Source organism: Achromobacter sp. CF-sbj1-Ac2-l (assembly GCF_052698165.1).
This window is the reverse complement of the sequence record NZ_CP199855.1, coordinates 5,399,621-5,457,291: the sequence shown is the minus strand read 5'-3', so window position 1 is coordinate 5,457,291 and position 57,671 is coordinate 5,399,621. Positions and strand designations below refer to the sequence as shown.

Sequence of the window (57,671 nt, the reverse complement as noted above, 5' to 3'; positions counted from 1 at the left end):
GGCTGCCGCCGAAGGCGCAATTCGCCCGGAATCGCTCAGGTATCCCATACCGCGCATGCTTGCCCTGTCCCGGTTTTCACCGCGCGGACGCGGCAAAGCAGCACTCTGGAGAGACCTGGCGCCGCTGCCCAATCAGGGACATAGCGAGCAGCCCAGGCGCCGAAGGTGCAAACCCGCCACGCGGGGCAACTCTCAGGCAAAAGGACAGAGGGGCGGAAGATTCAGCCGTTGCGTGGGCGCATCCCGTCCGCCGGCGGCATTCCGTAACCCTGGCAACGCTGCCGCTCCGGAGTACCCGCGCATGTCCGCACCCCTCAAACGCACCCCGCTGGCCGACGAACATATCGCCTCTGGCGCCCGCATGGTCGACTTCGGCGGCTGGGACATGCCCCTGGCCTACGGCTCGCAACTGGAGGAGCACCACGCGGTGCGCCAGGACGCCGGCATGTTCGACGTCTCGCACATGCTCAACGCCGACATCACCGGCCCCGACGCCTACGCCTTCCTGCAGCGCCTGGTGGCCAACGACGTCGCCAAGCTGACCGTGCCCGGCAAGGCGCTCTACACCTGCATGCTGAACCCGCAGGGCGGCGTCATCGACGACCTGATCGTGTATTTCTTCGCCGCCGATGAATGGCGCGTGGTGGTCAACGCCGGCACCGCCGACAAGGACATGGCCTGGATGCAGCGCGTCAGGCAGGCCGGCAAGTTCGACGTCACCATCACGCCGCGCCGCGACCTGGCCATGATCGCCGTGCAGGGCCCCAACGCCCGCGCCAAGGTCTGGGCCGCGCGCCCCGCCTGGCAGGCCGCCAGCGAGCCGCTGACCCCGTTCGTGGCCGCCCGCGTCGGCGACGACACGCTGGTCGCGCGCACCGGCTACACCGGCGAAGACGGCTTCGAAATCGTGCTGCCCGCCGCCGAGGCGGTGCAACTGTGGCGCGACCTGGCGGCCCAGGGTGTGCGCCCGGCCGGCCTGGGCGCGCGCGACACGCTGCGCCTGGAAGCCGGCATGAACCTCTACGGCCAGGACATGGACGAACTGACCCAGCCCGGCGAAGCCGCGCTGACCTGGACGGTTTCCCTGAAGAACCCCGAGCGCCGCTTCATCGGCCGCGACGCGCTGGAGCAGTTCGCCACGCCCGCCGCCTTCGTCGGCCTGAAGCTGCAGGAACGCGGCGTGATGCGTGCCCACATGGCGGTGCGCACCAAGAACGGCACGGGCGAACTCACCAGCGGCACCATGTCGCCGACGCTGGGCGTGTCGATCGGCTTTGCCCGCCTGCCGCAAGGCGTGGTCGCGGGCGACACGGTCGAGGTCGACATCCGCGGCAAGTGGGTGCCCGCCCTGGTCTGCAAGCTGCCGTTTGTCCGTAACGGCAAAGCCGTCGAACACTCGTAAACTCGAAGCTTCGCGCGGGAGGCCCGCCCCTTTCGGGGCGCAGGCCGCCGGCGCGAGGCGCGCAACACCATTTCCTTATCCGAATCCCCCCAGGAGTTCCCATGAGTCTGCCCACCGATCGCAAGTACACCGAGTCCCATGAATGGGTCAAAGCCGAAGGCGACGTGTTCGTCGTCGGCATCACCGATACCGCCCAGGACCAACTGGGTGACCTGGTCTTCGTCGGCGACGTCAAGGTCGGCGCCAAGCTGAACGCGGGCGAGACCGCCGGCGTGGTCGAGTCGGTCAAGGCCGCCTCCGACATTTACGCGCCCGTGGCCGGCGAAATCGTCGCGTTCAACGACGAGCTGGAAAGCAACCCCAACCTGATCAACGAATCGGCCTTCACCGCCTGGATCTTCAAGATCAAGCCGGTCAACGCCGCCGATGCCGACAAGCTGCTGGACGCCGCCGGCTACGAAGCCGTCGCCAACGGCTAAGCCGGCCAGGGCGGGCGCGGCGCTGGCGCCGCCGCCCGTCCATGCATCACCGTCCGTCCCTCCCGACGACACCGCCATCCCGAGATCCCCCATGTCGCGCGCCCTAGACACCCACACCGACTTCATCCCCCGCCACATCGGCCCCTCCGACGCCGACCAGGCCGCCATGCTTGCCGCCATCGGCAGCCCCAGCCTGGACGCCCTGATCGAAGAAGTCGTGCCGCCCAAGATCCGCAGCCAGGCGCCGCTGGCGCTGCCGCCGTCGCGCAGCGAAGCCGACGTGCTGGCCGAGCTGAAGCAGATCGCCGGCCGCAACAAGGTCTACCGCAACTACATCGGCCAGGGGTACTACGGCACGCAGACGCCCAACGTGGTGTTGCGCAACATTCTCGAGAATCCCGCCTGGTACACGGCCTACACGCCGTACCAGCCCGAGATCTCGCAGGGTCGCCTGGAGGCCCTGCTGAACTACCAGACCATGGTCGCCGACCTGACCGGGCTGGACATCTCCAACGCCTCGCTGCTCGATGAAAGCACCGCCGCCGCCGAAGCCATGACGCTGGCGCGCCGCAGCGCCAAGTCGCAAAGCCCGGTGTTCTTCATCTCGCGCCACGTGCATCCGCAGACCATCGAGGTCGTGCGCACGCGCGCCGAGGGCCTGGACATCCAGATTGCCGTCGGCGACGAGGCCGATGGCCTGCCGGAGTGCTTCGGCGTGCTGCTGCAGTACCCGCACAGCACCGGCTCGGTGGCCGACTACCGCAAGCTGGCCGAGACCGCCCACGCGCAGGGCGCGGTGGTGGCCGTGGCCACCGACCTGCTGGCGCTGGCGCTGCTGGCCGCGCCCGGCGAATGGGGCGCGGACATCGCCATCGGTTCGGCCCAGCGCTTCGGCGTGCCGTTCGGCTTCGGCGGCCCGCACGCCGGCTTCATGGCCTGCAAGGACGCCTTCAAGCGCAACATGGCCGGCCGCCTGGTCGGCGTGTCCAAGGACGCCCAGGGCAACCCGGCGATGCGCCTGGCGCTGCAGACGCGCGAACAGCACATCCGCCGCGAGAAGGCCACCTCGAACATCTGCACCGCGCAGGTGCTGCTGGCCGTGATGGCCGGCATGTACGCCGTCTGGCACGGCCCGGCCGGCATCCGCCGCATCGCCGAGCGCGTGCAGCGCTACACCGCCATCCTGCGCGCCGAACTCGGCAAGCTGGGCATCAAGGTCGCCAACGACACCTTCTTCGACACGCTGCTGCTGGAAACCGGCCCGGCCACGCCCGCCATCATCACGGCCGCCGAGTGCGAGCACATCAACCTGCGCCGTGTCGACGGCGCGCGCCTGGCCGTGTCGCTGGACGAGACCGTCACCGCCGCCGACCTGCAGGCGCTGGTGAACGTGTTCGCCGCCGGCCTGGAACGCGACGACGTCGAACTGGACATCGAGGCGCTGGACGCCAAGGCGGCCGGCGGCATCCCCGCCGCGGTGGCGCGTGAAAGCGCCATCCTCAAGCATCCGGTGTTCTCCAGCGTGCAATCGGAAACCGACATGCTGCGCTACCTGCGCAAGCTGGCCGACAAGGACCTGGCGCTGGACCGCACCATGATCCCGCTGGGCTCCTGCACCATGAAGCTGAACGCCACGGCCGAGATGATCCCCATCACCTGGCCCGAGTTCGCGCTGGTGCACCCGTTCGCGCCCGCCTCGCAGAGCAAGGGCTACGACGAGCTGATCACGCGCCTGTCGGCCGCGCTGTGCGAAATCACCGGCTACGACAACATCAGCCTGCAACCCAACTCGGGCGCGCAGGGCGAATACGCCGGCCTGCTGGCAATTCGCGGCTACCACCAGGCCAACGGCCAGCACCAGCGCAACGTCTGCCTGATCCCGTCGTCGGCCCACGGCACCAACCCCGCGTCGGCGCAGCTGGCCGGCATGGACGTGGTGGTGGTGGCCTCCGACGCCAACGGCAACGTCGACCTGGGCGACCTGCGCGCCAAGATCGAACAGGTCGGCGACAAGCTGGCCGCGCTGATGATCACCTACCCGTCCACGCACGGCGTGTTCGAGGAAGCCGTGACCGAGATCTGCGACCTGGTGCACCAGGCCGGCGGCCAGGTGTACCTGGACGGCGCCAACATGAACGCCATGGTCGGCGTGGCCAAGCCGGGCAAGTTCGGCTCGGACGTGTCGCACCTGAACCTGCACAAGACCTTCTGCATCCCGCACGGCGGCGGCGGCCCGGGCGTCGGTCCGGTGGCGGTGCGCGCGCACCTCGCGCCGTACCTGCCCGGCGTGGTGAACGAGCAGGGCAAGCTGCCCGGCGAAGCCAAGGTCGGCCCGGTCTCGGCCGCGCCGTTCGGTTCGGCCGGCATCCTGCCGATCCCGTTCGTGTACATCGCGCTGATGGGCGCGGACGGCCTGCGCCGCGCCACCGAAGTCGCGATCCTGAACGCCAACTACATCGCCACCCGCCTGCGCGGCCACTACCCGGTGCTGTACGCGGGCCGCAACGGCCGCGTGGCGCACGAGTGCATCCTGGACGTGCGTCCGCTCAAGGAAACCAGCGGCATCAGCGCCGAGGACATCGCCAAGCGCCTGATGGACTACGGCTTCCATGCCCCCACCATGAGCTTCCCGGTGGCCGGCACGCTGATGGTCGAGCCGACCGAATCCGAAGGCGTGGCCGAGCTGGACCGCTTCATCGAGGCGATGATCTCGATCCGCGAGGAAATCGCCCAGGTCGAGCGCGGCGAACGCGATCGCGAGGACAACGTCCTGAAGAACGCGCCGCACACCGCGCAGATGCTGCTGGCCGAGGAATGGCTGCACGACTACCCGCGCCAGCAGGCCGCCTACCCGGTGGCTTCGCTGCGCGAGGCCAAGTACTGGCCGCCGGTGGCGCGCGTGGACAACGCCTATGGCGACCGCAACCTGGTTTGCGCCTGCCTGCCGGTCGAAGCCTACGCCTGATGCCGCGTGACGGCCCGCCCCTTGGGGCGGGTCATCGAGGCTTGCCTGGCGACAGGCAAAAAAAACCCCCATCGCACGATGGGGGTTTTGCTTTTTCGCGGCCGTCTTACTTCCTGGCCGGCGCCGCCGTGATGGCGGTGGCGAATTCCTCGGTGATGCTGAAGTAGGTGTTCAGCAGGATCTGCAGGTTTTTCTTGCCGATGCCGCCTTCGGCGTTCATGTCCATCTGCAGCACGGCCTGGTTCTTGTCGTCCAGGTAAGCGCGGGTCCAGCGGTACTCCTGGTTCCAGGCGTTGATGGCCTTGAGCGTGGCCGGCTTCTTGCTGGCGTAGGTGGCGGTGGCGACCAGGTCGTAGCACTTCTCGGAGAAGTCATTGCACAGGAATTCCAGGCGCAGGTCGGTGGCGCCGGAATTGCTGGCGTCCAGGATCAGCACCGGACCTTCGTCGCCGTCGGTCTTGCGGGTGGTGTAGCCCATGTCTTCCAGCATATGGACGACCATGTCGACGTCGAACTCATTGACCACGTCGGCGTTGCTGGTCGCGGCCATTTCGTCGTCCATGGCGGTGGCGCCGGCGGCCGGTTCGGCTTCTTCCTCGTCATCGTCCATCGCGCTGTTCATGCCGGTCGCGCCCAGCAGGCCCGAGAACAGTTCGTCGGCGGGAATCTTCTTGCCGTTCAGGTCGCCCATGCCGTCGGCGAAGTGGAACTTGCCGACGATGTTGTCGCCGTCGTTCTTGCCGACGTTGAACATCTCGGCCATGCCGGACATGCTGCGGATGTTGTCGGCGGCCTCGGCTTCGGCCTTGTCGGCGGGCATGCCGTCCTTCTTGATGGCGTACTGCACCATCAGGTCCTGCACCATCGGCTTGGAGATCACCAGCGTGGCGTCGATCTGCTTGATGGCCTTGACCACGATTTCCTGCGGCGTCAGGTCCTTGACGTTGGGAGGATTGGCCAGGTCCAGCGTGACGTTCAGCTTGCTTTCGCCCTTGGCGGTCTTCCAGCTGATCGGGTCGATGCTGAACGACGGATTGCCGGCCAGCAGCTTGCCGGCGTTATCCAGCAGCACCTGGAACTGTTCGTCGTTCAGGCCCTCGTCGTGGGCATCGGCCATGTATTGGCGCATCAACTGGTTGTAGGTATCGGACAGTTGCTTGACCGCGGCGCCGTCCAGCCGGGCCAGCTTGATGACGGCCTGGCCGTTGCCCAGCGGCACGTCGTTGACGTTGATGTCGCCGGTCTGGTAGGCGGCCTGGATGTTGATGTTCTTGTCGTCCTCGGCCAGCTTGACGGTGTAGCTGAAGTTGTCGAGGATCACCTTGGCGTCGGCGTCCGGCTTGATGACTTCGATGCGCTTGATCTTGATGCCCGAGTCGCCGACCGACAGGCCGAACTTGCCCATGCGGCTGTCGACGTCCATGGTCAGGCCGGACATCGCCATCTTGATCGGATCGCTGCCCTTGGTGCCGTCCACCGCCAGCGTGTCGGTCTTGGCATTGGCGGTGATGGCGGCCAGTCCGCGGTCGAACGTGCCGGTGATTTCCATGCCGCTGAAATCGACCGAATTGCCCTCATGCGTCACCTTCACCGGCGCGATGCGGGCGGTCGATGCCGTGCTGCCGCCAAAGCTGACCATGGCATCGGTGACCAGGGGCGAGACGTCCTTGGTCAGCTCGAACACCGGCTTGACGTTGTCCGTCTTGGCCATTTCGGCGTGGACGAAAGCCAGCTTGGGCGCGATGGCGCCGCGCGCCAGCGCGCTCTTGGGGAACGGGCCGTGCTCGATTTGGGCATCGAATTCCAGCATGCCGTCCGGCATGTCGCTCAGGCTCTTGTCGCTCTTGACGAACGACACGCCGTAGCGCGCCTGCGTCGAGAACAGGCCGCGCTCGTATTTGATCTGGTCGATGCGCAGGCCGAACAAAGGCGTGATCTTGGCCAGCTTCTCGTTGGCCTCGGCCAGGCGGCGCTGCGCGCCTTCTTCGATGCGCTTGCCCGTGTACCAGGTAGCACCCACCCAGCTTCCCGCTCCCACTATGACCACGGCTAAGGTGATCGCTACGCTCTTTTTCATGTTTTGCTTTGTCGTTGATTGTCGAGTCTTGTCCATGCGGCGCGGCGCCGTCGAGCGGCGCGGGCAATGGGACATATTCATCGGCCTGTCAGGACCCGCGGCGAGTATACCGAGGCGGGGTAGCCAGTTGCAGTGCGTGCCGTTACCGAAGATTTCAAAATGAAAGCCGGCGCCCTCGGGCGCCGGCCATATTGTCGACAACGCGTGCTTTACAGGGGATCGAGCGGGTAGATCGGCCGGCGCACGTGCTTGAAGTCGAGCTGGCCGTAGTCGGAGGTGGTGACGCCCACGCCGGTGCACTCGATGATCTCGGTGGCCATTTCGGAGAAGCCGGCGCGCCAGTGGACCCGGCTCTTGAGCACCACATAGCGCTTTTGCAGCGGATCGATGCCGGCCGACAGCAGGCAATTGATGTCGAAGGGTTCCTGGTGCCGCGATACCACCACGATCTCGACCCGTCCGGTATCGATCACCACCGTCAGGCCGGTGTCGTTGCGCACGCCACGGTACATGGGGCCGCGGTTCAGGTAGACGCCGTCGAACACCAGCTTGACGCGGCCCGTCACGGTCAGCGGTTCGCCGCGGCGATTGATGGCGGGCATGTCGACCTTGCCCCCCAGCGGCAGCGTGACGGTGCTGCCCACGCCCGCCGTGGCGGCCTCGCGCGCCGCCTGGGGATCACAGATGGCGTAGAACACCACGTTGTCCAGTTCCTGGCGCAGCACCTCGGCCAGCACCGCGGTGGTGTCCATGGTGCCCCCGGAGCCGGTGTTGTCGTAGTGGTCCAGCAGCACCACCGGTCCCTGCTCGATGGCCTTGGCCCGGGCAATGGTGGGCGCCAGCGGCTCGGAATGGAACACCCATTTCGCCCGGTCGTTCCAGGCGCGGTCCAGCAGCTCGTCGCGGTATTGCTCCGCCTGGGCCAGGTTGGCGTCCGTACAGACCACGGCGCTCAGGCCGGCCTCGCGGATGTCGGCGTGGGGGAAACCCACGAACACCGAGGCCGCCAGCACGCCGTCGGCCTCCATCTGGCGGCAGCGCTCCTGCAGCGACTTGTTGGGATCGGCGTGGGTGCCCTGGCACATGACGTGCGGCAGCATGGGCTTGCCGCCCCAGGTCATCACGGGCTTGATCTCGCCCTTGAGCGTGCGCACGATGACGTTGGCCGCGCGCACGCCGGCCTCGCGGATGTCCACGTGCGGATAGGTATGGAAGCCGCTGATGACGGTGGCGTTGTCGACGATGTCGGCGTAGATGTTGGCGTGCATGTCCAGCGTCACGGCCACCGGCGTGTTGGGATCGATCTCGCGCAGGCGGCGCAGCAGGTCGCCCTCGGCGTCTTCCACACCCTCGGCCACCATGGCGCCATGCAGGTCCAGCAGGATGGCGTCGTAGCCGCCCTTGCGGACCTCGTCCAGCACCCGCTTGCACAGCAGTTCGTGGGTCTCGGCGCTGGCCGGGCCGCTGGGCCAGGACTCGGCGGCCACCGGCACCACGATCTCGGCGCCGACGCGGCGCGCCACCTCGATGTAGCCGCCCAGGCCGCTGTCGGTGTTCTCGTAGGCGCGGATGGCGCGGTCGCCGGCCAGGATTTCAGGATTGCCGCGGAAAAAGCGCGCGAGCGGGGTCGGCACGGGCGAGAAGGTGTTCGTCTCGTGCTTGATCATTGCCAGAAGCCAACGCATGGAAATTCCTGTGGGTTGCCAAAGGGGAAGGGGAGCGGGACGGCGTCAGGCCCGGGGCGGTTGCGGCCAGGGCTGCTGGGCCGGGCGCATGCGCTCCCAGGCGCGAGCCACGCGCAGCACGCCCAGATCGTCGAAGCGCGCGCCGGCGATCTGCAGGCCGATCGGCAGGCCCGACTTGGTATAGCCGCAATTGACCGAGGCGGCCGGCTGCTCGCTCATGTTGTAGGGCAGGGTGTAGCCGATGTGGTGCATGGTCGTGGCGACCTCGTTGGTGGGTGCGGCCCACTCGGCGTTGTAGGCCACCACCGGCGCCACCGGCGACAGCACGTAGTCGTAGGGGGCGGTGGCGGCGACGGTCCTGGCGCGCACGTTCAGGGTTTCGTAGTAGCTGCGGAACACGGCCTCGCCGGATTGGCCGCCGCCGCTTTCGGCCCAGGCGCGGATGAACGGCAGGATCTTGTCGCGGCGTGCCTGCGGCAGGGCCCCCAGGTCAATGGCCGAGCGGGTGCGCCAGAAACGGTCGACGCCGTCCAGCATCTCCGGCGTCATCCACGGCTTGAGCGGCGTGACGATGGCGCCGGCCGACTCGAACAGTCGGGCCGCGGCTTCGACGGCGGCGCGGATCTCCGGGTCCAGCGGCAGGCCGCAGCCGGCTTCGAGCTGCAGGCCGATGCGCAGGCCGCGCACGTCCAGCTCCAGGTTGAGCCAGTCGAAGTCCTGGAACGGCAGGCTCATGTGGTCGCGCGCGTCGGGTTGCGACAGCACGCCCATCATCAGCGCGGCGTCAGCGATGTCGCGCGTCATGGGGCCGGCGCAGCGGCCCATGAAGGGCGGGTCGATGGGAATGCGGCCCAGGCTGGGCTTGAGCGTGGCGATGCCGCACCAGGCGGCCGGCAGGCGCACCGAGCCGCCGATGTCGGTGCCGATGTGCAGCGGGCCGTAGCCCGCCGCCGCCGCCGCCCCGGCGCCGGCGCTGGAGCCGCCCGGGTTTTTGCTCAGGTCCCAGGGGTTGCGCGTCAGCGCATGGAAACTCGACAGTCCCGAGGAGAGCATGCCGTAGTCGGGCATGGTCGTCTTGCCCAGCACCACGGCGCCGGCCTCGCGCATGCGCGCCGCCGGCGGGGCGTCGGCCGCGGCCGGCGTCAGGTCGGTGGCGGCGGTGCCCAGCGGCACCGGCACGCCGCGGGTGGCGATGTTTTCCTTGATGGTGGCGGGCACGCCGTCCAGCGAGTAGCCGCCGCAAGCCTGCGGCTCGCCCTTCATCCAGCGCGCCTCGGAAGCGCGCGCCTGCGCCAGCGCCTGGTCGGGATCGAGCGCATAGGTGGCGTGGATGTGCGGTTCCCAGCGCGCGATGTGGTCGAGCACCGAGCGGGTCGCCTCGACCGGCGACAGGGTCTTGTTGCGATAGGCGGCCAGCAGTTCCTGGGCCGAGAGTTCATGCGGTTGCGACATGGCGGGTTCCGATTGCGTGGGATGCCTGGGTTGATTGGGACGCCTCAGGCGGCGGGGGCCGCCAGCCCGGCCGCCACGGGCCGGAAATTGCGGAAGTCCCAGTCGCGCCCGGGCGCCGCGTCGATCAGGGCGCGGGTGTACTCGTGGCGGGGATCGGTCAGCACGGCCTGGGCGGCGCCGGTCTCGACGACCTTGCCGCGCTGCATGACCATGATGGTGTCGCAGATCTGCGCGGCCACGCGCAGGTCATGCGTGATGAACAGCACGCCCACGCCGGTGCGCTCGCGCACCTGCTCGAGCAACTCCAGCACCTGCGCCTGCACCGACACGTCCAGCGCCGACACGGCTTCGTCGGCCACCAGGATCTCGGGGTCCATCACCAGCGCGCGGGCGATGCAGATGCGCTGGCGCTGGCCGCCGGAGAATTGGTGCGGATAGCGCCGCATGGCGTCGGGGCTGAGCCCGACCACCGACAGCGTTTCGCCGGCGCGTTGCTCGGCCTTGTCGCGGGGCACGCCGAAATTGAGCAGGCCTTCGATGATGGATTCGCCCACGGTGCGGCGCGGGTTGAGCGAGCGGTACGGGTCCTGGAACACGATCTGGATGCGGCGGCGCACCGGGCGCAGCGCCGCGCCGGACAGGGTGCTGAGGTCTTCGCCGCCCATCATCATGTGGCCGGCGGTGGGCTCGATCAGGCGCACGATGCAGCGCGCCACCGTCGATTTGCCCGAACCGGATTCGCCCACGATGCCCAGGATCTCGCCCTTGCGCAACGTCAGGTTGACGTCGGCCGCGGCGATCACGTTCTGCGGCGCGCGGCGCGAAAACAACGCGCGCTTGCCGCCGTAGGTGCGCCCCAGGCCCTTGACGTGCAGCACCGGCTGGCCGGCGGGCGCTTCGCGGTGCGAGGGCACCAGGCTGGGCACCGACGACACCAGGCGGCGCGTGTACGACTGCTTGGGTTCTGCCAGGATTTCGTGGCGCGTGCCGCTTTCGATCAGGTCGCCGCGGTTCATCACCACGATGCGGTCGGCGATCTCGGCCACCACGCCAAAGTCGTGCGTGATGAACAGCACGGCGGTGCGGTGCTTGACCTGCAGTTCCTTGATCAGCAGCAGGATCTGCTTCTGCGTGGTGACGTCCAGCGCCGTGGTCGGCTCGTCGGCGATCAGCAGCTTGGGCTCCAGGATCAGCGCCATGGCGATCACGATGCGCTGGCGCTGGCCGCCCGAGAGCTGGTGCGGATAGGCATCGTAGATGCGCTCGACGTCGGGCAGGTGCACCGAGCGGAACATGTCCAGCACCTTGGCGCGGCGTTCGGCGGCCGACATGCGGCGATGCAGCCGCAGCACTTCATCGACCTGCTTGCCGACGGTGTGCACGGGGTTCAGCGCCGTCATGGGTTCCTGGAACACCATGGCCATGCGGGTGGCACGCAGCTCGCGCAGGCGCCGCGGCGTGGCGGTGGCCACGTCCTCGCCTTCGACGCGGATCGAACCCGCGCTGATGCGCAGCACGCCAGGCGGCAGCAGGCCCATGACGGCCAGCGAGGTGACCGACTTGCCCGAGCCGGATTCGCCGACCACGCACACGGTTTCGCCGGCGTGCACGTCCAGGCTCAGGTTGCGCACCACGCGGTTGCCGGCGCCGCCGACCTCCACCGACAGGTTGCGGATCGCCAGCACGGCGGACGAGGTATCGCCCGCGGGGGGAGTGGGAGAGTAGGTCATCGGCATCAGATCCTGCGCACCATTTTCGGATCGAGGGCGTCGCGCAGCGCGTCGCCCAGGATGTTCACGCTGAGCACGGTCAGCGACAGGAACAGTCCCGGGAACAGGATCAGGCCGGGCAGCATGCGGAAGTACATGCGGCCCTCGGACATGATGTTGCCCCAGGAGGCGATCTCGGGCGGGATGCCCGCGCCCAGGAAGCTGAGGATGGCCTCGGTCAGCATGGCCGAAGCGAACACATAGGTGCCCTGCACGGTCAGCGGCGCGATGGTGCTGGGCACCATGTGGCGCCACAGCAGCAGCGGCAGCGGCGTGCCCAGCGCCAGCGCGGCCTCGACGTAGGGCTCGCCGCGCACGGTCAGGATCTGGCCGCGCACCAGCCGCACCACCCGCGGGATCTCGGGAATGGTGATGGCCACCAGCACTGTCGTCAGGCTGGCGCCGGTGACCGACACCAGCGCGATCGCCAGCAGGATGCCGGGGATCGCCATGATGGCGTCCATGGTGCGCATGATGATGCCGTCGAGCGAGCGGAACCAGCCGGCGATGACGCCGACCACGAGCCCGATGGCGACGCTGACGACCGCGGCGCCCAGGCCCGCGATCAGCGAGACGCGCGCGCCGTAGGCCACGCGCGACCAGACGTCACGGCCGAAGGCGTCGGTGCCGAACAGGTAGTCGGTGAACGGCTGCTTCAGGCGCGCGCCGGGATTGATGAAAGTCGGGTCGACCGTGCCCAGCAGCGGGGCGAACAGGGCGATGGCGACAATGATGAGCAGCACCACCAGGGCCAGCATCACCGGCCAGCTTTTGAGGCCCTGGCGGATCTGGCGCCAGGCGGTGACGTGGGGCGTGCCGCCGCCGGGAAGATCGGCGGCCGCTTGCGCGGCGGCGTCGGTTGGCGTTTGCATGGCGTGGCCTCAGTATCGGATACGGGGGTCGAACACCGTGTAGGCGCAATCGACAACCAGATTGATGAACACGTAGACGAAGGCGAAGAACAGCGTCAGGCCCTGGATCACGGGGTAATCGCGCGCCAGCACGGCTTCGACCACCAGCCGGCCCAGGCCGGGGATGTTGAACACCGATTCGGTCACCACCACGCCGCTGATCAGCAGCGCGATGCCCAGGCCCACCACCGTGGCGATGGGCACGGCGGCATTGCGCAGCGCGTGGCCCAGCAGCACGCCCGTCTCGGTCAGGCCCTTGGAGCGCGCGGTGCGGATGAAGTCCTCGCCCATCACCTCGATGACGCTGGTGCGCGTGATGCGCGCGATCAGGGCGATGTACACCGTGGACAAGGCCAGCGACGGCAGGATCAGCCGGTGCAGGAACAGCCAGAAGCCATTGGCCAGCGGCGTGTAGCCTTGCACGTTGAACCAGCCCAGCTTGATGGCGAAGGCCCAGATCAGCAGGTAGCCGGTGACGAACACCGGCACCGAAAAGCCCAGTACCGAAAAGCCCATCACCGCCCGGTCCAGCAGCCGGCCCTGGCGCCAGGCCGCCAGCACGCCCAGCGGAATCGCCACGACCAGCGTGAAGACCAGCGTCAGCAACGCCAGGCTCAACGATGGTTCGAGGCGCTGGCCGATGAGCTGGGTGACCGGCACGCCGGACATCAGCGAGGTGCCAAGGTCTCCCTGCAGCAACTTGCCGCCCCAGATGAAGAACTGCTTGGCGACCGGCTGGTCCAGGCCCATCGTCTGGCGGATCTGCTCGATCCGTTCGGGCGTGGCGCCGTCGCCCGCCATGATGATGGCCGGATCGCCCGGGCTCAGACGCAATATCGCAAAGACCACCACCGCGACCATCACCAGAACGGGGATGGTCGCGAGGAGCCGGCGTGAGACGAATGCCAGCATGTATTTCCCCCTGAACTACTTGCCCGTCAAGGGGCTTTTTTCACATTCCAGAACGCGAACACCGGCGCATGCACCAGGCCCGAGAGCTTGGTGGTGTACACGGTGGGCACGGACATCTGGCCCAGCGGCACGTACAGGCCTTCGTCGATGCCGATGCGCTGCAATTCATCGGCGATCTTCTTCTGCTCGGCCGGATCGGAGGTCAGCGCGAACTTGGTGCGCAGTTCCTCGACCTGGGGGAAGTCGGGCCAGCCGAACCAGGCGTTGTCGCCGTTGGCCGCGGCCGGGGCCGAGCGCACCGGGTCCATCACGTCGGTGGCGTACCAGTTGGTGTTGTGGATGTTCCAGCCGCCTTCGGCCGGCGCCGCCTTCGAGGCGCGGCGGGTCGCCACGCTCTGCCAGTCCATCGCCGCCAGGTTGACGTTGAAGCCGGCCTTGCGCAGCGCCTGTGCCATCACCACCGGCTGCGCCGACAGCGTGCCGACGTCGGTGGCGTGCATCACCAGGATCGGGGTGTTGTCATAGCCGGCTTCCTTCAGCAGGGCCTTGGCCTTCTCGATGTTCGAGGGCACCACCACGTCCTTGCCGATGTCCGATTCCAGCGGCGTGCCGCAGCCCCACAGCGAGGCGCAGGTTCGCCAGTACTTGGGATTGCCCACCAGCGCCTTCATCACGTCTTCCTGGCCGATGGCGTACATCGCGGCCTGGCGGATCTTCTTGTTGTTGAAGGGCGGGTACTTGAAGTTGAAACGGTACATCGTGAAGTAGCCGACCGGGCTGAGCGACTCTTCCTTCAGGTCCTTGTTGCCCTCGACCATCGGCAGCAGGTCGTACGGGAACTGCTCGACGAAGTCGATCTCGCCGCCCAGCAGCGCGTTGGCGGTGGTCAGGGCGTCGGGCATCACGTCCCACTCGACCTTGTCCACGTTCACCACCTTGCCGCCGGCCAGGCCGCTGGCGGGCTCCTTGCGCGGCACGTAGTCGGCATTCTTGGCGTAGACGGTCTTCACGCCCGGCTTGAACTCGATGACCTTGAACGGACCCGAGCCGGTCATGTCGGTGATCGGCTGGCCGATCGGCAGATCGGCGATGCGTTTGGGCATCATGAACGGCGCGGTGCCGGTCGGCTTGGACAGGGCGCGCAGCGCCAGGTCCGTGGGTTCCTTCATGACGATGCGGAAGCTGTTGTCGTCGATGACTTCGATCTTGTCGGTGAATTTCAGCAGCGTGCGGCCCATGCCGTCGCCCGCGGCCCAGCGCTTGATCGACGCGACGCAGTCCTCGGCCGTGACGGGCTTGCCGTCATGCCATTTCTGGCCCGGGCGCAGCGTCATGGTGTAGGTCTTGCCGTCGGCCGAGACATCCCACTTTTCCAGCATCTGCGGCTGGATCTTGTTGTCGGCGTCGGTGGCCAGCAGGGTGTCGTAGATCATGTAGCCATGCCACGTCGTGATGTACGCGGTGGTGGCGTGCGGATCGGTCAGGCGCAGCGGCGAATGCATCACCGCCTTGATGACGGTGTCGGCGTAGGCGCCATGGGCCATCAGCAGGGTGGCGCCGGCGAACGCGGCCGCGCGGACGAACTTGAGCATGAAATTCCCCTTGTATGCGTAGTGAGCGGCGCGTTTCGCCGCTACGTCGTTAACGCGCCGCGCCCAGGGGCGCGGCGAGCGAGGGTCAGTCGGTCGCGGCGCCGGCAAACACCGGGCCGCAAGGCGCCATTCTGATGCCGGGACGCAACCGTGTCCATGGTTGTTTTGCCGCATCCATCAGCATGGAACCCGGCGCGGCGCAAACCAGGATCGTGTGGGCGATCGGGGTGAAGTCGGCGCGGAAATGCGCCGAGCTTTTCACCGCCAGGATGGCCGCGCGGCGCGGCTCGATGCCGGCGAAGCGGAACATTTCCTGGTCGGCCATCTGCACCTTGTTGGACGCCACCACGATGCGCACGCCGCCGATGCGCAGGCAGGCGCTGGGGCCCAGGTCCATGTGGAAGCCGCGATAGAACGCGCCATGCGTATCGAAGCGCCCATCCGAAGTTTTCTCCACGATGAACTCCGCGTCCAGCGGTTCGTCGTCGGGAATACCCGAGTGTCCACCCAATGCAATGCGGACCGATTTACCCACGCCAGCGCGGTGCGCGGCCAGCGCCGCTTCCGGATCGACGATCAGTCCGATGGCGGCATCGCGCGCCTGGTGGCGGATCAGCGCGCGCAGCAGGCCGGTGGTGTCGGAACTGCCGCCGGCGCCCGGATTGTCCTGCGCGTCGGCGATGACCACCGGCGCGTTGGCCTCGCGCGCCAGGCGCAGGGCGGTCGTGACCGCGTCATCGGGCGAATACAGGGTGCCGCCAAAATCCCGTTCGGCATCGAGCACCGCGCGCGCCAGCGTGTCGGCGGCCGCGTCGGCCTCGGCCTGGGTGGCGCCGTAGGCCCATACCGCCGGCAGGCAGTCGGGAAAGTCCGCGGCGGGAAAGCCGGTGGCCAGCGACGCGCTCTGGGCGCCGCGCGCCTCGATGTCGCCGACCATCTGGTACAGGCTGCGCGCCGGCTCGATGTCGGTCGATTGCCAGCACAGCGGAATCAGGTAGGGCAACTGCCGCAGCGCCACGCAGGGACGAGGCGCGCCGGCCAGGCGCCGCGCCAGCAGCGCGGCGGCGCGCTGGCCGGTCTCGGCCATGTCGATGTGCGGATAGGTGCGGTAGCAGACCAGCGCGTCGGCGTAACGCACCATTGCCGCTGTCATGTTGGCGTGCAGGTCGAGGCTGGCCACCACCGGCACGTCAGGGCCAACCAGCGCCCGCACGCGCTTGAGCAGTTCGCCCTCGCCGTCGTCCAGGTGCTCGGTGACCATGGCGCCGTGCAGGTCCAGGTACACGCCATCCAGCGGCATGGCCGCTTGCAGGCCCTGCAGGATCAGGGCGCTGATGCGTTCGAACGCGTCCTCGGTGACCGGGCCCGACGGGCTGGCCGCGGCCCACGTGGCCGGCAGCAGCGTGTGCTGTTGCATGGCCTCGATGAAGCCGGCCACGGGAATGTTGGCGCCGGCCACGGCCTGGAACATCGCCGGACCGCTGACCAGTTTCGGCCAGCCGCCGCCCTTGTCGGCAAAGTCCTCCCACGCCGCGCGCGAGGGCGCGAACGTATTGGTTTCATGCTGAAAGCCGCCTATCCCGATGCGCATCAGGATTCCCCTTGTTGTGTGTCTTTCGGCAAAACCCCGGCCTCTTGGCGGGCCGGGGCGGTGTGGGCAGGATTACTTGGCCACGGGCATGGTGAATTCCGCGCCCTTGGCGATGCTGTCCGGCCAGCGCTGCATCACGCTCTTGTAGCGCGAGTAGAAGCGGATGCCTTCCTCGCCGTAGGCGTGGTGGTCGCCGAACAGCGAGCGCTTCCAGCCGCCGAACGAGTGCCAGGCCATCGGCACCGGGATCGGCACGTTGATGCCGACCATGCCCACCTTGATCTGGCGGGCGAAGGCGCGCGCCACGCCGCCGTCGGACGTGAAGCAGGCCACGCCGTTGCCGAATTCATGGGCGTTGATCAGCTCGACCGCGGCGGCGAAGTCGGGCACGCGCACCACGCACAGCACCGGCCCGAAGATCTCTTCGCGGTAGATGTTCATCGCGGGCTTGACCTTGTCGAACAGCGTGCCGCCCAGGAAGAAACCCTTTTCGGCGCCCGGCACTTTCAGGCCGCGGCCGTCGACCACCAGCTCGGCGCCGGCGGCGACGCCGTCCTCGATGTAGCCGATGACCTTGTTGCGGTGCTGCGCCGTGACCAGGGGGCCCATTTCGGCGTCGCCCTGCATGCCATCCTTGACCACCAGCGCCTTGACGCGCGGGATCAGGCGTTCGATGACTTTGTCGGCCACGTCGCCCACCGCCACGGCCACCGAGATCGCCATGCAGCGCTCGCCGGCCGAGCCGTAGGCCGCGCCCATCAGCGCATCGGTGACCTGGTCGAGATCGGCGTCCGGCATCACCACCAGGTGGTTCTTGGCGCCGCCCAGGGCCTGCACGCGCTTGCCGCGGCGCGTGCCTTCGGCGTAGATGTATTCGGCGATCGGGGTCGAGCCGACGAAGGACAGGGCCTCGACGTCGGGGTGCGCGATCAGCGCGTCCACGGCCTGCTTGTCGCCGTGCACCACGTTGAACACGCCCGGCGGCAGGCCGGCTTCGGTCAGCAGCTCGGCCAGGCGCAGCGAGGCCGAGGGATCGCGTTCGGACGGCTTGAGCACGAAGGTGTTGCCGCAGGCGATGGCCACCGGGAACATCCAGCAGGGCACCATCATCGGGAAGTTGAACGGCGTGATGCCGGCCACCACGCCCAGCGCCTGGCGCATGCTCCAGTTGTCGATGCCGCCGCCGATCTGGTCGGAATACTGGCCCTTGAACAGTTGCGGAATGCCGCAGGCGAATTCGACCACTTCGATGCCGCGCATCACTTCGCCCTTGGCGTCCGAGAACACCTTGCCGTGCTCGCGCGTGATCAGTTCGGCCAGTTCGTCCTGGTGCTTGTCCAGCAGCGCCTTGAAGTTGAACAGCACGCGGGCGCGCTTGAGCGCCGGGGTTTCCGACCAGGCCGGAAAGGCGGCCTTGGCGGCGGCCACGGCCAGCGCCACTTCGTCGGTGGAGGCTAGCGGCACGGACGTGATGATCTCGCCCGTGGCCGGATTGAAACCGTCGGCGTAGCGGTTGCTGCGGCCATCGTAGGGCTGGCCGTTGATGTAGTGGGAGAGGTTCTTCTTCATGGGAAAGCTCGGAGCGGGGTTCTTTGAAAACGCCGGAGGGCGGCCCGGGGCCGCCCGCCATTGTGTGCGATGCGCGGCGCCTGCACCGCGCCGGGGACTACGCGACTTCCTTGAGCACCTTGCCGATCTGCTCGAAGATCTGGCCGATCTGGGCCTCGTCGATGATCAGCGGGGGCGAGACGGCGATGATGTCGCCGGTGTAACGCACCATCAGCCCGCTGTCGAAGCACTTCTGGAACACCTCGGCGGCGCGCGCGCCCGGCGCGCCGGCGCGCGGCGCCAGCTCGACGCCGGCCACCAGGCCCAGGTTGCGCACGTCGATGACGTGCGGCGCGCCCTTCAGGCTGTGGGCGGCCTGCTCGAAGGCGCCGGACAGCTTGCGGGCGCGGGCGAACAGGTCCTCTCGGCGGTAGATGTCCAGCGTCGCCAGGATGGCGGCGGCCGCCAGCGGGTGGGCCGAATAGGTGTAGCCGTGGAAGAACTCGATGCCGCCGGCCGGGCCGTTGACGATGGCGTCATGCACCTCGCGGCGCACCGCGACCGCGCCTGCCGGCACGGCGGCGTTGCTGACGCCCTTGGCCATGGCGATCAGGTCCGGCGTCACGCCGAAGAATTCCGACGCGGTGGCCGCGCCGAGGCGGCCGTAGGCGGTGATGACTTCGTCGAAGATCAGCAGGATGCCGTGCTTGGACGTGATCTCGCGCAGCTTTTCCAGGTAGCCCTTGGGCGGGATCAGCACGCCGGTGGAGCCGGCCATGGGTTCCACGATGACCGCGGCAATGGTCGAGGCGTCGTGCAGCGCGATGATGCGCTCCAGGTCCTCGGCCAGGTGCGCGCCCCAGGCCGGCTGGCCCTTGGAATAGGCGTTCTGCTCCAGGTTGTGGGTGTGGGGCAGGTGGTCCACGGCGGGCAGCAGCGCGCCGGAGAAGGTCTTGCGGTTGGGCGAGATGCCGCCGACCGAAATGCCGCCGAAGCCCACGCCGTGGTAGCCGCGCTCGCGGCCGATCAGGCGGGTGCGCTGGCCTTCGCCGCGGGCGCGGTGGTAGGCCAGGGCGATCTTCAGGGCGGTGTCGACCGATTCGGAACCGGAGTTGGTGAAGAACACGCGGTCCAGGCCCTGCGGCATGAAGCTGGCGACGGCCGTGGCGGCCTCGAAGGCCAGCGGGTGGCCGAGCTGGAAGCCCGGGGCGTAGTCCATGATGCCGGCCTGGCGCGAGATCGCCTCGACGATCTCCTGGCGGCCGTGGCCGGCGTTCACGCACCACAGGCCGGCGGTGCCATCCAGCACCTGGCGGCCATCGGCCGAGGTGTAGTACATGCCCTTGGCCGCCGCCAGCATGCGCGGATGCGCCTTGAACTGCTTGTTGGCGGTGAAGGGCATCCACAGATGGGACAGGTCGGGCAACTCGGCGGGGGCGTTCATGGCGGCTCCAGGGGAAGGACAGGCGCCGGAGCCTGCGCGCGTGTCGGGCGGGCGGCCGGCGGGATGCGATTGATTCTGGTACGTCCGGCGAGGAATGAAAATATACAATCCGCGCAAACCGGGCTAACTGTATAGTTGCAAGCATGACAACTGTATAGATAGCGTAGCGCCGTGATCGACTTCCAGCCCGTGCGTGCCCGGGGGCAGGCGCCAACCCTGGTGGACCAGCTCGTGGCCGCCGTGCTGCGCGCCATCGAGGCGCAGGAGCTGCGTCCGGGTATGTCCCTACCCTCGGTGCGCGACTTCGCGCGCCAGTACCAGGTCAGCACCTTCACCGTGGCCAGCGCCTACAACCGCCTGGTATCACTGGGGTGGCTGGCGGCGCGCCCCGGCGCCGGCTATCGCGTGGCCTCGCCCGACGCGCCGCCGCGCCGGGGCGAGCCGCAGTCATGGGAGCCGCCGCGGCTGAACGCGGCCTGGCTGCTGTCGGACATCTTCGCGGACCACTCCATTCCCATCAAGTCGGGCTGCGGCTGGCTGCCGGGCGAGTGGCTCAATGAAGAGGGGCTGCACATGGCGCTGCGCCACATGGGCCGGGTGCCGGCCATGCGCATCGCCAACTACGGCCATCCCTATGGCTACGCGCCGCTGCGCGAGACCATCGCCGCCACGCTCAGCGCGCAGGGCATGGAAGTGGAAGTGTCGCAGGTGCTGCTGACCCAGGGCGTGACGCACGGGCTGGACATGGTGATCCGCACGCTGCTGCGTCCGGGCGACACCGTACTGGTCGAGCAGCCGGCCTACGCCAACCTGTTGCAGATGCTGCGGTTGGCCGGGCTGCGGGTGGTGCCGGTGGCGCGCACGCTGGATGGCCTGGATTGCGAGGCGCTGGAGCTGGCCGCGACGCAGCACCGGCCGCGCGCGCTGTTCGTCAACACCGCCCTGCAGAACCCGTCCGGCGCCAGCATCAGCATGGCCAATGCCTTCCGCATCCTGCAACTGGCCGAGCGCCACGGGCTGTGGGTGGTCGAGGACGACATTTCCCGCGAACTGGCGCCCGGCGTCACGCCCATGCTGGCGGCCCTCGATGGCGGCCGCCGGGTGGTCTACCTGGGCGGCTATTCCAAGGTCATCAGCCCGTCGGTGCGGGTCGGTTACGTGGTGGCGCACCGCGACCTGGCGCGCGATATCGCGCGCACCAAGATGGCGGTGGGACTGACCTCGCCGGAGATCATGGAGCGCATCGTGCACCAGGTCATCCGCGAGGGCCGCTACCGGGCGCACATCGAGCGCACCCGCGAACGGCTGGCCCAGGCGCACGCGACGGTGGCCGGGTTGATGGCGCAGCATGGTTTCGAGATCTACGCGCGGCCCCAGGCGGGCCTGTTCCTGTGGGCCAAGGTGGCCGGGCAATGGCGCGAGCGCGGCGCCAACGGCCTGGCGGGGCTGGCGCTGAAGGACGGCATCTGGCTGGCGCCGGGGTCGTATTTCGAGGCCGACGAGGCCGATACGCCTTGGGTGCGCTTCAACGTGGCGTATTCGGAAGCGCCGGCGCTGTGGCGCTTCATGCGCAACGAGGGCGCGGCGTAGCCTTTGCGGCCGGGCGTTCCGATGCCGCCGGGCGCGGCGGCGGCGCCGGCCGCGGTCATCCCCAGGGCGGGGTTCAGGCGCGTTCGTACGTCACGAAATCGTAGCGGTAGCCGTTTTCCTCGGGCTGCGCCTGGCGCGCGGTTTCGCGCCACTGGAAGCCGGGCAGCAGCGGGAAAAAGGCGTCGCCCTCGACTTCGGCATGGACTTCGGTGGCCAGGATGCGGCTGGCCTGCGGCAGGGCCTGCGTGTAGATCTGCGCGCCGCCGATGACGAAAGCCTCTGCGCTGTCGCCGCAGGCGGCGACGGCGGCCTCCAGCGTCGGCACCACGGTGGCGCCCGCGGCCTCGAAGGCGGGGTTGCGGCTGATGACGATGTTGGCGCGGCCGGGCAGGGGGCGGCCCAGCGAGTCCCAGGTCTTGCGGCCCATGATGATGGGATGGCCCAGGGTGCTGCGCTTGAAGTGCGCCAGGTCGCCCGGCAGTTTCCAGGGCAGGGCATTGTCGCGGCCGATGGCGCGGTTGGTGGAATAGGCGACGATCAGGGTCAGGCGGGCGGACATGCGGGGGCGGGCGCTCGGAAGGGGAGCCGGCGTGGCCGGCGGGAAGACCCCAAGCGTAGCAAATCTGGCCGGCAGGGGCGGGCGGCGGGTAGAACCGCCGCGTCGCGGCGGGGCGTCCGCGTCGGCTCAGCTTGAGGCGTGTTCCAGGAATTCGTCGGCGGGCATCGGCTTGCCCAGCAGGAAGCCCTGCAGCGAATCGCAGCCCAGGCCCGTCAGGAATTTCTGCTGCGCGGTGGTTTCCACGCCTTCGGCCACGATGCGCAGGTTCAGTTGTTGCCCCAGCGCGACGATCGCCGAGATGATGGCGGCGTCCTCATTGTCGTTGTCCAACTGGTTGACGAAGCCGCGGTCGATCTTCAGTTCGGTGGCGGGCAGGCGCTTCAGGTACAGCAGGCTGGAGTAGCCGGTGCCGAAATCGTCGATCGAGATGGTCACGCCCAGGCCGGACAGGCGCTTGAGCACCGTCAGGCTGGCCTCGGCGTCGCGCATCGCGGTCGATTCGGTCACTTCCAGCGTCAGGCAGGAGGGCGGCACGTCGTGCCGCGCCAGCGCGGTGCGCACGGTCTCGACCAGGCCGGAATGGGCGAACTGCAGCGCCGAGATGTTGACGGCGATGGTCCAGTGGCCCTGGCCGGCATCGATCCACTGGCGCATCTGGCGGCAGGCTTCGTTGATGACCCATTCGCCGATCGACAGGATCAGCCCGGTTTTTTCCGCCGTCGGAATGAACTGGTCGGGACCCACCAGGCCGCGGGTCGGGTGGTTCCAGCGCAGCAGCGCCTCGGCGCCCATGATAGGCCCGGCGGGCGCCTCGTACTTGGGTTGGTAGTGCAGCACGAACTGGCCCCGTTCCTGCGCCAGGCGCAGGTCGTGCAGCAGTTCGATCTGCTCGTGCGCGTCGGCGTTCATCGACGGCTCGAAGAAGCTGTAGCCGGTGCCGCCCAGGCGCTTGGCGTGGTACATCGCCGCGTCGGCGTTGGTCAGCAGGGCGTGGGTGTCCTCGCCGTCGTTGGGGTAGATGGCGATGCCGACGCTGGAAGTCACCAGCACTTCATGGCCGTACACCATGACAGGGCGGGCGATCGCCTCGATCAGGCGGTCCGCCACGTTGGCGGCGTCGGTTGGTTCCACCACTTCGCTGAGCACGATGAATTCGTCGCCACCGAGCCGCGCCACGGTGTCGTGGGTGCGCAGCGTCTGGCGGATGCGCTGGGCCAGGTCGATCAGCAGGGCGTCGCCGGTGTGGTGACCGTAGGCGTCATTGACCGCCTTGAAACCGTCCAGGTCGAAGAACAGCACCGCGAAGTAGCCCTTGCGGCGGCTGGCGCTCTCGATCGCTTGTTCCAGGCGGTCCTCCAGCAGGATGCGGTTGGGCAGCTTGGTCAGGGTATCGTGGAGCGCCAGTTGCACCAGTTCTTCGTTGGCCTCGGCCAGCGACGAGGCCAGCGCCGAGGTGCGGGCTTCCAGGCGGTTGTCCAGCACCGCCACCACCAGGGCGATGGCGAGCACGCTCAAGGTCACGGCGGTGACCGCGATGGCCAGCCAGCCGGCCGAGATGCCGGTGTTCGCCGCCATGCAGATGCTGTCGGCCGGAAAGCCGGCGGCCTTCATGCCCGTGTAGTGCATGCCGACGATAGCCAGCCCCATGACCACCGCCGCCAATGGCCGCGACAGCGCCACCCGCGGGCCGTCATGGCGCAGGCGGTAGGTGATCCAGAGGGCGGCGCCCGACGCGGCCACCGCGATGGCGATGGACAGCGCGAACCAGGCAGGGTCGTAGACGATGCCCGGCATCATGCGCATGGCGGCCATGCCGATATAGTGCATGGCGGCGATGCCGGCGCCCATCAGCAGGGCGCCCACGATCAGCCGGCGCCAGGGCAGGTCGTCCTTGCAGACGATCCACAGCGCGAAGGCGGAGCAGCCGATGGCGATCGCCAGCGACAGGAGCGTCAGCGGCAGGTCGTAGCCCATCGGGATCGGCAGACTGAACGCCAGCATGCCGACGAAGTGCATGGACCAGATGCCGATGCCCATGGCGAGCGCGCCGCCCGCCAGCCAGTAACGCGCCGCCGGCAGTCCGTTCGCGGCCCGGACGCGGTTGGCCATGCCCAGCGCCGTGTATGACGCCAGGATGGCGACCCCTAGGGATACGAGGACGAGCGAAGGGTTATATGTTCCAACGAGCATTTTTGGGGTCCTGTCCTAAGCGCATACAGCCGCCGCGCCGGCCTCAATTCAAATCAATTAGTAGTCAACAGTTGCAAACGAGCCGCAAGAGGATCCTGCTGTCGACGCTGGCGATTTACGTACTCACTAGTCTGGATGGGGGGTGCGGCGCTGCACTGCAGGCGGTCGGCGAGGCCGGGCGGCTTGCCCGGCTACGCGGCGAGTGGCAGGCACGGCGCGACATGGGCCGTTCAGAAACCAAGACGCGCAGGGCTTGCTTGCCGCGCGTCCGAGGCTAAGGGATGGGTTATACCGAAAACGCGCCTCCAGAAGCTCACCAATCTTCACCTGCGCGAGAGGGCGCGCCCGGCGCCTGCGCGCCCGGCCTTTGGCCGGTGTGCGAATGCCGTTCGCCGCTCTCAGACCGCCATGGGCGCCGTCAGCGGAGCGTGGTGGGTGTAGCCCTGCAGCGAAAAATCGCCCGGCTCGACCTTTTCGAGCCATTCCGGCTCGTAGCGGCCCGTCTGGGCGAAATCGGGGATGCGGTCGGACAGCACCAGCCGCGGCGCTTCGTGCGGCGTGCGGGTCAGTTGCTCGCGCAGCATCGGCAGATGGTTCTCGTAGATATGCGCGTCGCCGATGAAATAGGTGAACCAGCGGGGCGTGTAACCGGTGAGCCGGCCCACCAGGTGCAGCAGCGCCGCGCCCTCGGTCAGGTTGAACGGCGTGCCCAGCCCGACATCGTTGGAACGGATGTACAGGCACAGCGAGATTTCGCGGGTGGTCGCGTTAGGCAGGAACTGATATAGCAGGTGGCAGGGCGGCAACGCCATTTCCTCGATCTGCGCCCAGTTCCAGCCGTGGAACAGGATGCGGCGGTCGCCCGGACGCTCGTGGATGGTATCCAGGCACTGGCGCAACTGGTCCACCGCTTTATAGAGCAGCACCCTGGATACGCCGCCGTCCTGCAGGTCGGCCACCTTGGTGTAGCCGCGCGCCAGGGCGTCATCGACCTGGCCGGCGCGGTCCGCGTCCAGCACCTTGTACGCCGGCCACTGGCGCCACTGCACGCCGTAGACCGGGCCCAGGTCGTCCGGGCCCTCGCGGTACGGATTGGCCAGCCATTGCGCGTTTTCGTTGGCGTTCTGGTCCCAGACCTTGCAACCCAGTTCGCGGAATTGCGCCGCGCTGCGCACGCCCCGCAGGAAGCCGACCATCTCGCCGATGGCGGACTTGAAGGCCAGCTTCTTGGTGGTCACGGCCGGAAAGCCCTGCTGCAGGTCGAAGCGCAGCGAGGCGCCCGGCATGCTCAGCGTGCGTATGCCCGTCCGATTTTCCTGCCACGCGCCGGTGTCCAGGATGGCTTGAACGAGGTCCAGGTATTGTTTCATGGGTACAGAATCTGAAAAGGCTGAGGTGGCGTCGGCAACGGGCCGCGTCAGGCCGCCGCGGGGGCTTCCTGGGTATCGACGATCTCCACCGAGAAGGTCAGTTCGGCGGTCTTTTCGAGCATGGCCGAGGCCGAGCAGTATTTCTCGTGCGACAACTGCACGGCGCGCTCGACCGCCGCGCGCGGCAGGTTGCGGCCAGTGACGGTGAAGGCGAAGTGGATGCGCGTGAACACCTTGGGGTCGACGTCGGCGCGGTCGGCCTGCAGCTTGACGCTACAGCCGGTTACGGCATGGCGGCCGCGCTTGAGGATCAGCACGACGTCATAGGCGGTGCAGCCGCCGGTGCCGGCCAGCAGCATTTCCATGGGGCGGGGCGCCAGGTTGTGGCCGCCGCCGTCCACCGCGCCGTCCATCACGGCCACGTGGCCGCTGCCGGTGCTGGCGGTGAAGAGCATGCCGTTGGGGCCGCCCCAGTCGATCGTGCATTCCATTTGTCAGGTCCTTGTGCTTGAGCGCAGTCAATGGCTGATGATACCCGTTGCGTACAATTCCGCATGAGAGCCCCGCCCCGCATCAGGGGTGTGCGGCAAATTCAGGAGCCGTCCATGTCCCCCACCTTGCCCCAATCCGGTCCCGCCGCCTTCCTGCGTCGTTCCAATCCGCTGGATGCGCTGTTGGCGGAAGCCGACCGGGCGCTGCGCGTGCTGTCCGGCAGCGCCAGCGCCGGCCGCGCCAATCCGGCCACGGCCGAGGAGGCGCCGGACACCCTGTCGGCGCAGGAAAAGCGCCACGCGGCCGGGCTGATGCGGGTCAACCACGTGGGCGAAGTCTGCGCCCAGGCGCTGTACCGCGGGCAGGCGGCGGTGTGCCGTGAATCCGGCCCGCGCGCCTTGCTGCTCGAAGCCGCCGGCGAGGAAGTCGATCATCTGGTCTGGTGCAACCAGCGCCTGACGGAGCTGGGCAGCCGTCCCAGCCTGCTCAATCCGGTCTGGTACGCAGGCTCGTTCGCGCTGGGGCTGCTGGCCGGCTATGCGGGCGCGCCGCGCAACCTGGGCTTCATGGCCGAAACCGAAAAGCAGGTCGAGGCGCATCTGGAAGGGCACCTGCGCACCCTGCCGGAGCAGGACACCCGCTCGCGCCAGATCGTGCAGAAGATGAAGGATGACGAGGCCCAGCACCGCGCCAGTGCCGAGGCGGCGGGCGGCGTGCCGCTGCCTGGTCCGGTCAAGGCCGCGATGCGGGCAATGTCCAAGGTCATGACGACGACCGCCTATTGGGTCTGACCGCGACGCCCGGCATCCGGGGCGGACGCCGCCAGCGCCCGCATGCCTGCCCATGGGGCATGAAAATGTTGCGATGCGCAATAATTGCAGCATATTGGTGCCGTATGCACCTTTCCGGTGCAAGGCATAGGCCGGGAATACCCGGAATCAGCTAGGGTAAGTCCGTACGGGGTTTACCCCTTCGGCAATAACCCTCCGTTTTTGGAGGTCATTGCTGTATGCGGCTTTGCGGGCGACGGCCGAGGAGTTTGCGGCAAAAATGCAACGTGAAATGGTGCAGTGCGCAGAGCTCAAAAAAATTCTTGCATCGCACAAAAAAACCCGATACTATGCATCTCATCGGATGTTGAAACGCAGTCGGCGCGGTTCAAAAGCAAGACCCAAGCAAAATGAACCCCGACAGCGCAGCGAATGAAAGCCGCTCCCAACATGCCACGGTTGTCTCCTCCACCCTCCTCCTTTGGTGGATTTAGCCCGAGATCTCACGATCTCGGGCTTTTTTTTAAGCCGAATCAATGCGTCCCCATTTAAGCCCGCTGCCGACCATCCGCATCGGACGAGTCGAGGCGCAACCGCCGCGATCATGCCTGGGCGCCCTCCGCGTTTTCCCTTGGATATTTCGCGTGTGCGGAGGCGGAAAGCTCTACAATTACTGCATGAAATCCGTATTTCCGCGCGCTGCCCGCCGCGTTGCCGCATCTCCCGTGAACCGGGGATGCCCGCACGTATCCGGGTCGGGGTTGCGGACGTTACGTTCTGTCCCGGTGATTTGCACTTCCTTATCCCTCCCATATATGGGCGTTACACCTGCCATTGATAATGGCCGGCCTGTCTCGATAGACCAACCAGAGGTGACCCTGTGACCTGGCTGTACATATGCGTGGTCGCGTTCATGGTGGGGGGACTCATCGTGGCGTCGGAGCGCTGGCATGGCGCCTTCACCGGCGACAGCGATCTCAACAAGCCGCAAGCGAATCATTCGCGCGCCACGCCCCGCGTCGGCGGCCTGGCCGTGCTGGCCGGCACGCTCCTGGGCCTGTTGGTGCTCGGGCCCGACAACATGACCCTGACCTGGTTGTGGCCGGCCCTGTTCGTGTCGGCGCTGCCCGTGTTCGTGGCGGGCCTGCTCGAAGACATCACCAAGGACATCGGCGCCAGCAAGCGTCTGCTCGCGGCTTTCCTGTCCGCTGCGATCGCGTGGTGGCTGCTGGGTGGCGTCAGCCGCGTCGGCATGGCCCCGGTGGATTATGTCCTGTCGTACTGGCCTGTTTCCCTGGTGTTCACCATGTTCGCGGTGGGCGGCTGTACCCACGCCCTGAACATCGTCGACGGCATGAACGGCCTGGCCGGCATGGTCGCGACGCTGATGGCGGTGTCCATCAGCCTGGTCGCGCTGCAGGTTGGCGATGTGCCGATCTTCCTGATTGCCGCGGCGCTGGCTTCGGCCACGCTGGGATTCCTGGTCTGGAACTTCCCGTTCGGCCGGGTCTTCCTGGGCGATGGCGGCGCGTATTTCCTGGGTTTCATGCTGGCCGAGCTGGCCGTGCTGCTGGTGGTGCGCAACCCTTCGGTGTCGCCGTTCTACGCGCTGGCGGTGTTGTTCTACCCCGTATTCGAAACCGGCTTTTCCATCTGGCGCCGCCGCTTCAAGCGCGGCGTGCCGGTGGACCAACCGGATGCCTTGCACCTGCATCAACTGGTGTTCCGCCGCCTGGTGCGCGTGACCTTCAGCCGCGGCCGCCGCCATGCGGTGCCGGCGCTGTGCAATGCGTTGGCCTCGCCCTACATGTGGGTGCTGGCCCTGATTGGCCTGGTGCCCGCCACCATCTGGTGGGACAACGCCTGGGCGCTCAGCGCCAGCCTGGTGGTGTTCGCCAGCGTCTATATCTGGCTGTATGCGCGACTGGTGTCGTGGCGCCGTCCGGGGTGGTTGCTGTTGCCCTCCGTCCTGCGAGCCGATTAAATATTGGGTGCCCCGGCGACCACCGTCGGGGACCCTGTCATTCGTCACCCGACCATATTATTTAGAATGCCGTAATCGTTTTACGGCGAAGGGAGAGTTATGTTGCGTATTCAGGATGTGAAGCTCGCGGTCGTCGGCCTCGGCTATGTCGGTCTGCCGCTGGCGGTGGAATTCGGCAAGAAGCGCTCTGTCATCGGTTTCGATATCAACACGCGCCGGATCGACGCCCTGAAGGCCGGGCATGACCACACGCTGGAAGTCAGCGACGCCGAACTGGCCGAAGCCAAGCAACTGACCTATACCGCCGACCGCGCCGAACTGGGGCAGGCCAATGTGTTCATCGTTACCGTGCCCACGCCGATCGACGAGTACAAGCAGCCCGACCTGACCCCGCTGGTCAAGGCCAGCGAAACCATCGGCGCGGTGCTCAAGCGCGGCGACATCGTCATCTACGAATCGACCGTCTACCCCGGCGCTACCGAGGAAGACTGCGTGCCCGTCCTCGAGCGTGTGTCGGGCCTGAAGTTCAACGTCGACTTCTATGCCGGCTACAGCCCCGAACGCATCAACCCGGGCGACAAGGCACACCGCGTCAGCACCATCAAAAAAGTCACGTCGGGATCGACGCCGGAAGTGGCAGAGCTGGTGGACCAGCTCTACAAGCAGATCATTACCGCTGGCACCCACAAGGCGTCCAGCATCCGTGTGGCCGAGGCTGCCAAGGTGATCGAGAACACCCAGCGCGACGTCAACATCGCGCTGATCAACGAGCTGGCGCTGATCTTCAACAAGATGGGCATCGACACCGAGGCCGTGCTGCAAGCGGCCGGTACGAAGTGGAACTTCCTGCCGTTCCGTCCGGGCCTGGTGGGCGGCCACTGCATCGGCGTGGATCCGTACTACCTGACGCACAAGGCGCAGTCGATCGGCTACCACCCCGAGATCATCCTGGCGGGTCGCCGCCTGAACGACTCGATGGGCAGCTACGTGGTGTCGCAACTGGTCAAGGCCATGACCAAGCGCCGCATCCACGTGCAGGGCGCGCGCGTGCTGGTGATGGGTCTGGCCTTCAAGGAAAACTGCCCGGACCTGCGCAACACCCGCATCGTCGATATCGTCAAGGAGTTGGGCGACTACAACGTGGAGGTGGACGTGTACGACCCGTGGGTTGACGCGGAAGAAGCCGTGCACGAATACGGCATCACGCCGGTCGCCAAACTCGAAGAAGGCAAGTACGACGCCGTGATCCTGGGTGTCGCACATCACCAATTTGCAGACTTGGGTGCCGCCGGCATCCGCAAGCTGGGCAAGCCGGAACACATTCTTTATGACCTGAAGTACGTGTTGTCGCCTGCCGAATCCGATTTGCGCCTGTAAGGAGGACGTTGCATGACCACACGCTTCGAGACCGTCACCCAGGAACTGGCCGCAGTGCCGCGCAAATGGCTGGTGACAGGCTGCGCTGGCTTCATTGGCTCCAACCTGCTGGAAGCCCTGCTGAAGCTGGACCAGACTGTCACCGGTCTGGACAACTTTGCCACCGGACACCAGCACAACCTGGATGAAGTGAAGGCCTCAGTCACGCCTGAACAATGGGCGCGCCTGACCTTCATCGAAGGCGACATCCGCGACCTGGATGCGTGCCGTCGCGCGGTGCAAGGCGTGGACTTCGTGCTGCATCAGGCGGCGCTGGGTTCGGTGCCGCGTTCACTCAAGGACCCGATTACCACCAACGACGTGAATATCGGTGGTTTCTTGAACATGCTGGTGGCGGCCCGTGATGCCGGCGTGAAATCGTTCGTGTATGCGGCCTCCAGCTCGACCTATGGCGACCATCCGGCCCTGCCAAAGGTCGAGGAGAATATCGGCAAACCGCTGTCTCCCTACGCCGTCACCAAGTTCGTCAATGAACTGTACGCCGATGTGTTCGCGCGTTCCTACGGCTTTGAGACCGTGGGCCTGCGCTACTTCAACGTGTTCGGAAAGCGCCAGGATCCCAACGGCGCGTATGCGGCGGTCATTCCCAAGTGGACGGCGGCGATGATCCAGGGCGAGGACGTCACCATCAACGGCGACGGTGAAACCAGCCGCGACTTCTGCTTCGTCGACAACGCGGTGCAGGCCAACATCCTCGCAGCAATGGCGCCGGCCGAGGGCCGTAATCAGGTCTATAACGTGGCCGTCAGCGGTCGCAGTACCCTGAACCAGTTGTTTGGATTCCTCGTGCAGGCGTTGGCCAACCAGGGCGTGACTTACGGTAAGCAGCCCGTCTACGCCGACTTCCGCGCGGGCGACGTGCGCCACTCGCAGGCCGACGTCAGCAAGGCCGGCCGCCTGCTCGGCTACCAGCCCACGCACACCGTGCTGCAGGGCCTGGAAGTGGCGATGCCCTGGTACACGCAATTCCTGCGTTGATTTGAAAGCACTCGTCCGCAAACTCGGCAGCATCCACCCGGACCACCAACGCATTTTCAAAGGTGCGTTCCGGGTGGCGGTGTTCCTGCTGCTGGGCAAGGCCGCCGGCGCCATCAAGGAGATGGCGGTGGCGTACCGCTACGGCGTCAGCGACGCCGTGGACGCCTATCAATTCTCGATGACGATGGCCACCTGGCTGCCGGTCACGATCGTGGGCGTGCTGTCGGTGGTGCTGATTCCGGTGCTGGTGCGGCTGCGCCGCGCCGAGGACGCCGAACGCGAGCAATTCATCCGTGAGCTGCAGGGCTGGGTGGCGGCCGCGGGCATCGCGCTGGCCGCGCTGACCTGGTTCGCCTGGCCGCAAGTAGTGGGCGCGCTGGGCCAGGGGCTCTCGGCCCGGGTCCGCGACATGACGGGCGAACTGTTGCTGGCCTTCGCGCCCGTGGCGGCATTATTGCTGATCGCGGGTATCAGCGCGGCGCGCCTGCGCGCGCATGAGCGCCACGTCAACACGCTGCTGGACAGCGTGCCGGCGGTGGCGACCCTGGCGTGGGTGATGCTGGCGGCCAGCGCCGAAAGCGTGGGTCCGCTGCTATGGGGCACGCTGGTGGGCTATGCGATCCAGACCGCCTGGCTGGCCTGGCTGGCCGCGCGCGCCGACGGCGGCTTCTGGGGCGCGCCCAGGCTGACCCTGCGTTCGCCGCACTGGCCCGAACTGATGAGCGCGGCCGGTGTGATGCTGATCGGGCAGGTGGCCATGAGCTTCGTCGGTCCGCTGGATCAATATGCCGCGGCCAACCTGGGCGCCAATGCCAACGCCACGCTGGGCTACGCCAGCCGGTTGCTGTCGCTGCTGCTGGGGATCGGCGCGGTGTCGGTCGGACGCGCGGCGCTGCCGGTGCTGGCCGACGTGCAGGCGCGTGGCGACACGGCGCGCGCGCGCGGCATGGCGCTGAAATGGTCGGTGCTGATGGTGGCTGCCGGCGGCCTCGCCGTGGCGATCGGCTGGGTGCTCGCGCCCTGGGGCGTGTCGGTGCTGTTCCAGCGCGGCGCCTTCACCGCCGAGAATACCGCCGCCGTGGCGCATGTACTGCGCTGGGGCCTGTTGCAGTTGCCGTTCTATTTCGGCGTGCTGATCCTGGTGCAGTTGCTGGCCAGCCAGAACCGCTATCGCATCATGGCCGCCATCGCGGTCGGCAATTTCGCGTTGAAAGCCGCGCTCAATATGGTGCTGGCGCCGAAGATGGGCGCCGCGGGCATCATGCTGGCCACCAGCCTGATGTACGTGCTGTCCTATGCCTGCTATCTGGTGGTGGCCCTGCGCCGCGCCGAACCCAAAGAGGCCGCCTGAATGTCCGCCGCTCCCGAGTCCGGCCGCCCGTTGCGCGTGCTGCTGTTCATCCATTCGTTGCATGGCGGAGGCGCCGAGCGGGTCGCCGCCGACCTGAGCGCGCATTGGGCCGGCATGGGCCGCGAGGTCATGGTGGTGACGCAGGCGAGCGCCGACGGCGACGTCTACACGCTGCATCCGAAGGTGCGGCGCGAGGTGCTGCACACAGCGGGCGAGGGCGGCGGCCTGCGCGGCATCTGGAGCAATGTGCAGCGCGTGCGCGCGCTGCGGCGCGTGATCAAGGCATTCCGGCCCGACATCGTGCTCGGCATGATGACCACGGCGTCGGTGCTGTCCGTGCTGGCGTGCGCCGGCCTGTCGTGCCGCGTCATCGCCACCGAACACACCCATCCGCCGTCGCAGACCCTGTCGGGCTTTTGGCAACGCCTGCGCCGCCTGACCTATCCGCGCGCCGCGCGCGTGGTGGCCCTGACGCGCGGCACCGCGCAATGGATCGAACAGCACGTGCCGGGCTCGCGGCTGGCGGTGATTCCGAATCCGGTGCATTGGCCATTGCCCAAGGGCGAACCGGCGTTGACGCCGCCTGCGGGCGACGGCCGCAAGCGCCTGCTGGCGGTGGGGCGGCTGCATGCCGACAAGGGCTTTGACCTGTTGCTGCGCGCCTATGCCCGGCTGGCCCCGTCGCATCCGGACTGGGATCTGGTTATCCTGGGCGAAGGCGACGAGCGCCGCGCCCTGGAAGCGCAGGTGCGCGAGGCCGGCTTGCAGGAGCGCGTCAGCCTGCCGGGACGCGCGGGCAACGTGGGCGATTGGTACCAGAGCGCCGACCTGTACGTGCTGACGTCGCGCTTCGAGGGGCTGTCCAATACCTTGCTGGAATCGATGGCGAGCGGCCTGGCCGCGGTGGCGTTCGATTGCGATACCGGACCACGCGAGATCGTGCGCGAAGGGGTCGACGGCGTGCTGGTGCGGCCCAATGGCGACGTCGACGCGCTGTGCCGCGAGCTGGATGCGGTGATGGGCGACGAGGCCTTGCGCCAGCGCATGGCCGAAGCGGCCACGGCGGTGCGCGAGCGTTTCTCCGCCGAGCGGGTGCTGGGCCAATGGAAAGAACTTTTTGACGGTGTGCGCGGATCGGCCCGCTAGGCCGCGCGCGACACCGTTGCTGCGGTGACCACGAGAACCTGAAATCATGTGTGGAATTGTCGGAATTTGGGGCCCCCTGGGTGACAAGGCGCAAGTGCTGGCGGAAAGCTGCCGCCGCATCCGCCACCGCGGGCCGGACAGCAACGGCTTCTGGGAAGACGCCGGCGCCGAGCTGGCGCTGGCGCACGTGCGCCTGGCGATCCAGGACCTGACCGAAGCCGGCCATCAGCCGATGGTGTCCGCCTGCGGCCGCTACGTCATGGTGTTCAACGGCGAGATCTACAACCACATGGACATGCGCCAGCAGCTCGAGGCCTCGGGCCTGGCGCCGTCCTGGCGCGGCCATTCCGACACCGAGACGCTGTTGGCCGGATTCACCGCGCTGGGTATCGAGGCCACGCTGCAGGCCTCGGTCGGCATGTTCGCCATCGCGCTCTGGGACCGCGCCTCGCGCAAGCTGGTGCTGGCGCGCGACCGCATGGGCGAAAAGCCGCTGTACTACGGCTATTCCGGCGCCGAGCTGGTGTTCGCGTCCGAACTCAAGGGCCTGATGCCGATCCCCGGTTTCGGCCGCAGCCTGAACCGCAATGCGTTGGCGTCGTTCATGCGGCACAACTACATTCCGGCGCCGCAGTCCATCTACGAAGGCATCGCCAAGCTGCCCCCGGGCACCTGGATCGAATTCACCGCCGACGATACCCGCAGCCGCCGCATGCCCGAGCCGCGCGTGTACTGGTCGGCGCGCGAGGCCGCCGACACCGCGGCGCAATCGCTGCTGTCGTTCGAGTCCGACGCGCAGGCCACCGACGCGCTCGAAGGCGTGCTGTCCAAGGCGGTGGGCGGCCAGATGCTGTCCGACGTCAGCCTGGGCGCGTTCCTGTCGGGCGGCATCGACTCGTCCACCATCGTCTCGCTGATGCAGGCGCAGAGTTCGCAGCCGGTGCGCACCTTCGCCATCGGCTTCCATGAGAAGGGCTACGACGAGGCGCAGCACGCCAAGGCGGTGGCCATGCACCTGGGCACCGACCACACCGAGCTGTACGTCACCGCCGACGACGCGCTGGCGGTGGTGCCGAACCTGGCCGACATGTACGACGAACCGTTCGCCGATTCGTCGCAGATTCCGACCTCGCTGGTGACGCGCATGGCACGCCAGCACGTCACCGTGGCCCTGTCCGGCGACGGCGGCGACGAACTGTTCGGCGGTTACTCGCGCTATTTCCGCGTCAACAACTGGTGGCAGAAGTGCGAGCGCATTCCGTCGCTGCTGCGCACGCCGGCCGGCGCGCTGCTCAGCGCCTCGACCCACCTGCCCGGGCGCGGCGCCTGGCGCGGCAAGGTCGGCAAGCTGGGCGAACTGCTGCGCGCCGATTCGCGCGGCGATTTCTACCGCCTGTTCGTGTCGTACTGGTCGGACCCGGCGCGCGTGGTCAAGGGCGGCGTGGAGCCGGTGTCCGAATTCGCGCAGGCGATGCGCGGCTCGACCTTCGAATCCATGATGAAGCTCGATACCGTGACCTATCTGCCGGACGACATCCTGGTGAAGGTGGACCGCGCCGCCATGGCGGTGAGCCTGGAGACCCGCGTGCCGCTGATCGATCACCGCGTCTATGAGTTCGCCTGGAGCCTGCCGCACCAGTACAAGGTGCGCGGCGCCACCGGCAAGTGGCTGTTGCGCCAGGTGCTGTACCGCCACGTGCCGCAGGCGCTGGTGGATCGGCCCAAGCGCGGCTTTGCCGTGCCGCTGGCGGCCTGGCTGCGCGGCCCCTTGCGCGATTGGGCCGAGGCGCTGCTGGATCCGGCGCGCCTGCGCCAGGAAGGCTGGTTCGAGCCCGAGCCCATCCTGCGCAAGTGGCGCGAACACGTGTCCGGACATCGCAATTGGGATAGCCATCTGTGGGGCGTGCTGATGATGCAGGCCTGGCTGGACCGCTACCGCGCCGGTGGCGAACAGGGAGGATCGGTTGGGAGTCGCTGACGAATGAAGATACTGATGCTGGTCAGTTCCATGCATGCCGGGGGCGCCGAGCGCGTGGCCGCCACGCTGGTCAACGCGTGGGCCGAACGCGGCGACGACGTCACCCTGACGCCGACCTATTCGTCCAAGGGCACCTGCTTCTACCCGCTGTCGGACAAGGTCAAGCTGGACTGGCTGGCGGACCTGGCCGGCACGCGCGTATCGGGGCCGATGGCGGCGTTCAAGCGCCTGCTGACGCTGCGCCGGCATATCCGCGACACCGCGCCGGACGTGGTGGTGTCATTCCTGACCAACGTCAACGTGGCCGCCATCCTGGCCACCCGTGGCCTGCGCGTGCCGCTGATCGTCTGCGAGCGGACCAACCCGGTCGCCGAGACCACCACCGGCACGATCTGGCGTCGGTTGCGCCGCCTGCTGTACCCGCGCGCCGACATGGTGACGGTGCAGGCGGCCGACACGGCCGGTCCGTTCTCGCGCCAGGTGCCGGGCATCAAGCGCCTGGCCGTGATTCCCAACCCCTTGCCCGCGCCGCTGCTGGACGCGCCGCTGGTGCCGCAGCATGACGACGGCGCGCCGCGCACGCTGCTGGCGATGGGGCGGCTGGTGACCGACAAGCAATTCGACCTGCTGATCGATGTCTTCGCGCAACTGGCGCCGGACTTTCCCGACTGGAACCTGCGTATCTGGGGCGAAGGCCCCGAGCGCGGGGCGCTGGAGGAACAGGTCGCGCGCCTGGGGCTGCAGTCGCGGATCAGCCTGCCTGGCCGCACTGAAACGCCCTGGGATGAATTGGCCCAGGGCCAGGCGTTCGTGCTCAGTTCGCTGGTCGAGGGCTTTCCCAACGTGCTGCTCGAAGCGATGGCGCTGGGCCTGCCCTGCGCCGCGTTCGACTGCCCCAGCGGGCCGCGCGAAATGACGCGCGACGGCCAGGACGCGCTGCTGGTGCCCGCGGGGGACCGTGACGCGCTGCGCGAGTCGCTGCGCCGCCTGCTCGGCGACGTGACGTTGCGCCGGCAATTCGGCCAACGCGGCGCCGCCGCGGTGCGCCAGCGTTATGCGCTGGCCAGCGTGCTGATGGAATGGGACGAATTGTTCGAAGCGGTGAGGGAAGGCCGATGAGCGGAGCGACCTTGCGCGTGGTGCACGTGATTGCCGGCCTGGGGCAGGGCGGCGCCGAATCCGTGCTGTGGCGCCTGGCCACCTATCCGGGGCAGGCGGTCGAGCACATCGTCGTGTCGCTGACTGACGAAGGCGTCTACGGCGAGCGGCTGCGCGCCGCCGGCGTGACGGTGCAAACGCTGGACATGCCGCGCGGCCGCATCACGCTTGGAGGTTTCCTGGCCTTGCGCCGACTGATCGCCGCGGCCCGCCCCGACGCCGTGCAGACCTGGATGTACCACGCCGACCTGATCGGCGGCCTGGCGGCGCGCCTGGCCGGCGTGCGCGCCGTCGCCTGGGGCATCCGCAATTCCGGCGCGCATCTCGAGCGCAGCAGCCGGTCTGCCCGCATGGTGCTGCGCGCCTGCGCGCTGCTGTCGGGCGTGCTGCCCGGCGCCATCGTCTGCGCCGCGCAGGACGCGGCCGAACGGCATGGGGCCAAGGGCTATCGTCGCGATCGCATGGTGGTGATCGCCAACGGCTACGACCTGTCGCGCTATGCGCCCGACGCGGCAGCGCGGGAACGGGTGCGCGGCCAGTGGGGCCTGGCCGGCGATGTGCCAGTGATCGGCTGCGTGGCGCGCTGGGACCCGTTGAAGGACCATGCCAACCTGCTGCGCGCGGTGGCGGCGCTGGTGCGCGATGGCCGCGACGGCGGCCTGCGCTGTGTGCTGGTGGGACGCGGCATGACCGTGGACAACCCTGAATTGATGGCGCTGGTCGACAAGCTCGACCTGCGCGAACGGCTGGTGCTGGCCGGCCCGAGCGACGACGTGCCGGCCGTGATGAACGGGCTGGACCTGCACGTGCTCTCCAGTTGCGCCGAAGGCTTCCCCAACGTGGTGGCCGAGGCCATGGCCTGCGGGGCGTACTGCGTGGCGACGGACGTGGGCGACGCGGCCTACATCATCGGCGACACCGGTGTGGTGGTGCCACCCGAGCAGCCCGAGGCGCTGGCGCGCGGCATCGAGACCGCGCTGCGCGAGGTGGCGGCGCGCGGCCGCGGGCGGGCCGGCGAGGCCGGACGGGCCCGGGTGCTGGAGAATTTCGACCTGGCGCGCATGGTGCAAAGCTACGCCGCGGTGTGGCGCCGTCTGTCCGGAGCATCGGCATGAGCGCCGCCCGTCGTCTGCTGTTCGTGGTCAACAACCCGGCGTTCTTCATGTCGCACCGGCTGCCGGTGGCGCAGGCCGCGCAGCGCGCCGGCTATGACGTGCACGTGGCCACGATGGACGGCCCGGCCGTCGCCGACATCGTCGCGCTGGGCATGACCCATCACGTCATTCCGATGACGCGCAGCGGCAAGCATCCGCTGCAGGAGCTGGGCACGCTGCTGGCGCTGCTGCGCCTGTTCCGGCGACTGCGGCCCCAGGTGGTGCACCTGGTGACCATCAAGCCAGTGCTGTATGGCGGCATCGCTGCGCGCCTGGCGCGCGTGCCCGGCATGGTGGCCGCGATTTCCGGCCTGGGCTTCGTGTTCCTGTCCAATTCCCTGAAGATGCGTCTGGTGCGCTCGGTGGTGGCGCGCCTGTATCGCCTGGCGCTGGGCCATCCCAACAGCCGGGTGATATTCCAGAACGCCAGCGACCGCGACATGCTCAAGTCGCTGGGCGCCGTGCGCGACGAGCAGGTGGTGCTGATCCGCGGCGCCGGCGTCGATCTGGATCTGTGCCAGGCGCTGCCGGAGCCGCCGGCGCCGCCCGTGGTGGCCACCATGGTGGCGCGGCTGCTGCGCGACAAGGGCGTGTGGGAATTCGTCGAGGCGGCGCGGCTGCTGCGCGCGCGCGGCGTGCCCGTGACCATGCGGCTGGTGGGCGGCGTGGACGCCGGCAATCCGACCTCGGCCACGCCGGCCGAGGTCGAGGCCTGGCAGCGCGAGGGTTGCGTCGAGGCGTTGGGCGAGCGCTCGGATGTGCCGCGGCTGTATGCGGCGTCGCACATCGCCGTGCTGCCGTCCTATCGTGAAGGCCTGCCCAAGTCGCTGATCGAGGCGGCCGCCTGCGGCCGCGCGGTGGTGACGACAGACGTGCCGGGCTGCCGTGACGCGATCGAGCCGGACGAGACCGGTCTGCTGGTGCCGGTGCGGGACCCGCGGGCCCTGGCCGACGCCATCGCGCGGCTCGCCGAGGACGCTGCCCTGCGCCAGTCGATGGGGGCGGCCGGCCGCGCCTTGGCCGAGCGCGAATTCAACATCGAGCGGGTGGCACGCATCCACGTCGAGTTGTACGACACCCTGAGCGCCTGAAGCGGCCTCAGTGGCCCAGCGCGGCGCCGTCGCGCCGGGGGTCGGCGGCGCCATCCAGCCCTTGCGGCGTCACGCGGATCGCGGCGGCGCCGCTTTTCATTTCCACCTGTTCGATCTTGTGGCCCTGCGCGGCCAGCCGCGCGGCGGTTTGCTCCGGGACGCGGCCTTTCTCGATCTGGCTGCGGCCGGTGTTGCCTGCCACGTGCGGCAATGCCAGCGCATCGGCCGGGCGCAGGCCCCAGGCCAGCGTGCCGACCACGGCCTGGGCGATGTAGTCGACGATGTAGCCGCCGCCCGCCGAGCCGGTGACCAGCGCCAGCTTGCCGTCGCGGTCGAACACCATGGTGGGCGCCATCGAGGTGACCGGCCGCTTGTTGGGCGCCATGGCATTGGGCGCGCCCTTGCCATGCGCCGACGAGAAATTGGTCAGCGCGTTGTTCAGGAAGAAACCGTGCGGCATGAGCCACGAGCCGAAGTTCAGATTGATGGTGGTGGTCATCGACAGGGCGTTGCCCTGCGCGTCGACGATGGCGACCTGGCTGGTCTCGGTGGTGCCGGGCGCCTCGGCGCCTGCCGGCGCCGGCACGCCCGCGAACACGCCGGGACGCGGATGCGTCACGGCCCTGGCGGACAGCAGCGCGGCGCGTTCTCGCGTGTAGTCGGGCGCGATCAACTGGCGCACCGGCGCCTTGACCTGGTCCGGATCGCCGATATAGGCCAGCCGGTCGGCGCGGGCGATGCGGGCGCTGTCGATCAGCAGGTGGTCGGCCGCGGCCGAGCCGGGCGCGAGCGTGTCGATGCGGCGCGCGGCCAGCATGCCCAGTTGCTGCAGCACGGATACGCCGCCGAAGCTGGGCGGGGGGAAGGTGCAGACTTTCCATGACAGGAAGGGGCCGCAGATCGGCGTGCGTTCCGCCGGGCGATAGGCGGCCAGGTCCTGCGCCTGCATCAGGCTGGGATATTTGCCCGCGCCCACGGCGGCGAGGACGTCGGCGGTCAGCGCGCCGTGGTTGATGGCATCGGGATCGGCCGCGACCTTGCGCAGCGCGTCGGCCAGCAGCGGATTGCGGACCGTGGCGCCGACCGGCAGCACCTGGCCCTGCGCGTCGTAGAAGATTTTGCGGATCGCCGGATTCTCGGCCAACTGAGGCAGCCGCCGCAGGCTGTCGTGCAGATAAGGCGACATCGGGAAACCGTCTTCGGCGCTGCGGATGCCGGCCTGGAACAGGCTGGCCCAGGGCAGCTTGCCATAGCGCTGGTGCGCCAGCGCCATGACGCGCACGGTGCCGGGCACGCCGACCGGCCGGCCGTAGCGCGCCACGTCCTTGAGCGGCAGGGTGTCGCCGTTGACGTCGGTGCGCAGGCTGGCGGTGACGCGCGCCGGCGCCGCGGCCAGGCCGTCCAGCGCCGACAGCGTGGCGCTGCCCTGATCCCACACCAGCATCAACGAACCGCCGCCCAGGCCGGACGATTGCGGTTCCACCACGGTCAGCACCATCTGCACGGCGATGGCGGCGTCGACTACGCTGCCGCCGCGCTTGAGGGCGTCGAGTCCGGCGGCGGCGGCCAGCGGATTGGCGGCGGCAACCATTCCTGCCAGGGGCTGGGTCTGTGTGTTGGTCTGGGCCTGGGCGGAGGCGGCCGCGCACAAGGCGAGGGCGGCCAGGAAACGCGCGGGGCTGCGGGCTAGCGTAGGCATGGGGCGCTCCGGGAAGGACGACGGGCCATTATTCGCCCGTCATGGCGTCCTGTCCATAGCGGCCCCGGCGCGGCCTGGCGCGCCGCTGCAGCACCGGGCCAGCCGCCGTGGCGGGGGGGCTACGCCGGAGCGCGTCGCGCGATGGCGTCGATCCAGAAGCGGGTGGAGGGGTCCTGCGGCGCGACCTGTTGCGACGGCGAGTCCAGCTCGCGGATGATGTTCTTGGCCAGGGCCTTGCCGAATTCCACGCCCCACTGGTCGAACGGATTGATGCCCCAGATAACGCCCTGCGCGAACACCTTGTGCTCGTACAGCGCCAGCAATGCGCCCAGCGTGTAGGCCTCCAGGTGCGGCAGCACGATCAGTGACGAGGGCCGGCCGCCAGGATGCACCTTGTGCTGCGCCAGCAGGCGCGCGCGCGCCGGATCGGCTTCGACGCGCGAGGTCTCCGCGAGCGCTTCCTCGAACGATTTGCCGCGCAGCAGCGCGGCGCGCTGGGCCAGGCAATTGGCGATCAGCAGTTCGTGGTGGCGGGCATAGGCGTGGTCGGGCTGCTCGCACAGGATGAAATCGACGGGCGCGCCCGCGGTGTCCTGGTGCAGCCATTGGAAGAAGGTGTGCTGGCAGTCCGTGCCCGGCATGCCCCAGACGGCCGGACCGGTCGGTACGCCAGTGGGGCTGCCGTCCGCCGTGGCCACCTTGCCGAGCGATTCCATCTCGAGCTGCTGGGCCCAGGGGACCACGTGGAAGAGGCGCGAATCGTACGGCGCGATGACCAGCGAGTCGAAGCCCAGCACGCTGCGGTTGACGACGCCGGCCAGGGCCAGTTGCAGCGGCGCGTTTTCGGCCAGCGGCGCATGGTGGAAATGCTCGTCCATGGCGGCGGCGCCCGCCAGCAACTGGTCGAAGGTGTCGTTGCCCAGCGCCAGCGCGACCGGCAGGCCGATGGCCGACCACAGCGAATAGCGCCCGCCGACCCAGTCCCAGATCTGGAAGATGTGGTCCGGCGAGATGCCCAGGTTGAGCGCGGCCTCGACGTTGGCGGTTACGGCGACCACTTGCTTGATCGGATCCGCCACGCCGGCGTCGCGCAGCCAGTTCATGGCGACTTCGGCATTGGCCAGCGGTTCGGTGGTGGTGAACGATTTGGACGCCACGATCACCAGCGTCTCGTGCGGGTCGAGGTGCACCATGGCGTCGGCTACCGAGTGCGAATCGACGTTCGAGGCAAAGTGGACTTCGCGATGGATGCCGCCGTAACGCAGCGCCCGGTTGACCAGGCGCGGCCCCCAGTCGCTGCCGCCGATGCCCAGGTGCAGCACGCAGCGGTAGCGCTTGTTGGCGTCGGCCTCGCGCACGAACTGGCGCACGCGTTCACGTTCGGCCAGCACGGCCGCGGCCACCATGGCAGGCGGCTGGGCCGCGCGCAGCGCGGTATGCCAGGCCGGGCGCTGCTCTGTCCAGTTGGCGTTGCCGCCGTCGAACAGCCGCGCGCGCGCCGCCTCGAAGCCTTGCTGCTCCAGCAGCGCGGCCGCGGCCTCCTGCAATGCCGGCGAATGCGCCTGCGCGGTCAAGTCCAGGCGCAGCCCGGGGGCGTTGATCAGTCGCAGTTGCTCGCCGCGCCGGTCGGCGTTGCGTGCCGCGGTGGCGAAGCGGGTCCAGGCGGGGCTGTTGAGCAGTGGCATGTTTTCTAAAAGGGCAGGGAGGCGTCGGGCGCCAGTTTAGCCAGTTCGCGCCGGAAGTCACCTTGGATACGGGCCAGCGCCTCGGCGGTTTGCGCCTCGAAGCGCAGCACCACGACCGGCGTGGTGTTGGACGGGCGGGCCAGGCCGAAGCCATCGGGATACTCGGCGCGCACGCCGTCGATGGTGACCACGCGCGTTGCGCCGGGGAACTGGCCCTGTTCCTGCAGCGCCTGCACCAGCGTGAAGGGCTGGCCTTCTTCCATTTCCAGCTTCAGTTCGGGGGTCGAGACGTCCTGCGGCAGGGCCTCCAGCGGCGCGCCGGCGTCGGCATGGCGCGACACGATTTCCAGCAGGCGGGCGCCGGTGTAGAGTCCGTCGTCGAAACCATACCAGCGTTCCTTGAAGAAGATATGGCCGCTCATTTCTCCGGCCAGCGGCGCGCCGGTTTCGGCCAGCTTGGCCTTGACCAGCGAGTGGCCTGTCTTCCACATCAGCGGTTCGCCGCCCGCCGCCTGCACCGACAGCCCGACATGGCGGCTGCACTTGACGTCGTAGATGATGGTGGCGCCGGGATTGCGTTCCAGCACGTCGCGGGCGAACAGCACCAGTTGGCGGTCGGGCCAGATGATTTGGCCCGACTTGGTCACCACGCCGAGGCGGTCGCCGTCGCCGTCGAAGGCCAGGCCGAGCTCGCAGTCGGTGGTGGCCAGGCAGTGGATCAGGTCCTGCAGATTCTTCGGTTCAGCGGGATCGGGGTGGTGGTTGGGGAAGGTGCCGTCCACTTCGCAGAACAGTTCGGTGACCTCGCAGCCCAGGGCGCGGAACAGCTTGGGGGCGATGGCGCCGGCGACGCCGTTGCCGCAGTCGATCGCGATCTTCATGGGGCGGGCGAGCTTCACGCCCGAGGCGACGCGCGCGATGTACGCGGCCACCAGGTCCAGTTCGCGGCGCACGCCAGTGCGGGCCGCGGGCGCGTCCGGGCCGCCGTTCATGCGGCGCGCCAGGGCTTGCACGTCCTCGCCGTACAGCGCGCGGCCGCCCATCATCATCTTGAAGCCGTTGTACTTGGGGGGGTTGTGGCTGCCGGTGATGGCCACGCCCGATCCGGTCTGCATGATGTGGGTGGCGAAATACACCAGCGGCGTGGGCACCTGTCCGATATCCAGGGTATCGACGCCGCCTTCCAGCATGCCTTCCTGCAGCGCCTGCGACAGCATCTCGCTGCTCAGGCGGCCGTCGCGGCCCACCACCAGCGTCTGCACCCCCTGGTCGCGCGCGACCGCGGCCAGCGCCGCGCCCAGCGAGCGGGCGAAGCGCGCGTCGATCAGATCCGGGACGGTGCCGCGGATGTCATACGCCTTGAAGACGGAGGAGGGGAATTGAACGTTGTCGGCCACGTTGGATCCTTATCGTTTGCCACGGCTTGCAGCGGCGGGACCGTCCAGGATGGTGACGGCCTGCTGGTAAACCCGGATGCCAGCGCATGCCGGCTCCAGGGGACGGACTTGAATTATCCTCCATTGGGCGTTCGCGTGCCGCCCTGATCTGGTGCGCGATCGACTCCCTTTTCGCCTTGTTCCGGTGCGCCGGAGCAACGGAACCGGACCTTTCCTGACCTGTCGGCCGGTGGCATGGAACTTGCTGGTCATCCGAAGGTGATACGCTTGTCATGCAAGCGGAGAGACCAGAAAGACCGGAGGGGCCCATGGGAGCCAATGTATCCACAGTCACGTCATCGGGCGGCGCCCGGCGCAGGCGCGGGCCGCCCACGGACTTCGCCGGGCCGGCCGCCGGGCGGGAACGCCGGCTCGACATCCATGTATTCGTATCGCCCGAGGGCGAGCTGGCCACGGGCCGCGCCTGGGAGCGCTGTGTCTGGCGCGACGCCCGCGTGTTGATCGCCGAATGCCCGGCGCCGCATCTGCCGGCCTCGGTCGAAAGCGCCTTGCGCGGGGTCGCCGCCAGCGTGGCGCGGGACCGCGCCTGGCAGGGCATGGGCACGGTGGCCTTTTCGCTGGATGACCGCAGCGGCGTGTTCCGCGTGATCCGCGCCGAGGCGCAGCCGCGTTCGGGCGCCGCGGTGGCCGATTTCGAACCGGTCGCGGCGCATGCGCTGGAAGTGCGCATCGACGGTTGCGCCGACCGCCACATGCCGTGCACGCACCTGCTGGTGTGCGGCGCGACCCGCGGCGAAGCGCTGCGGCGCGCCTATCGTGCCCTGTCCGAAATGCCGGGCCCCGCGGGCGTGGACCGGGCGTTCCTGATGAACCGCATCGCCTCGCGCGCCTATTGCACGGGCCTGACGGGGACGCGCCTGGACCAGGCGGTCGGCTAGACCGGGCCCCTCGGCTCTGCCAGCCTCTACAATAGTCCGCACCAACCTTGAACAGCGCCCGGGCGCGGCCCGGCGCGATATTTCCGTGCGGCGCCTATGACCTTGTTGAGCGAATTGCAGTCCCTCCTGGGCGAGTCCCATGTGTTGACCGGCGCCGATGCCGAACCTTTCACGCTGGACTGGCGTCGTCGCTATCGCGGCCAGGCGCTGGCCGTGGTCCGGCCCGGCTCCACGCAGGAAGTGGCCGACGCCATCAAGCTGTGCGCGCGCCAGGGCGTGCCGGTGGTGCCGCAGGGCGGCAATACCGGCCTGTGCGGCGGCGCCACGCCCGACGATTCCGGCAGCGCCGTGGTGTTGTCCACCGCGCGCCTGAACCGGGTGCGCGGGCTCGATACCGACAACGACACCATCACCGTGGAAGCCGGTTGCATCCTGCAGGCCGTGCAGCAGGCCGCCGCCGACGCCGGCCGCCTGTTCCCGTTGAGCCTGGCTGCCGAGGGCAGTTGCACCATCGGCGGCAACCTCGCCACCAACGCCGGCGGCACCCAGGTGCTGCGCTACGGCAATACGCGCGACCTGGCGCTGGGCCTGGAAGTGGTCACCGCCGAGGGCGAGATCTGGAACGGCCTGCGCGGCCTGCGCAAGGACAACACCGGCTACGACCTGCGCGATCTCTACATCGGCAGTGAAGGCACGCTGGGCATCATCACCGCCGCCACGCTCAAGCTGTTCCCGCGGCCGGTCGCGTCCTGCACCGCGCTGCTGACGCTGGACAGCATCGACAACGCGGTCGAGCTGCTGTCGCGGGCCCGCGCCGGCTTCGGCGCCGCGCTGACCGGCTTCGAGCTGATGGGCGGCGACTGCCTGCAGGCGGTGGTGCGCCTGTTTCCCCAGCAGCGCCTGCCGTTCGAGGGCGCGTCCGCCGCCTCGCCCTGGTTTGCGCTGCTGGAGCTGTCCGACAGCGAAAGCGAGGCGCATGCGCGCGAGCGCTTCGAGACGGTGCTGGGCGAGGCCATCGAGGCCGGCCTGGTGAACGACGCGGCCATCGCCGCCAATGTCGCGCAGAGCAAGGCGCTGTGGCACCTGCGCGAGAGCATTCCGCTGGCCGAGGCGGAACTGGGCAAGTCGGTCAAGCACGACGTATCGATCCCGATCTCGGCCATCGCCGGCTTCGTGCACCAGACCAATGGCCTGCTGCAGGCGCGCTTTCCGGGCGTGCGCCACGTGATCTTCGGCCACCTGGGAGATGGCAACCTGCATTACAACGTCGCCAGCGCGCCAGGCCAGACCGAAACCGAGTTGCTGGCGCTGCAGGGCGACATCTATGGCGTGGTGCATGACAGCGTGCATGCACACGCAGGTTCCATCAGCGCCGAACACGGCGTCGGCCAGCTCAAGCGCGACGAGCTGCCGCGCTACAAGAGTCCGGTCGAGCTGGCCCTGATGCGCCGTATCAAGCGCGCGCTGGACCCGCAAGGCCTGATGAATCCGGGCAAGGTGCTGCAAGCCTGAGCGGGGCGGCACAACCTTCTTTCCACGGGGAGCGAGAACATGGCGGCCAGTCCCGCAGCGGGTGCGAATCACCGGATCCTGATCGTCGAGGACGATCACATCATCGCCGGCAATCTCTACACCTTCCTGGAAGCGCGCGGTTTCCTGCCCGACGTGGCCTACAGCGGTCCGGCCGCGCTCCAGCGCCTGGAGGAGCAGCGGTTCGACGCCATGATCCTGGACATCGGCCTGCCTGGCATGGACGGCAACGCGGTCCTGCACACGGTGCGCGCGGACCGGCGCCTGCCGCTGCCGGTGCTGGTGCTGACGGCGCGCGACAGCCTTGACGACAAGCTGGCCGGTTTTTCCCATGGCGCCGACGACTACCTGACCAAGCCCTTCGCGCTGCTCGAGGTCGAGGCGCGCCTGCTGGCGCTGATCCAGCGCGCCAAGGGCTCGACCGTGGACACGGTGCGGGTGTTCGGAGAGCTGGCCTATGACACCCGCAGCCGCATGGTGTCGATCGGCGGCAAGCCGGTGCACCTGACGCGCAAGGCCATCATCATCCTGGAGGCGCTGCTGCGCGACCCGGGCCGGGTGGTGTCGCGCGAGGAGCTGGAATCGCAATTGTGGGGCAGCGAGCCGCCGTCTTCCGACGCCCTGCGCAGCCAGGTGCACCTGCTGCGCCGCGCCCTGGCCGACGCCGGCTTCGACGGCATCGAGACCCTGCACGGCACGGGCTGGCGCCTGGTGACGGGGGAGCGCAGCGCATGAGCCGGATCGCGGGCGGCGGGACCCTGACGCAACGGGTGGTGTGGGCGTTGACCGGCACCGTGGCGCTGTTCGTGACGGCGCTGGCCCTGCTTGCCTACCTGACGTTCGACCAGATGGAAGACGATCTGGTGAACGATATCCTCAACACCGAAATGGACCGTCTGGTGCAGCACGCCCGCACCAGCGACCAGTTCCTGCCGCGCCGCGGCGCCCGCGAGCTGGGCGGCTCGATGCGCGCCTGGCTCAGCATCGACGGCCAGGCGCCCGTCGGCATGCCGGAGGAGATCCGCGGGCTCGACAACGGCCTGCACCTGATCGAGCCCGGCGCCTACACCTGGCACGTCATGGTGGCCGACACCGGCAACGGCAAGGTCTACCTGCTGTATGACGCCACCGACAACGAAGAGCGGGTGCATGATTTCGGCCTGATCGTGCTGGGGGTCGGCGCGATCTGCGTGGTCGGGGCCTACGCCCTGTCGCGGCGGGTGGCGGCGGTGGCGGTTGGCCCCTTGCTGGAACTGACCGACCGCCTGTCGACGTGGGCGCCGGGCGCGCCCGACCTGGCCGTGACCCGCGACGACGAGGCGGGCCGGCTGATCGAGGCCTTCAACCGGGTGCAGAACCAGGTCGACCGCTCGATCGCGCGCGAACGCGAGTTCGCCGGCAACCTCAGCCACGAGGTGCGCACGCCGCTGGCCGCGATCCGCTCCGACAGCGAGCTGATGCTGCTGACCCAGGACCTGACGCCCGACCAGCGCCAACGGCTGACGCGGGTGATCGACAACGTCGACGACGTCATCGTCTGCCTGGAAAGCGCCCGCGCCATGGCCCGCGACCAGATGCGCCCGCCCGAGCCGGTCGACCTGTCCGAATGCATGCTGGACGCCTGGCGTGGCTACGAAACCCAGGCCGGCATGGCCGATCTGCGTTTCGACAACGCCATCCCGGCGGACCACATCCGCATCCTCGACCGCTACGCCTTGCTGACGGTCCTGCGCAACCTGGTGCGCAACGCGGTCGAGCACGCGGCGCCGGCGACGCTCACGGCCAGCCTGGGCGCCGATGGCGCGCTGCAACTGAGCGACGACGGCAAGGGCATCGCCGCGGACGACCTGCCATTCCTGTTCCGCCGTTACTACAGCGGCCGCCTGCGGGACTCGGGGACTGCCGGACGCGATGAAACCGCGCGTGGCCTGGGGTTGGCCATCGCCAAGCGGGTCTGCGACATGCAGGGCTGGACGCTGACGGTGGATTCGTCGCGCGAGGGACCGCAGCGCGGCACCCGGTTCACCTTGCGCCTGGACGCGGCGGGGGGCGCGGCGTAGGGCGACGGCGGGGGCGATTGACGGGGCGCCGGCCCCGTCCCGGCGAGGCCGAATTTGACGAATTTTCGACTATCGGCCGCCTAAGCTGCTTGCTTCGGCCGACCGCCATCGTCCCCCGCGCTACATGTCACCCCTATATCCGCCAGCGGCCGACCGGCCGACGCCCGCCTTCTACTTCTCCACGCATGTCCTCGGGGTGACGCTGATGCTGGCGTGCCTGGCATGGTGGGTCAACGCCTCGGGCCTGGACCTGGCTATCGCCCGCGCCCTGTTCAGCGCGCCGCTGGACGACTTCCCCCTGCACACCAACCGCTGGCTCGAACTCGTCGGCCATCGCATGGTGCTGGCCCTGCCCATCGGCATGGCGCTGGGCGCGATCGCCGTGGTCGCGGCCAGCTACCGCATTCCCGCGTGGCGCCACCTGCGCGGCGCGGCGCTGGCGGTGGCGGTGACCTGTATCGTGGGGCAGTTGGCCGTCACGCAGCTCAAGCACCACACCACGTTGCCGCGCCCCTATGATCTGGAGACGCTGGGCGGATACACCCCGTATCCGTTGTCATGGTGGACCTGGGATCGCGCCAAGTCGGGCGGGGCGCTGCCGAGCGGCCACGCCGGCGCCGGTTACTCCATGCTGACCCTGTATTTCGCCGGCTGGGCCGCGCAGCGGCCCGGATGGCGCTGGTGGGGGCTGGCCGTGGGCATCGCCGCGGGCGTCGGATTCTCGATCGTGCGCGTCCTGCAGGGCGCGCATTTCCTGAGCCAGACGCTGTGGTCGGCGGCCCTGATGTGGCTGCTGGCCGCATTGTTCTTCTGGCCGGTGCTGCGGGGCCAGGCCGCGCCCGGCGGCCCGGCCCGCATGCCGGGCGTTCAGTTCAGCAGCACCCCCGGCAGCCACAGCGAGAACGCCGGCACGTAGGTGACCAGGGCCAGCGCGGCCAGCAATGCGCCATAGAACGGCCAGATGGTCCGCATCACCGTCCCGACCGAGACCCCGCCGATGGCGCAGCCCACGAACTGGGTGGTGCCCACCGGCGGCGTGTTCAGCCCCAGCGCGCAATTCAGCAGCATCACCATGCCGAACTGCACCGGCCCCATGCCGTACTGCATGCAGATCGGCAGGAAGATCGGGGTGCAGATCAGGATGGTCGCGGCCATGTCCAGGAACGTGCCCAGCACGAACAGGATCACGTTGACCATCAGGAAGATCGCCCACGGACTGGTGGACACCGACGCCATCAGCTCGCCGGTCTTCTCCGCCACGCCATAGAAGCTGATCAGGTAGCCGAAGGTGGCCGAGATGCCGATCAGCAGCAGCACCACGCCGGTCGTCTTGACCGCCTTGCTGGCGGCGCGCACGAACTGGTCCCAGGTCAGCGAGCGATACACGAAGATCGTCAGCGCCAGCGCGTACAGCACGGCCACCGCGGCCGATTCCGTGGCGGTGAAGACCCCGCTCAGGATGCCCACGATGATCAGCACCACCACGAACAGCCCCGGCGTCGCGGCCACCAGCGAGCGGGCCACGATGCGCCAGCCGGGGAAGGTGCCCGCCGGATAGCCGCGGCTGCGTGCCACGAAATACGCCGCGGCCAGGTTGCACAGCGTCAGGATCAGCGCCGGCACCACGCCTGCCGCGATCAGTGCCGCGATCGAGACCTTGCCGCCCGCCGCCAGCGTGTAGATGATGATGTTGTGGCTGGTCGGCATCAGCGCGCCCACCAGCGCCGCGTGGGTGGTGACGTTGACCGCGTAGTCGGCGTGATAGCCCTCGCGCTTCATCATCGGGATCATCACCGAACCCATTGCCGAGACGTCCGCCACCGGCGACCCGGACACGCCGCCGAACAGCGTGCAGGCCACCACGTTGGACATGCCCAGGCCGCCGCGGACGTGGCCCACCAGCGACTTGGCGAAGGCCACGATGCGGTCGGCGATGCCGCCGTACAGCATCAGCTCGCCGGTGAAGATGAAGAACGGGATGGCCAGGAACGAAAACGCATTCATGCCCGAGGTCATCTGCTGGAAGGCCACCGCCAGCGGCAGATCCTCGTACATGATCGCGGTGATCGACGACAGCCCGATGGCGAACGCCACCGGCACGCCGATCACCAGGAAACCCATGAAGGTGAAGGAGAGTAGGGTCAGCGCCATGCCGGTACCACCTTTTGGTTGCGCAACAGGGCGATGACGTGCTCGATCGAGAACAGCGCGATCAGGACGCCGGACAGGGCCGCGGGCACGTACTTCCAGCCATTGGAAATGCCCAGGTTGGGAATCCTGTAGGCCCACACGGATTCGGCCAGCAGGGCGCAGTTCCACGCCATCAGCGCGCCGAACAGCAGCACCAGCAGGTGGATGAAGATCTTCAGGCGCCGCTGGCCCGCCGCCGGCAGCGCGTCGACCAGCGATTCGAAGCCGATGTGGCCGGCGTCGCGCACGCCGACGGCCGCGCCCAGCATGGTGACGTACAGCACCAGCAGCAGCGCCAGGCTCTCGGCCCAGGTGGGCGTGCTGTTCAGGACGTGGCGGCCGACGATCTGCAGGGTGACCGCGACGATCAGGCAGACCAGCCCGAACACGCTGGTCCACATGCACAGCCGCGCCAGCCGGGCGCAGCCGCGGGAATAGGCGTCCAGCGGGGCAGCCAGGGCATGCGCCCGGCCCCCCGCCGCGACATCCGGGTCATTGGTAGAGGTAGCCAACATGCGGATTCCTTATTGGACGGCCTGGATCTTGGCGACCAGGTCTTTCATGTCGGGCGTGGTGACGAAGCGGTCGTAGACCGGCTTCATCGCCGCCTGGAACGAGGCCTTGTCGACCTCGACGATCTGTGAACCGGCCTTCTCGACCACCGCGCGCGACTTCTGCTCGCGCTCGTCCCACAGCTTGCGCATGTAGGGCACCGACTCGCGCGCGGCTTCGCGCAGGATCTTCTGGTCGTCGGCCGACAGCTTGTCCCACTGGCGCTTGGAGAAGATCAGCATTTCCGGCGTCATGGTGTGCTCGGTCAGCGCGTAGTATTTGGCGACCTCGTAGTGATGCGCGCTTTCGTAGCTCGGGTAGTTGTTCTCGGCCGCGTCCACCAGCCCGGTCTTGAGCGAGGTATAGACCTCGCCCATCGGCATCGGCGTGGCGTTGCCGCCCATGGCTTCCACCATCGCCACCGACAGGTCCGACTGCTGCACCCGAATTTTCAGGCCCTTGGCGTCGGCCAGCGTCTTGATCGGCTTGTTGCGTGTGTACATCGAGCGCGAGCCGCTGTCGTACCAGGCCAGGCCGACAAAGCCCGCCGCTTCGCACGACTTCAGGATCTGCTCGCCGATCTCGCTGTCGAGCACCTTGTGCAGATGCTCCTTGGAACGGAACAGGAACGGCAGCGACGGCACGCGCGTGGTCTGGCAGATGTTGTGCATGGCGGCGCTGGACACGCGCGCCATGGCCAGCGCGCCCATCTTCACCTGCTCGATCGAGTCGTCTTCATTGCCGAGCGCGCCGCCGGCATACACCTTGACGGTGATGCGGCCGTTGGTGCGCTGCTTGACCAGTTCGCCGAACTGGCGCACGGCCTGCACGGTGGGGTAATCGTCGGGATGGATGTCCGCGGAGCGCAGCTCGGCGGCACGGGTGGCGGGAATCAGCGTCAGCAAAGCGGCCGCGGCCAGGATGGCGCGGGTCAGGGTCGGGCGCAACATGTCTACCTCCGGTCGGGAGTACGGCGTTTCGTTGAGGGCCATTGCGGCCCCGAAGCTCTTTGATGTGTACGGACCTGCTCACTACTCGTGCGTGGGCGCTTGGGGCGCCGCGGTCGGGTGCTAACCGGCGCTTGCGGTTTCCTCCAGGCCCCGCGCGCCGGGGCGCAGGATGAAGACGGCGCCGGCGATGGAATCGGGCGCGGCATCGGCGGGGCGGATCGACGTGACCAGCAACTGGTCCAGTCGGGGGCCGCCGAACGCGCACATGGCGACACGGGCGGCCGGCACTTCCAGGCTGCGGTCGAGGCGGCCGTCTGGGGTGTAGCGGTAGACGCGGCCAGCCTCGTTGCCGCAGATCCAGTAGCCGCCATCGGCATCGACCGCGGCGCCGTCGGGACGACCGGCCGGCAGTTTCGGGATGAAGACGCGGCGGTTGCGCGGCAGGCCGTCGGCGATGTCGTAGTCGAAGGCCCAGACCACCTGCCGCGACGGGTGCGAGTCGGACAGGTACATGGTCCTGCCGTCGGGGCTGAAGGCCAGGCCGTTGGGCACGATCAGGTCATCGACGATCGCTTCCAGCGGTTGGCCGGGGGCGTAGCGGTACAGTTTGCCGGCGTTGCGGGCCAGGCCCATGTCCATGACCATGGTGCCAGCCAGGAAGCGGCCCTGGCGGTCGCAGCGGCCGTCATTGAAGCGCATGCCGGGCACGCCGTGGCGCACCGGCGCCAGCGGCGCGGGCCGGCAGGGCTGGCCGGCTTGCAGCGGGCCGCAGGCGTACAGCCCGTCCTCCATCGCCAGCAGCCAGCCGTCGCCGCGCGGGGCGATGCAGCCGGCCATCTGCGGCAGCGCCCAATGATCCAGCCGGTCGCTGGCCGGCGTCCAGCGCCACAGCGCGCGGCCGGGAATGTCGGTCCAGTGGAACGACTGGTCGGCGCTGCGCCACACGGGGCTTTCGCCCACGCCGCAGAGCACGGTCCCGATGCGTTCGGCAGAGGTCGCCATGGTGGGAAGGGGCCGGTGTCAGCGCGGCGGAAAAGGGAACGGGCCGGCCTTGACGAAGGCGCCGCCCTGGTAGCGCGCGGCAGGATCGTCGGCCGGCAGCGGCGGCAGCGCCTCGACCTGCGCGCGGAATATCTCGGAAGAGTCCTTGGGCGCGAAGCCGAGCGCGGCGGCGCCATGGTTGTCCCACCAACTGTCGCGGTTGGCCGAGGCGCCGTAGGCGATCAGGTGGCCGACATTGGGCGTGAACAGCGAACGCACCACCAGGTCGGTCAGGTCGTCGTAGCTGAGCCAGGTCACCATCATGCGGCGGTCCTTCGGCTCGGGGAACGACGACCCGATGCGCAGGCAGACCGTCTCGATGCCGTAGCGGTCGTAGTAGAAGCGCGACAGGTTTTCGCCATAGGCCTTGCTCAGGCCGTAGTAACCGTCGGGCCTCAGCGGCACGTCGGCGTCCAGGCGCGTGCCCTGCTCGTAGAAGCCAATGACGTGGTTGGAGCTGGCGAATACCACCCGCCGCACGCCGTGGATGCGCGCGGCTTCATACACGTGGTAGACCCCCTGGATGTTGGCCGGCAGGATTTCCTCGAAGGAACGTTCCACGGAAACGCCGCCCAGGTGCACAATGGCGTCGACGCCGCGCACCAGTTCCGAGACGGCGGCGGGGTCGGCCAGGTTGCAGGGCACGACTTCCTCGCCGTCGGCGGCGGGCGCCATGGCCGCGACGTCCGACACCCGCAGGACGTCGGCACAGGCTTTCAGGCGCGGCCGCAGTACCTGGCCCAGGTTGCCGGCGGCGCCGGTCAATAACAAACGATGGCAGCGGGGGGAGACAGGCATGCGGTCGACAGCTAGGCTCATGGCGCAACGCTCGGTGGGGTGGACTCGCCTGGTACGTTATCGTACAACTGGTCCAAAGTATAATAAGCACGAATTTTTGCAGTCAAGCGCCACGCAACCGCTTTGGGACAATCCCTGATGAACGCTCCTGTCGATACCCCCGTCCTGCCGCAGCGTCGTCCACGGAACCTGGCCCAGGGCCTGGTGGAGAACATCTCCGAACGCATCCGTAGCGGCGAGATCCGCCCAGGCGACAAGCTGCCCACCGAATCCGAGATCATGCGGCAGTTTGGCGTCAGCCGCACCGTGGTGCGCGAAGCGCTGTCGCGGCTGCAGGCCTCGGGCCTGGTCGAAACCCATCACGGCGTTGGCACCTACGCGCTCGAACCCAGCGGCGGCGGCGATTTCCGCGTCGACCCCGCCGACATCGCCACGGTGCGCGACGTGCTGGTGCTGCTGGAACTGCGCATCTGCCTGGAAAGCGAGGCCGCCGGCCTGGCCGCCGTGCGCCGCAGCGAAGTCCAACTGGCGGAGATGCGGCGCGCGCTGGATGCCTTCAAGGCCGCGCTGGACAGCGGCGGCGACACCATCACGCCGGATTTCCAGTTCCACCTGCTGGTGTCGCAGGCCACCGATAATCGCTATTTCGCCGACCTGATGTCGCACCTGGGTTCGGCCATCATCCCCCGCACCCGCATCAATTCGGCCAAGTTCGCGCACGAGGACCGCGCCGCCTACCTGTCGCGCGTCAACCTGGAACACGAGGATATCTACAGCGCCATCGTGCGCCAGGATGCCGAAGGCGCGCGCGCCGCGATGCGCACCCACCTGAGCAACAGCCGCGAGCGCCTGCGCCGGGTGCAATGACGCCTTTTAGGTGAAATCTGATGTCGTACAACATGACAGGGGTGTCAATCGCCTGACATTGGCGCGCGCCCGACCGCCGGCGGCGCTGCGGCGCGTCAATCCGCGTTAACCTTGGCCGTTTTCAATCACCGGACGGCAGGCATGGTTTGGCTGGGTAATCGCGGGCAGGGTAAGCGCGGCGCATCAACGGATTTCATTCGTCAGGGGAGGGCCGTCGCATGCGCCGCCTGACGCTCCGTTTCATCGTGTCCGTGCTGGTTCTGCTGACGCTGAGCCGGCTGGGCCTGTCGTTGTGGATGTGGGACCGGGTCGAGGCGGCCGGCGGCCTGTGGCCGGTGCTGTTCGGCGGCCTGCGTATCGACGTCTGTCTGCTGTCCATGGTGATCGCGCTGCCGGCGGTGTTCTCGCCCTGGCTGGGGCACCGTCCGTGGGCCGCGCGCGTCGCCGCCTGGTGGTTCCGCGTCTGGTGGATGCTGTACGTGCTGCTGGAAGTCTCCACGCCGCAGTTCATCGCCGAATACGACACGCGCCCGAACCGCCTGTATTTCATCTACCTGCTCAACCCGAAGGAAGTCGGCTCGATGCTGTGGCAGGGCTACAAGGGCGTGCTGCTGGCCGCCCTGGTGGTGCTGCTGGTGGCCGCGTGGCTGGCGGTCAAGTTGTTCCCAACGCGGGTGCGCGATCCGTTCCTGGCGTGGTGGAAGCGGCCGTTGGCGTCGCTGGCGATTCTGGCGCTGGTGGTGCTGGGCGCGCGCGGCACGCTGGAGCATCGCCCCATCAACCCGGCCAAGGTCGCGTTCAGCTCGGATGCCATGGTCAATTCGCTGGCCCTGAACTCGCTCTACAGCGTGTTCGATGCCGCCTACCGCATGCGCGACGAACGCTCGTCCGCCGCGATGTATCCGAAGATGCCGGTGGACGAAATGAACGCCATCGTGCGCGACAAGGCCGGCCTGACGGGCGCGCCGCTGGATCCGCGCTACCCCAGCCTGCACGAGCAGAAGGCCACGGTGCGGCGCGACAAGCCGCTCAACCTGGTGATCATCCTGCAGGAAAGCCTGGGCGCGCAGTATGTCGGCAGCCTGGGCGGCAAGGACTTGACGCCCAACATCGACCGCCTCGGCAAGGAAGGCTGGATGTTCCATCGCGCCTACGCCACCGGCACGCGCTCGGTGCGCGGCATCGAGGCGGTCACCGCGGGCTTCCTGCCCAGCGTGGCAGATGCGGTGGTGAAGCTGCCGCGCTCGCAGACCGGCTTCTTCACGCTGGCGCAGGTGCTGGGCAAGCATGGCTACCATTCGCGCTTCGTCTATGGCGGCGAGTCGCACTTCGACAACATGCGCGCCTTCTTCCTGGGCAATGGCTTTGACGAGATCGTCGATCGCCCGAAGTTCGAGAATCCGGTGTTCGAAGGCTCGTGGGGCGCGTCCGACGAAGACATGTTCACCCAGGTCGACCGCCTGCTGCGCGCCGACGGCGACAAGCCGGTGTTCACGCTGGCGTTTTCGGTCAGCAACCATTCGCCGTGGGAGTATCCGGCGGGCCGCATCCAGCCGGTGGGCGATCCGGCCAGCGTCGACAACACCGTGCGCTACGCCGACTGGGCGCTGGGCCAGTTCTTCGACAAGGCGCGCAAGGCGCCGTACTGGGACAACACCGTGTTCCTGGTGATCGCCGATCATGATTCCCGCGTCTACGGTTCGATCCCGGTGCCGGTGCGGCACTTCCAGATCCCGGCCCTGATCCTGGGCGCGGGCATCGCGCCGCGCCAGGACGAGCGCATCGTCAGCCAGATCGACATGGCGCCCACGCTGCTATCGCTGATCGGGCTGGATAACGTCAACCCGATGCTGGGCGCGGACCTGACGCAGCGCGATCCCAATCGCGCGCTGATGCAGTACGCCGACAACTTCGGCTACCTGCAGGGCGACAAGCTGCTGGTGCTGGAACCGTCCAAGGCGCCGCGCGAATTCCGTTATCGCGCCGCGCCGGTCGGGCAGGACGAGACCTACGAGCCGGTCGAACCGGCGGACGAGGCCTTGAGCAAGGAAGCGCTGGCGCATGCCTTGTGGGCCAGTTGGGTCTACCGCGAAGAAAAATACCGCCTGCCTTGACTTCGCCCCGTCTGGCCCGGGGGCCGGTTTGATCCCGCTCAAACCGGCTCGCGGCCAGTCCTCGCACACTCGCGCTCATGACTTTTCCCGATCCGCTCGCCGGCCCGAGCCGGCCCCCTGTCGCTGACGCAAGCGACGCGCCCGCGTCCGCTCCGGCCGCGCGTTGGCGCGGTTGGCCCGTGCCACGCGGCCGTCTGGCCTGGCTGACTGGCGTCTTCAGCGTGATGATGATCGGCGTCAGCACGCTGTTCTGGTGCCTGCTCCTGTTCCCCCTGGCGCTGCTGAAACTGGCGCTGCCGTTTGCCGCGGCGCGGCGCCGCATCGATCCCGTCCTCAATGGCATCGCCACGGCCTGGATCAGCGTCAACACCGCCTGGTTCTCGCGCATCCAGCGCGCGCCCTGGGACGTGCGCGGCCATGCCGGCCTGCGCTACGCCGATTGGTACCTGGTCAACTGCAATCACCAGTCCTGGGTCGATATCTTCGTGCTGCAAGGCGCGCTGAACCGCCGCATTCCGTTGCTGAAGTTCTTCCTCAAGCAGCAGCTCATCTACGTGCCGGTGATCGGGCTGGCCTGGTGGGCGCTGGACTTTCCGTTCATGAAGCGCCACGGCAAGGCCGACCTGCGCCGCAATCCGGCCCTGGGGCGCCAGGACCAGGAAACCGCGCGCCGCGCCTGCCAGAAGTTCTCGCTGGTGCCGACCAGCGTGATGGTGTTCGCCGAGGGCACGCGCTTCACCCCGGCCAAGCGCGATGCTCAGGGCTCGCCGTACCG

At 68.3% G+C, this 57,671-nt stretch carries 44 protein-coding genes and 2 riboswitches (2 of these 46 running past the window's edge); of the genes, 22 read left to right on the top strand and 22 right to left on the bottom strand.

The window, feature by feature from the left end:
- Window positions 1-62: riboswitch (glycine riboswitch) on the top strand (it extends 31 nt beyond the left edge of the window).
- Window positions 63-95: 33 nt separating this feature from the next.
- Window positions 96-218, top strand: a riboswitch (glycine riboswitch).
- An 83-nt stretch (window positions 219-301) separates the two neighbouring features.
- The 3 genes from gcvT to gcvP all read left to right on the top strand — a co-directional run bounded on the left by gcvT (window position 302) and on the right by gcvP (window position 4,846).
- Window positions 302-1,402 carry a glycine cleavage system aminomethyltransferase GcvT gene (gene gcvT / locus ACUDCK_RS24985; protein WP_054500649.1) on the top strand — a complete coding sequence of 367 codons (1,101 nt, stop codon included), beginning with the start codon at window positions 302-304 and terminating at the stop codon, window positions 1,400-1,402.
- A 101-nt stretch (window positions 1,403-1,503) separates the two neighbouring features.
- Window positions 1,504-1,881, top strand: coding sequence for a glycine cleavage system protein GcvH (gcvH, locus tag ACUDCK_RS24980; RefSeq protein ID WP_006385867.1), 378 nt, complete (start codon window positions 1,504-1,506; stop codon window positions 1,879-1,881).
- Between the two features lie 91 nt (window positions 1,882-1,972).
- The gene (gene gcvP / locus ACUDCK_RS24975; protein ID WP_175167058.1) at window positions 1,973-4,846 is read left to right on the top strand and encodes an aminomethyl-transferring glycine dehydrogenase; all 2,874 of its coding nucleotides are present in this window, start codon (window positions 1,973-1,975) and stop codon (window positions 4,844-4,846) included.
- Between the two features lie 106 nt (window positions 4,847-4,952).
- Here the strand turns inward: gcvP and ACUDCK_RS24970 are convergent, their stop codons facing one another.
- The 10 genes from ACUDCK_RS24970 to ACUDCK_RS24925 form a co-directional block, all read right to left on the bottom strand.
- The gene (locus tag ACUDCK_RS24970) at window positions 4,953-6,923 is read right to left on the bottom strand and encodes a DUF945 family protein (protein ID WP_064528598.1); all 1,971 of its coding nucleotides are present in this window, start codon (window positions 6,921-6,923) and stop codon (window positions 4,953-4,955) included.
- Between the two features lie 209 nt (window positions 6,924-7,132).
- Window positions 7,133-8,608: a M81 family metallopeptidase gene (locus tag ACUDCK_RS24965; protein WP_026384803.1), complete on the bottom strand. Its 1,476-nt coding sequence runs from the start codon at window positions 8,606-8,608 to the stop codon at window positions 7,133-7,135.
- 45 nt (window positions 8,609-8,653) lie between these two features.
- A complete protein-coding gene (locus ACUDCK_RS24960) occupies window positions 8,654-10,060 on the bottom strand; it encodes an amidase (protein WP_175167059.1) in 1,407 nt (468 codons plus the stop codon).
- A gap of 44 nt (window positions 10,061-10,104) precedes the next feature.
- Entirely contained in the window at window positions 10,105-11,790 is a 1,686-nt protein-coding gene (locus ACUDCK_RS24955; protein WP_064528592.1) for an ABC transporter ATP-binding protein, read from the bottom strand.
- 5 nt (window positions 11,791-11,795) lie between these two features.
- A complete protein-coding gene (locus tag ACUDCK_RS24950; RefSeq protein ID WP_049076228.1) occupies window positions 11,796-12,701 on the bottom strand; it encodes an ABC transporter permease in 906 nt (301 codons plus the stop codon).
- Between the two features lie 9 nt (window positions 12,702-12,710).
- On the bottom strand, window positions 12,711-13,652 hold the full coding sequence (locus ACUDCK_RS24945; protein ID WP_049076226.1) for an ABC transporter permease: 942 nt from the start codon (window positions 13,650-13,652) through the stop codon (window positions 12,711-12,713).
- A gap of 26 nt (window positions 13,653-13,678) precedes the next feature.
- Window positions 13,679-15,244 carry an ABC transporter substrate-binding protein gene (locus ACUDCK_RS24940; RefSeq protein WP_064528591.1) on the bottom strand — a complete coding sequence of 522 codons (1,566 nt, stop codon included), beginning with the start codon at window positions 15,242-15,244 and terminating at the stop codon, window positions 13,679-13,681.
- Window positions 15,245-15,329: 85 nt separating this feature from the next.
- On the bottom strand, window positions 15,330-16,835 hold the full coding sequence (locus tag ACUDCK_RS24935) for a M81 family metallopeptidase (RefSeq protein WP_144655552.1): 1,506 nt from the start codon (window positions 16,833-16,835) through the stop codon (window positions 15,330-15,332).
- Window positions 16,836-16,907: 72 nt separating this feature from the next.
- Complete coding sequence (locus tag ACUDCK_RS24930) at window positions 16,908-18,404, bottom strand: CoA-acylating methylmalonate-semialdehyde dehydrogenase (RefSeq protein ID WP_049076221.1); 1,497 nt, start codon at window positions 18,402-18,404, stop codon at window positions 16,908-16,910.
- 97 nt (window positions 18,405-18,501) lie between these two features.
- Window positions 18,502-19,827 (bottom strand): aspartate aminotransferase family protein, encoded by a 1,326-nt coding sequence (locus ACUDCK_RS24925; protein ID WP_049076219.1) that lies wholly within the window; start codon window positions 19,825-19,827, stop codon window positions 18,502-18,504.
- Between the two features lie 171 nt (window positions 19,828-19,998).
- Between ACUDCK_RS24925 and ACUDCK_RS24920 the strand changes: the two genes are divergently transcribed.
- Complete coding sequence (locus tag ACUDCK_RS24920) at window positions 19,999-21,417, top strand: aminotransferase-like domain-containing protein (protein WP_054500658.1); 1,419 nt, start codon at window positions 19,999-20,001, stop codon at window positions 21,415-21,417.
- A 73-nt stretch (window positions 21,418-21,490) separates the two neighbouring features.
- Here the strand turns inward: ACUDCK_RS24920 and ACUDCK_RS24915 are convergent, their stop codons facing one another.
- The 4 genes from ACUDCK_RS24915 to ACUDCK_RS24900 all read right to left on the bottom strand — a co-directional run bounded on the left by ACUDCK_RS24915 (window position 21,491) and on the right by ACUDCK_RS24900 (window position 26,027).
- The gene (locus ACUDCK_RS24915) at window positions 21,491-21,976 is read right to left on the bottom strand and encodes a dihydrofolate reductase (protein WP_054500659.1); all 486 of its coding nucleotides are present in this window, start codon (window positions 21,974-21,976) and stop codon (window positions 21,491-21,493) included.
- 126 nt (window positions 21,977-22,102) lie between these two features.
- Entirely contained in the window at window positions 22,103-24,166 is a 2,064-nt protein-coding gene (locus tag ACUDCK_RS24910) for a putative bifunctional diguanylate cyclase/phosphodiesterase (protein WP_175143473.1), read from the bottom strand.
- 398 nt (window positions 24,167-24,564) lie between these two features.
- Window positions 24,565-25,536: a thymidylate synthase gene (locus tag ACUDCK_RS24905; RefSeq protein ID WP_054500661.1), complete on the bottom strand. Its 972-nt coding sequence runs from the start codon at window positions 25,534-25,536 to the stop codon at window positions 24,565-24,567.
- Between the two features lie 47 nt (window positions 25,537-25,583).
- Window positions 25,584-26,027, bottom strand: a complete 444-nt coding sequence (locus tag ACUDCK_RS24900) for an OsmC family protein (RefSeq protein WP_054500662.1) — start codon at window positions 26,025-26,027, stop codon at window positions 25,584-25,586.
- A 114-nt stretch (window positions 26,028-26,141) separates the two neighbouring features.
- On the opposite strand from ACUDCK_RS24900, the gene coq7 reads away from it, so the two are divergent.
- From coq7 to ACUDCK_RS24850, 10 genes are all read left to right on the top strand, one after another.
- A complete protein-coding gene (coq7, locus tag ACUDCK_RS24895) occupies window positions 26,142-26,819 on the top strand; it encodes a 2-polyprenyl-3-methyl-6-methoxy-1,4-benzoquinone monooxygenase (RefSeq protein WP_175167060.1) in 678 nt (225 codons plus the stop codon).
- An 859-nt stretch (window positions 26,820-27,678) separates the two neighbouring features.
- Window positions 27,679-28,782 carry an MraY family glycosyltransferase gene (locus ACUDCK_RS24890; RefSeq protein ID WP_054500664.1) on the top strand — a complete coding sequence of 368 codons (1,104 nt, stop codon included), beginning with the start codon at window positions 27,679-27,681 and terminating at the stop codon, window positions 28,780-28,782.
- 99 nt (window positions 28,783-28,881) lie between these two features.
- Window positions 28,882-30,159 carry a Vi polysaccharide biosynthesis UDP-N-acetylglucosamine C-6 dehydrogenase TviB gene (gene tviB, locus ACUDCK_RS24885; RefSeq protein ID WP_116793789.1) on the top strand — a complete coding sequence of 426 codons (1,278 nt, stop codon included), beginning with the start codon at window positions 28,882-28,884 and terminating at the stop codon, window positions 30,157-30,159.
- 12 nt (window positions 30,160-30,171) lie between these two features.
- Window positions 30,172-31,197, top strand: coding sequence for an SDR family oxidoreductase (locus tag ACUDCK_RS24880; RefSeq protein WP_054500665.1), 1,026 nt, complete (start codon window positions 30,172-30,174; stop codon window positions 31,195-31,197).
- Between the two features lies 1 nt (window position 31,198).
- Window positions 31,199-32,548 carry a murein biosynthesis integral membrane protein MurJ gene (gene murJ, locus ACUDCK_RS24875; protein ID WP_116793787.1) on the top strand — a complete coding sequence of 450 codons (1,350 nt, stop codon included), beginning with the start codon at window positions 31,199-31,201 and terminating at the stop codon, window positions 32,546-32,548.
- Window positions 32,549-33,694 (top strand): glycosyltransferase family 4 protein, encoded by a 1,146-nt coding sequence (locus ACUDCK_RS24870; RefSeq protein ID WP_054500667.1) that lies wholly within the window; start codon window positions 32,549-32,551, stop codon window positions 33,692-33,694. It abuts the gene before it with no gap.
- Between the two features lie 46 nt (window positions 33,695-33,740).
- Complete coding sequence (gene asnB, locus ACUDCK_RS24865; protein WP_175167061.1) at window positions 33,741-35,672, top strand: asparagine synthase (glutamine-hydrolyzing); 1,932 nt, start codon at window positions 33,741-33,743, stop codon at window positions 35,670-35,672.
- 3 nt (window positions 35,673-35,675) lie between these two features.
- On the top strand, window positions 35,676-36,791 hold the full coding sequence (locus ACUDCK_RS24860) for a glycosyltransferase family 4 protein (RefSeq protein WP_054500669.1): 1,116 nt from the start codon (window positions 35,676-35,678) through the stop codon (window positions 36,789-36,791).
- A complete protein-coding gene (locus ACUDCK_RS24855; protein ID WP_054500670.1) occupies window positions 36,788-37,945 on the top strand; it encodes a glycosyltransferase family 4 protein in 1,158 nt (385 codons plus the stop codon). Before ACUDCK_RS24860 ends, ACUDCK_RS24855 begins: the two co-directional genes overlap by 4 nt.
- Window positions 37,942-39,075, top strand: a complete 1,134-nt coding sequence (locus tag ACUDCK_RS24850; protein ID WP_144655549.1) for a glycosyltransferase family 4 protein — start codon at window positions 37,942-37,944, stop codon at window positions 39,073-39,075. The genes ACUDCK_RS24855 and ACUDCK_RS24850 overlap by 4 nt, the downstream gene beginning before the upstream one ends.
- Before the next feature lie 7 nt (window positions 39,076-39,082).
- On the opposite strand, the gene ACUDCK_RS24845 is transcribed toward ACUDCK_RS24850, so the two are convergent.
- The 3 genes from ACUDCK_RS24845 to ACUDCK_RS24835 form a co-directional block, all read right to left on the bottom strand.
- The gene (locus ACUDCK_RS24845) at window positions 39,083-40,774 is read right to left on the bottom strand and encodes a gamma-glutamyltransferase family protein (protein WP_240806445.1); all 1,692 of its coding nucleotides are present in this window, start codon (window positions 40,772-40,774) and stop codon (window positions 39,083-39,085) included.
- A 119-nt stretch (window positions 40,775-40,893) separates the two neighbouring features.
- Window positions 40,894-42,459, bottom strand: a complete 1,566-nt coding sequence (gene pgi, locus ACUDCK_RS24840) for a glucose-6-phosphate isomerase (protein ID WP_054500672.1) — start codon at window positions 42,457-42,459, stop codon at window positions 40,894-40,896.
- A 5-nt stretch (window positions 42,460-42,464) separates the two neighbouring features.
- Window positions 42,465-43,856, bottom strand: coding sequence for a phosphomannomutase/phosphoglucomutase (locus tag ACUDCK_RS24835; RefSeq protein WP_054500673.1), 1,392 nt, complete (start codon window positions 43,854-43,856; stop codon window positions 42,465-42,467).
- Between the two features lie 308 nt (window positions 43,857-44,164).
- Here ACUDCK_RS24835 and ACUDCK_RS24830 point away from each other — a divergent pair, with 308 nt between their 5' ends.
- From ACUDCK_RS24830 to ACUDCK_RS24810, 5 genes are all read left to right on the top strand, one after another.
- Window positions 44,165-44,794 (top strand): BPTD_3102 family carboxylase-like protein, encoded by a 630-nt coding sequence (locus tag ACUDCK_RS24830; RefSeq protein WP_175167062.1) that lies wholly within the window; start codon window positions 44,165-44,167, stop codon window positions 44,792-44,794.
- A gap of 96 nt (window positions 44,795-44,890) precedes the next feature.
- On the top strand, window positions 44,891-46,306 hold the full coding sequence (locus ACUDCK_RS24825) for an FAD-binding oxidoreductase (protein WP_175167063.1): 1,416 nt from the start codon (window positions 44,891-44,893) through the stop codon (window positions 46,304-46,306).
- Between the two features lie 39 nt (window positions 46,307-46,345).
- Window positions 46,346-47,059 (top strand): response regulator transcription factor, encoded by a 714-nt coding sequence (locus ACUDCK_RS24820; RefSeq protein ID WP_054500676.1) that lies wholly within the window; start codon window positions 46,346-46,348, stop codon window positions 47,057-47,059.
- A complete protein-coding gene (locus ACUDCK_RS24815) occupies window positions 47,056-48,384 on the top strand; it encodes a sensor histidine kinase (RefSeq protein ID WP_054500677.1) in 1,329 nt (442 codons plus the stop codon). The genes ACUDCK_RS24820 and ACUDCK_RS24815 overlap by 4 nt, the downstream gene beginning before the upstream one ends.
- Before the next feature lie 124 nt (window positions 48,385-48,508).
- Window positions 48,509-49,300: a phosphatase PAP2 family protein gene (locus ACUDCK_RS24810; RefSeq protein WP_054500678.1), complete on the top strand. Its 792-nt coding sequence runs from the start codon at window positions 48,509-48,511 to the stop codon at window positions 49,298-49,300.
- On the opposite strand, the gene ACUDCK_RS24805 is transcribed toward ACUDCK_RS24810, so the two are convergent.
- The 5 genes from ACUDCK_RS24805 to ACUDCK_RS24785 form a co-directional block, all read right to left on the bottom strand.
- Window positions 49,252-50,535, bottom strand: coding sequence for a TRAP transporter large permease (locus ACUDCK_RS24805; RefSeq protein ID WP_049076186.1), 1,284 nt, complete (start codon window positions 50,533-50,535; stop codon window positions 49,252-49,254). The genes ACUDCK_RS24810 and ACUDCK_RS24805 overlap by 49 nt on opposite strands.
- Window positions 50,526-51,089, bottom strand: a complete 564-nt coding sequence (locus ACUDCK_RS24800) for a TRAP transporter small permease (RefSeq protein WP_116793781.1) — start codon at window positions 51,087-51,089, stop codon at window positions 50,526-50,528. Before ACUDCK_RS24800 ends, ACUDCK_RS24805 begins: the two co-directional genes overlap by 10 nt.
- Window positions 51,090-51,098: 9 nt before the next feature.
- On the bottom strand, window positions 51,099-52,076 hold the full coding sequence (locus ACUDCK_RS24795; RefSeq protein WP_054500679.1) for a TRAP transporter substrate-binding protein: 978 nt from the start codon (window positions 52,074-52,076) through the stop codon (window positions 51,099-51,101).
- Window positions 52,077-52,196: 120 nt separating this feature from the next.
- The gene (locus ACUDCK_RS24790; RefSeq protein WP_175143482.1) at window positions 52,197-53,078 is read right to left on the bottom strand and encodes an SMP-30/gluconolactonase/LRE family protein; all 882 of its coding nucleotides are present in this window, start codon (window positions 53,076-53,078) and stop codon (window positions 52,197-52,199) included.
- 18 nt (window positions 53,079-53,096) lie between these two features.
- Window positions 53,097-53,936, bottom strand: a complete 840-nt coding sequence (locus tag ACUDCK_RS24785) for an NAD-dependent epimerase/dehydratase family protein (RefSeq protein WP_175143483.1) — start codon at window positions 53,934-53,936, stop codon at window positions 53,097-53,099.
- Between the two features lie 117 nt (window positions 53,937-54,053).
- Here ACUDCK_RS24785 and ACUDCK_RS24780 point away from each other — a divergent pair, with 117 nt between their 5' ends.
- From ACUDCK_RS24780 to ACUDCK_RS24770, 3 genes are all read left to right on the top strand, one after another.
- Complete coding sequence (locus ACUDCK_RS24780; RefSeq protein ID WP_054500682.1) at window positions 54,054-54,782, top strand: FadR/GntR family transcriptional regulator; 729 nt, start codon at window positions 54,054-54,056, stop codon at window positions 54,780-54,782.
- A gap of 218 nt (window positions 54,783-55,000) precedes the next feature.
- On the top strand, window positions 55,001-56,896 hold the full coding sequence (locus ACUDCK_RS24775) for an LTA synthase family protein (protein ID WP_064528565.1): 1,896 nt from the start codon (window positions 55,001-55,003) through the stop codon (window positions 56,894-56,896).
- 179 nt (window positions 56,897-57,075) lie between these two features.
- Window positions 57,076-57,671: the 5' portion of an acyltransferase gene (locus tag ACUDCK_RS24770; RefSeq protein WP_116793779.1), read on the top strand. 319 nt of this gene lie beyond the right edge of the window; the window shows 596 of its 915 coding nt (coding positions 1-596); the start codon lies at window positions 57,076-57,078; the stop codon falls past the right edge of the window.

Coding starts and splice junctions, on each gene's coding strand:
- ACUDCK_RS24965 (WP_026384803.1), bottom strand. CDS start 8,608: ATGCGTTGGCTTCTGGCAATGATCAAGCACGAGACGAACACCTTCTCG.
- gcvH (WP_006385867.1), top strand. CDS start 1,504: ATGAGTCTGCCCACCGATCGCAAGTACACCGAGTCCCATGAATGGGTC.
- ACUDCK_RS24925 (WP_049076219.1), bottom strand. CDS start 19,827: ATGAACGCCCCCGCCGAGTTGCCCGACCTGTCCCATCTGTGGATGCCC.
- ACUDCK_RS24930 (WP_049076221.1), bottom strand. CDS start 18,404: ATGAAGAAGAACCTCTCCCACTACATCAACGGCCAGCCCTACGATGGC.
- ACUDCK_RS24950 (WP_049076228.1), bottom strand. CDS start 12,701: ATGCAAACGCCAACCGACGCCGCCGCGCAAGCGGCCGCCGATCTTCCC.
- ACUDCK_RS24900 (WP_054500662.1), bottom strand. CDS start 26,027: ATGGAATGCACGATCGACTGGGGCGGCCCCAACGGCATGCTCTTCACC.
- ACUDCK_RS24955 (WP_064528592.1), bottom strand. CDS start 11,790: ATGACCTACTCTCCCACTCCCCCCGCGGGCGATACCTCGTCCGCCGTG.
- ACUDCK_RS24860 (WP_054500669.1), top strand. CDS start 35,676: ATGAAGATACTGATGCTGGTCAGTTCCATGCATGCCGGGGGCGCCGAG.
- ACUDCK_RS24830 (WP_175167062.1), top strand. CDS start 44,165: ATGGGAGCCAATGTATCCACAGTCACGTCATCGGGCGGCGCCCGGCGC.
- ACUDCK_RS24935 (WP_144655552.1), bottom strand. CDS start 16,835: ATGCGCATCGGGATAGGCGGCTTTCAGCATGAAACCAATACGTTCGCG.
- pgi (WP_054500672.1), bottom strand. CDS start 42,459: ATGCCACTGCTCAACAGCCCCGCCTGGACCCGCTTCGCCACCGCGGCA.
- ACUDCK_RS24805 (WP_049076186.1), bottom strand. CDS start 50,535: ATGGCGCTGACCCTACTCTCCTTCACCTTCATGGGTTTCCTGGTGATC.
- ACUDCK_RS24785 (WP_175143483.1), bottom strand. CDS start 53,936: ATGAGCCTAGCTGTCGACCGCATGCCTGTCTCCCCCCGCTGCCATCGT.
- ACUDCK_RS24820 (WP_054500676.1), top strand. CDS start 46,346: ATGGCGGCCAGTCCCGCAGCGGGTGCGAATCACCGGATCCTGATCGTC.
- ACUDCK_RS24855 (WP_054500670.1), top strand. CDS start 36,788: ATGAGCGGAGCGACCTTGCGCGTGGTGCACGTGATTGCCGGCCTGGGG.
- ACUDCK_RS24970 (WP_064528598.1), bottom strand. CDS start 6,923: ATGAAAAAGAGCGTAGCGATCACCTTAGCCGTGGTCATAGTGGGAGCG.
- gcvT (WP_054500649.1), top strand. CDS start 302: ATGTCCGCACCCCTCAAACGCACCCCGCTGGCCGACGAACATATCGCC.
- ACUDCK_RS24780 (WP_054500682.1), top strand. CDS start 54,054: ATGAACGCTCCTGTCGATACCCCCGTCCTGCCGCAGCGTCGTCCACGG.
- ACUDCK_RS24905 (WP_054500661.1), bottom strand. CDS start 25,536: ATGAAACAATACCTGGACCTCGTTCAAGCCATCCTGGACACCGGCGCG.
- ACUDCK_RS24870 (WP_054500667.1), top strand. CDS start 32,549: ATGTCCGCCGCTCCCGAGTCCGGCCGCCCGTTGCGCGTGCTGCTGTTC.
- ACUDCK_RS24850 (WP_144655549.1), top strand. CDS start 37,942: ATGAGCGCCGCCCGTCGTCTGCTGTTCGTGGTCAACAACCCGGCGTTC.
- ACUDCK_RS24940 (WP_064528591.1), bottom strand. CDS start 15,244: ATGCTCAAGTTCGTCCGCGCGGCCGCGTTCGCCGGCGCCACCCTGCTG.
- ACUDCK_RS24845 (WP_240806445.1), bottom strand. CDS start 40,774: ATGCCTACGCTAGCCCGCAGCCCCGCGCGTTTCCTGGCCGCCCTCGCC.
- ACUDCK_RS24915 (WP_054500659.1), bottom strand. CDS start 21,976: ATGTCCGCCCGCCTGACCCTGATCGTCGCCTATTCCACCAACCGCGCC.
- ACUDCK_RS24790 (WP_175143482.1), bottom strand. CDS start 53,078: ATGGCGACCTCTGCCGAACGCATCGGGACCGTGCTCTGCGGCGTGGGC.
- ACUDCK_RS24910 (WP_175143473.1), bottom strand. CDS start 24,166: ATGCTCGTTGGAACATATAACCCTTCGCTCGTCCTCGTATCCCTAGGG.
- ACUDCK_RS24945 (WP_049076226.1), bottom strand. CDS start 13,652: ATGCTGGCATTCGTCTCACGCCGGCTCCTCGCGACCATCCCCGTTCTG.
- coq7 (WP_175167060.1), top strand. CDS start 26,142: ATGTCCCCCACCTTGCCCCAATCCGGTCCCGCCGCCTTCCTGCGTCGT.
- ACUDCK_RS24810 (WP_054500678.1), top strand. CDS start 48,509: ATGTCACCCCTATATCCGCCAGCGGCCGACCGGCCGACGCCCGCCTTC.
- gcvP (WP_175167058.1), top strand. CDS start 1,973: ATGTCGCGCGCCCTAGACACCCACACCGACTTCATCCCCCGCCACATC.
- ACUDCK_RS24880 (WP_054500665.1), top strand. CDS start 30,172: ATGACCACACGCTTCGAGACCGTCACCCAGGAACTGGCCGCAGTGCCG.
- tviB (WP_116793789.1), top strand. CDS start 28,882: ATGTTGCGTATTCAGGATGTGAAGCTCGCGGTCGTCGGCCTCGGCTAT.
- ACUDCK_RS24800 (WP_116793781.1), bottom strand. CDS start 51,089: ATGTTGGCTACCTCTACCAATGACCCGGATGTCGCGGCGGGGGGCCGG.
- asnB (WP_175167061.1), top strand. CDS start 33,741: ATGTGTGGAATTGTCGGAATTTGGGGCCCCCTGGGTGACAAGGCGCAA.
- ACUDCK_RS24775 (WP_064528565.1), top strand. CDS start 55,001: ATGCGCCGCCTGACGCTCCGTTTCATCGTGTCCGTGCTGGTTCTGCTG.
- ACUDCK_RS24825 (WP_175167063.1), top strand. CDS start 44,891: ATGACCTTGTTGAGCGAATTGCAGTCCCTCCTGGGCGAGTCCCATGTG.
- ACUDCK_RS24960 (WP_175167059.1), bottom strand. CDS start 10,060: ATGTCGCAACCGCATGAACTCTCGGCCCAGGAACTGCTGGCCGCCTAT.
- ACUDCK_RS24815 (WP_054500677.1), top strand. CDS start 47,056: ATGAGCCGGATCGCGGGCGGCGGGACCCTGACGCAACGGGTGGTGTGG.
- ACUDCK_RS24795 (WP_054500679.1), bottom strand. CDS start 52,076: ATGTTGCGCCCGACCCTGACCCGCGCCATCCTGGCCGCGGCCGCTTTG.